A 57671-nucleotide genomic window follows, 5' to 3' on the forward strand; every position below is an offset into this window, starting at 1 on the left:
GGGCAACACGGCTGTTCAGCAGGTCCACTTGCTCTCCGAGGGGGCGTCATATGAAGCCCGCACCGTATCGTAAGACCGCCGCCCCAGGACCTCAGCTTGGGAAGCTAGGGTGATCTAGGGCTCGCTACGCGGCTGACCTGCGGCGGAGGGTTGGCGACGCATGGTGGGCGGGTTCGTTGATTCCCCGGTGTTCCCCGTAGTTCCCCCTACGATCTGGCACGCGTCTGGCACGACCTCTTCGTCCCGAACTACGGGCGGGACGGTCGCTGAGGTCATGCGCGCTGGTCGCGGGGTCGCTAGCGGCTTCCGTCGGTCACCTGCGGTCGGCGCGGTTGCTGTACCTCACTGCTGTACTGCCACCGGCTTTGCCAGCCCGACTCCCGTGCGCTGAGTCCCCCCCGGCGCCTTGATCCGCATCTATGCTCTGAAACAAACGGCGTACGGGGAGGGCCAGCGGGTGCACCGCAAGCGACTGGTGACGGGTGTGCGGGTGTCGGTAGTGCTGATCGCTGTGGTGCTGTCGTCAGCCAGCTGTGGCGGCAGTGGAACATCGCCCAGCGGCAAGGGGCAGAGCTCACACGTCGCAACTCCTGACCTGGCGGCACCCCTCCACGTCCTTCAGCTCAAGAGAGTCTTGGACTTGCAGAGTATGCCCACCGGTTGGAAGACCGGCGTGCAAACCCTCGCCGGTCGTGACGTGCCCAAGGACTCACCGTGCCGCCGGCCCTCGCATGTGTGTGCAGGGATGACGAGCCATGCGATCGTGCAGTACGACAACGAGGACAGCACCGGCAACGTCTACTTTGAGCTCAGTGCGTACGAGGACCGGGAGGCGGCCCTGGCTGGATACAAGAGCCGCAGTGCCTCGTTCGTGGGCAAGGACAACCGTGAGATCTCCATGCCCACGGTCGGCAATGCCAGCACAGCATGTACAGGATCCAACAAGTGGACTGGAGATCCGTTCACTGGCGTGGTTATGCGAGTCGGCACCGTGGTCGCTTCAGTGACTTACACCCATAAGAACAAGGCCGATCCGCAGATGCTGCTGTCTCTGGCGCGGATGCAGGTCGAGCGGATCCAGCAGGCCCAGCGTGGCGAGACCCCCACCGCTCGTCTCGAGGACCATGGCAGTTGAGCACTGTCAGTAGGCAGTGCGTGCGGGAGACGGCCCCTCATCGGCGGGAAACCTGCTGGTGAGGGGCCCTTTCGTGCCCTCCCCTGGCAAGTAACACCCCATCTTGCCGTATCGCCACCCCTGCGCGGAAACCCGTTGGGTTGGGGGGCTGTGACCTGGAGTTTCACCGATGGCGGCCGTGGCGCGTCTGTCGCTGTCGGTCGCCATCGAGTGCCCTTGGGCGTCCTCGCACGGCCCGGAGACGGCCGGGAACGATCAGCCAGGCAACCGGATCCTCACCCGGGTTCGCCGGACCGGTCCAGGTGAGTGTCCGAGAGATGCGGGATCCGCATCGTCCGAAGTCGGCCTCCGACACCGGCGCCAGGCCATGGCCTCCGGGGTCCGTCCACACGCGGGCGCGCGTCGGCGCGGCGAGGGTGGAGCGGGCCGGAGGCCGCAGCGGCGCCCTGCGGCGGGGCCGGGAAGCGCGCCCGCCGGGGCGGGGCGCAGCCGGGGCTCGGCGCCGGAGAGGACATCGAGTCCTGGGCCGTGGTGGCCCGGTCGCCCGTGGCCGAAGGGGCTTCGGCCGGACGCCTCACTCGCCCGGCTGTTCCCGCTTGCGCAGGACGACCAGGACCGCGCCGCCGATGACCACCAGGCCGATGGCCGCGCCGGCGATCAGGGGGGTGAGGGCGGAGCCGCCGGTGGCGGCGAGGTCGGTGTCGTCGGGGGTGGGGGTGGTCAGCGGGGTGGGTTCGCCGACGGTCTGGGTGGTGGTCTTGGCGACGATCGTGCCCTGGACCTTGCAGTCCAGGACGCCGGTGAAGCGGCGGCTGAAGCCGTTCGGGCCGGTGATCGTGAAGTCGTAGCCCTGGTCCTCCTGGAGGGGGACCGGGACGGTGCGCGTGGCGCCCGCCGGGACGGTGTGCTCGGCGCCCATCAGGCGGAAGGTGAAGGGCTGGTCGCCCTTGTTGAAGGCCGTGATGTCCACGGTTCCCTTGGCGCAGTCCTCGCGGGCCGAGACCGCCGGTATCGCGCCCCGCGCCGCCCAGTCGGCCGTCGCGCTCGCGGAGACCGCGGACTCGCTGGAGCCGGCCAGGATCTGGGTCTGGCTGCGGCTGTCGGAGGCGAGGGCGCGGCCCACCGGGACGGTCGTGGACGCCTGCACGGTCAGCTGGGCGGAACCGTCCGCCGCGTCGTGCGGTATGTCGAAGTAGATCCGGCTGCCGTTCCTCGCGCTCGTGAGCACCTTGCCGGTCTTGTCGGTGATCCGCACCCCGCTGGTGGCCGCGTCCGCGGGCGGTATCACCGCGACCGCGCCCGCGTTGGTGTGCACGGTCACCGGACCGACGACCTCCCCGGGACGGCCGGAGACCGCGGGCGGGTCCAGGGACAGCGAGGCGCCCGGCTCGGCGCCGCCGCGGGCGCTGCGCTGGAGGTAGTCGGCGAGTTTCTCGGCCTGCGGGTCGACGGCGTCGACCTTGGCGTGGTCCGAGTAGCGCCAGATGGCCACCTGGGTGCCGGCCGCCGCGTCCTGTTCGGTGAGGCTGTGCACGCCTGCCCGGCGGGCGAGCGCGGCGAGGTCGTTGACCTGGGGGTAGGAGTTCTGCAGGATCCAGCGGATCCTGCCCGCGTCCCGGTTGGTGCCGAGCGAGGTGCCGCTCCAGGACGTCTCCTGGTAGCGGGCGTCGCGCTGGACCGGGTTGTGGAGATCGACGCAGTAGGTCTGCAGGGTGCCGCCGCCGTCCACGGACATCTCGAATAGTCCCGCCGACACCCGCTGGTCGCCGCCGGCCTCATGGACCACGGCCTCGCCGAAGGTCTTCAACCCGTCCAGGCTCGCGCTCGCCCCGCCCTCGGTCTGCGGGGCCACGTCGGCCGCGGCCGCACCCGCGCCGGACAGCACGCCGGCCGCCACGAGCCCGGACACCGTGGCGGTGGCGGCCAGGCGGGCAACGACGGTGGACCGGCAGAACCCAGAGAGCGCAGCAAGCACAGAATTCCCCTTCGAGCAGGACCCGTTGGTCGCGGGGACCGGTCCCACCAGCAGAATCGGCGGCCCCGAGGGGCACGCCCGGCATCCTATGGACTCGGGTGGCGCCTCCCTCGCCGGTCGGATGATCCGATGGCGTTTCCGATCCGGAATCGTTATCGCCGGACCGCCCCTGAGCAGCACTTATCGATAAATCCACCCGCCCGGACAGCTGACATCACGTCACGGTGGCCGGTTCTGCTGCCTGTTGGGCGGTGGTACGGCCCCCGGCATCCGGGGGCGGTGGTGTCTCCCACTCCGGCTCGGGCCGGTTCACCGCGGCCGGGGCCTCGGGCTTCGCCGCGCGGCGGAAGACCGCCGTACCGCGGGAGAGGTCATGGCCGATCGCGGTGGCGTCGATGTCCGCCGAGGCCCACTGCTGCTGTCCGTCGCGCCCGTCCGTACGCACTTTCAGCCGGCCCTGCACGACCAGCGGCTGCCCCACCTCCAGCGACGCCATCGCGTTCGCCGCGAGCTGGCGGTTGGCCCACACGGTGAAGAAGTTGGTGTGCCCGTCCGTCCAGGCGCTCTTCTCCCGGTCCCAGTAGCGCGCGGTGGCCGCGAGCCGGAACCGGAGCGACGGCCCGGCCGCCAGCTCCCGGTACACCGGCGCGGTCGCCACGTTGCCCACCACGCACACCACGGTCTCGTTCATCTCTCGCTCCCCTCCTCCGCCCGGTGCCTTGCGGCCGCGCGGGCAGACGTACGGGCCCGTCCCGTACGGCGGCGTCCGCCACGACCTCAGACTGCCTGTGCCGGGCCGGGCCCGCCGAGCGCTGTGGACGGCCCCCGCGCCTGTGGAAAACCCCGCCACCCACACGAGTGACCGCCGCCGTCCGAGGCCGCCCGATGCCAGCGATGACACCCGGTGCCAGCCGCCCCGCATGCCCTCCGCCGGCCCGGCGGAGCCGCCTTCACCCCACCGCGACCTCCGCCCGCACCACCCTCCCGTACTGCTCCCGCACCTCCCCGTACCGCAGCAGTTCCGACGCCACCGGGTCCAGCACCCGCGCCCGGCCGCAGTTCGCCGCCGACTCGCGCAATCGCCGTTCCGCGTCCTGGCCGTAACGCCGCGCAGGCCCCCGCGCGGCCATCCGGCAGCCCCACTCCACCAGCGGCCCCCCGACGATCCCGCACACCATCAGCAGCACCGCCACGCCCAGGTTGGGCGCCATCACCCCGGCGATCTGGCCGACCAGCCACAGCCCGCCCGCGATCTGCAGCAGCGTCATCGCCGCCTGGACCAGCACCGCCGCCGGCCACCAGCCCGGCCGCGGCGGCCGACCGGACGGCCCCCCGGCCCGCTCCGCCAGCTCGTCCAGCGCCTCCGGCAGCCCCTGCGCACCGCGTACGGCCGCCTCGCGCACCGCCTGCGCCCACGGCGCGGGCAGTCCCGCCGAGGCCCGGTCGGCCACCGTACGCACCGCCTGTTCCACCCGCTGCCGTGCCGTCGCCTCCTCGTCCGCCTGGTCGCGCGCCGCGTGGCGGCCGGTCGGTGCCGTACCGCGCCGCTGGTACCAGCGCCACAGCCGCAGCCAGGGCGTCCCGCACGCCCGGTTGGCGTTGCGCAGCCAGGCCCGTTCGGCGGCCTCACCCGCCGCGGTGGCGCCCACCGCGTCCGCGAGCCGCGCGGCGAACTCCTCACGCGCCTCCTCGCTGAGCCCGACCCGGCGCCCGGCGGCGTACACCGGCCGCAACTCGGCCGCGGCCGCGTCCACGTCGGCGGAGACCCGGCGCGCCGCCGCCCCCCGCTCGGCCACGAACTCGCCGAGAGCCTCGCGCAGTTCGCCGAGTCCGTCTCCGGTGAGCGCGGACAGGGCGAGCACGGTGGCGCCGGGTTCCCCGTGCTCGCCGAGCGCCACACCGTCCTCGTCCAGCAGCCGCCGCAGGTCGTCCAGGACCTGGTCGGCGGCCTCACCGGGCAGCCGGTCGATCTGGTTGAGCACGATGAACATGACCTCGGCGTGCCCGGCCATGGGCCGCAGATAGCGCTCGTGCAGCACGGCGTCGGCGTATTTCTCGGGGTCGACCACCCAGATCACCGCGTCGACCAGCTTCAGGACGCGGTCGACCTGCGCGCGGTGCTGCACGGCGGCGGAGTCGTGGTCGGGCAGGTCGATCAGGACCAGCCCGCGCAACTGCTCCTCCGCCTCCGGGTTGTTCAGCGGACGGCGGCGCAGCCGGCCCGGGATGCCGAGCCGGTCGATGAGGGGTGCGGCACCGTCGCTCCAACTGCACGCGATCGGCGAGGCGGTGGTCGGGCGTCGTACTCCCGTGTCCGAGATGGCGACCCCGGCCAGGGCGTTGAACAGCTGCGACTTGCCGCTGCCGGTGGCACCCGCGATGGCGACGACCGTGTGCCGGCCGGACAGCTTGCGCCGGGCCGCCGCCTCGTCCAGGACCCGGCCCGCCTCGGCGAGCGTCTGGCCGTCCAGCCGTGTCCGGGAGAGTCCGACGAGTTCGCGCAGGGCGTCGAGGCGGGAACGGAGGGGACCCTCGTAGGCGAGGGGGACGGGGGCGCCGGCGGCCGCGCCGCGGGCCGGGGCCGGTTCCAGGGGGATCGCGAGCGCCGCGGCGGAGGCGTCGGTGACGCGGCGGGCGATCAGGCCGTCGTCCCAGGAGCCGGAGGGGTCGGAGGAAGCGGAGCCGGAGGGGCCGGAGGAAGCGGAGGCGGAGGGGGCGGAGGGACCGGAGGAGCCGACAGGACCGGAGGCACCGGAGGAGTCCGGGGGTTCGGGGACGGCGGAGCCCGCGGTGGCCGCCCCCTTGGCGGCCGGGGCGTCTTCGGAGGCGGACGTACGGGGGGCGTGCGGGGAGCCGTCGGCCTCGGCCGGGGCCACGGCCCCTTCCTCGTCGCCGTCCGCCGGGGGCGTGTCCGCCTTCGCCCCCGCCTCCTCCCCACGGGCCGCGCCGGCCGTCGTACCGTCGTCGTCCGTACCGTCGCTCACGGCCCTCTCCCGCCCCTTGCCCCGCTTCCCGAGGTCGATGACCTTCGCGCCCGTTCGCACGTCACCGCCGTGGTCGGCGTGCTCGTGACCGTCGGCCTCGACGGAGTCGCCGGCCTCCCCGCGATCCGCGCGATCCATGTGTTCCCTGTGCTCCGTGTGGTCCCTGCGATCTGTGTGATCTCTGTGATCCATGTGCTCCTGGTCAGTGACGGCGGTCACCGGTCACCTCTCCTTCTGCAGTACGGACAGGGCGGCGATGAGTTCAGCCTGGGGCTCGGGATGGATGTCGAGGGCGTCGAGGGGGGCGAGGCGGCGTTCGCGTTCGCGGTGGACGACACGGTCCACATGCTCGGTGAGCAGCCGTTCGGCGCGGTCGCGCAGCCGCAGCGCGCCGTGGGCGCCGACCCGGTCGGCCAGCCGTTCGCCCGCGTGGCGCGCCCGGCGCCCGCCGAGCAGGGCGGTGGCGACGAGGGCGGCCACGGCCTCGGGGTCGGGCGAGACGGTACGGTCCAGTTCCCGCGCCTCGTCCTCGGCGTACTCCTCCAGCTCGCGCCGCCAGCGCCGTACCGCGAGGCCGATACGGTGCTCCGCGCTCTCCGGGGAGGGATCGTGCCCGGCGAGCCCCGGGGCCGCCGCGGCGGGCTCGCGGCGCCATGCCTCCGCCACCCGCTCGTCGGCGGCGGTGACGGCGCACAGCAGCAGGGCGGCGAGGCTCTCCACCAGGGCGTCGAGGAGTTCGCCCGCGGTGCAGTCCAGGGGGAAGGCGCGCCAGCGTTTGAGGGCGCCGCCGGCGAGTACGGCACCGGACTGGAGGCGGTCGCGCAGCCGCGCGTGCTCGCTGTCGTACGCGCCCTCCACGGCGTTGGTGAGCCGCAGGGCGGCCGCGTACTGGGCCGCGGCGGCGCCGGCCAGCTCGGGCATGCGGGTCCTCAGCGAGTCGAGGAGGCCGTGGGCCGTGCGGGCCATGACGTACTGCCGGGCGCCGGGGTCCTGGGCGCTCTGCACGAGCCAGGTGCGCAGGGGCGCGACGGCGGTGGCGGGCAGCAGGCCCGCGCTCCAGACGGACTCGGGCAGCTCGGGCACGGTGAAGCGGGGGACGTCGCCCAGGCCGGCCTTGGTCAGCAGGGCGGCGTACTGCCGGGAGACCTCGGAGACGACCTGGTGGGGCACGCGGTCGAGGACGGTGACGAGCATGGCGTCGTACTCCTTGGCGGTGCGCAGCAGGTGCCAGGGGACGGCGTCGGCGTAGCGGGCGGCGCTGGTGACCATGACCCAGATGTCGGCGGCGCAGAGCAGTTCGGCGGCGAGGACGCGGTTCTCGGCGACCAGCGAATCGACGTCGGGCGCGTCGAGGAGGGCGAGGCCGCGCGGGAGTGTGTCGGCGGTCTCGATGCGCAGCGCGCGGGCCGGGTGGTCGCCTCCGCCGGGGAGCAGGAGGTCGTCGTCGCGGGAGTCGTGGTGGGGCACCCAGACGCGCGGGAGGTCGGGCAGGACGCGCAGGCCGCTGAACCAGTGGTGATCCGCCGGATGGCAGACCAGGACCGGGGTGCGGGTCGTCGGCCGGAGCACGCCCGCCTCGCTCACCCGCCGCCCGACGAGGGAGTTGACGAGGGTCGACTTCCCCGCGCCGGTGGACCCGCCGACGACGGCCAGCAGCGGTGCCTCGGGGGCCCGTAGTCTGGGTACGAGGTAGTCGTCCAGCTGGGCGAGGAGTTCGTCGCGATTGGCACGCGCGCGTGGGGCCCCGGCCAGGGGCAGCGGAAAGCGTGCGGCGGCGACACGGTCGCGCAGAGCGGAGAGTGTGTCGAGCAGCTGGGGCCGTACGTCCAAGGTCACCACATGCGAAGAATGCCCAATTTTAGGGGAATTCTGAAGCATATGGACATGTCTGCGCGCCGACGGAACAGAAAGGGCGGATCGGGCGACTGGGACACGGGTGCGGGCCAGGCATAACGAGTGCACAACACCCGGTGGCGTCGGACGCCAAAAGCGCTGCACGATTCGTACCTGCCTGCGATTATCAGGACCGCTTCACCGAACCTCCACATCGAGCCACGGAGGCGAAGCGACAGGGTCGGCGAGCAGGGAGCTTTATCCTTGGACCCGCCACCAGGCCCCCGTAGCTCAGCGGATAGAGCAGGCGCCTTCTAAGCGCTTGGCCGCAGGTTCGAGTCCTGCCGGGGGCGCCACGCGGGGCCCTCCCTCAGGGGAGGGCTTTTTGCTGGTCGGGGTGGGTGCCGCCGGGCGCGCGTCAGCCCCGGAAGCGCCCCTGACGATAAAGGGCGGACTCCGGGACTGTCCGGCTGTCGCCGGGTTTTCGCGGGTGGCCGTGTCGAATACGTTCGAAGTTTCGCGGTCGAAGGGTCAGCCGGTGGACGGCCGCTCGGGGAGATCTCCGGCCGCTTCGAGCCGCCTCTTCAGGCCGGGTAGCTGCCCGTCGACGCAGCAGGCGCAGGTGGCCAGGGGCACGGCGACGCTCTTCCCGGTCCACTCCGCCACCTGGGGGGCGGGATGCCGTGTTGAGCCACTTGGTCAGACGCGTGTTCCGGTAGCGACTCCGGCAGCGCACCCGCGACTGAGGCCCCACCCTTCCCCCGCCTCCGGGGCGCGGCCTGCCCCCTGTCGACACCGCGGCCGGCCGCGCCCGGAGACCGCGGGCGCGGGGGGCGCCGACCCCCGCGCAGGACGCGCGCGTAAGGGTCGTACAGTGCCCGGATCGAGAGGGGAGACAGGCGTGCGACTTCGCTGTGCGGTGCTGGACGACTTCCAGGGCGTGGCCACCACGTCGGCCGACTGGTCGGTGATCGAGGACGCGGTGGAGGTCGTGCCGCTGCGTGAGCACCTGGCCGGCGAGGACGCGCTCGCCACGGCCCTCGCCGAGTACGACATCGTCGTCACGCTGCGCGAACGCGTCGCATTCCCGGGCTCGTTGATCGCGCGGCTGCCCCGGCTGCGGCTGATCGTGGCAACCGGGATGCGCAACACCGTGATCGACTACGCCGCGGCCGAGGCGCACGGCGTCACCGTGTGCGGGACGCAGAGCTCCGGGACGCCGCCGGTGGAGCTGACCTGGGCGCTCCTGCTGGGGCTCGCCCGGGGGATCGTCCAGGAGAACACCGCGCTGCGCGGCGGCGGGCCCTGGCAGTCCACGGTCGGCGCCGATCTGCACGGCGCCCGCCTCGGTGTGCTCGGGCTCGGCAGGATCGGCACCGGGGTGGCGCGGGTGGGGCTCGCCTTCGGCATGCGGGTCGGCGCGTGGAGTCCGCGGCTGACCGGGGAGCGTGCCGCCGAGGCCGGGGTGGAACTGGCCGCGTCCAAGGAGGAGCTGCTGGCCGGCAGCGACTTCGTCTCCGTGCACGTGCCCGGCGGCGACCGCACCCGGGGCCTGGTCGGCGCCGCCGAACTCGCCCTGCTGAAGCCGACCGCCTACCTGATCAACACCTCCCGCGCCTCGGTGGTGGACCAGGACGCCCTCCTCGCCGCGCTGCACGAGGGCCGGATCGCGGGCGCCGGCGTCGACGTCTTCGACATCGAGCCCCTGCCCGCCGACCACCCGATGCGCACCGCGCCCCGACTGCTCGCCACCCCGCACCTCGGCTATGTCTCCGCGGCCAACTTCCGGACGTACTTCACCCAGGCGGTGGAGGACATCCGGGCGTATGTGGCGGGTTCGCCCGTACGCCGGCTGCCCTGAACAACGTTCTGCCTGTTGAAAGGGTGATCCGGGACTGATCACCGTGACCGCGTTCGGACGGCCGCGTTGAACGGGGAGTGCGACGGCAGGACCGGCCGTCGCGCTTCCCGAGCGACAGAAGGAGAACGTGATGTCTCGCATCGCGAAGGCAGCGGCCGTGGCCCTCGGCGCCGGTGCCGTGGTGATCAGCGGGGCCGGGCTGGCCCTGGCCGACGCGGGCGCCAACGGCGCGGCCGTCGGTTCGCCCGGTGCGCTGTCCGGCAACGTGCTCGAGGTTCCGATCGACATCCCGGTGAACGTGTGCGGTGACACCGTGAACATCATCGGCCTGCTGGACCCCGCCTTCGGCAACGCCTGCGTCAACCAGGGCGGCACCCTCGAACAGCCCGTCAGCGGCTACGGCCGCTGAGGCGCCGCCGCGCCCCGCGAAGAGCCCCGGCACCTCCGAGCGCCGGGGCTCTTCGCGACCGTCGCCGGTACGACCTCACGCGTACCGGTAGATCCCGCTCACGTCATCCAGCTGGTCCGGGGTCTCGGTCCACGGCGGCAGCTTCTCGTGCCGCGCGACCACCCGGCCGTGCTGCGCGTCGCCCATGCCGGGCGGTTCGGCCGGCAGATAGCGGTGGCTGCCGTGCGCGCGCTGCCAGCGCTCCCACTGCATGTCGAGGTAGGCGTGGTGCAGCCAGAACACCGGGTCGTTGACGGACGCGGCGCCGAGCATCGTCCCGCCGACCCAGCGGTGCACCCGGTTGTGGTTGTGCCAGGAGGCGCTGCCGCTGCCGGTGCCCCAGCCCTCCAGCTTGTTCCGGAAGCCCTTGGTGACGGTCGAGTCCCAGGGCGGTACGTCGTAGACCGGGTCGTCCAGTGCCCAGCTCACGTCGTCCTTCGTGGGCAGCTGGATGGGAGAGGCGGCGCGGCCGAGGTCGCGGGTGAGGTAACGGCCGTCGGTGACACCCTCCCTGATGGTCCAGTGACCCGCCGAGTAGGCGAACGGACCGTCCATCACCTGCTGGTCGGAGCGTCGGCCGTTGCCGCCGAGCAGGTCCTTGGTCCAGGGCGCCGAGGTCGTCGTGCGGTCGCGGGTCCAGTCCCAGTACGGCACGGTCACCGAGGAGTCGACGCGGCGCAGCGAGTCCTCCAGCTCCAGCAGGAACCGGCGGTGCCAGGGCAGGAAGGAGGGCGCCATGTGGGCGGTGCGCAGATGGGTCTCGCCGTCGGCGGCGTAGTACGCGATGTGGGTGCGCACGAACTCGTCGTACTCGCCGCGCCTCTTGACCTCCAGCAGGGCGTTCACGAATCGTTTCCGCTCGGTGGCGGTGAGGGCGCTGACGTTCTTACGCACGTACGCCATGGCGGCCCCCCATGCCCGTCCCGGGCGCCGTTCCCGCGCCCATGTCCATGTGCACGCCCATGCGGTCCAGCAGGTCCGTGACGCCGTCGGGCAGGGCGCCGTCGAGCGGGCCCGGGGCCAGCTCGCGCAGCCGCTGGCCGGGACCGAGTTCGTCCACCGCGGCGCGTGCCGCCTCCAGGGGCGTGCGGTACGACGTGTAGTGGTCGACCATGCTGAGCCAGGTGCCGTCGGCCCGCCGCATCAGATGCAGCGGGCGGCCGTCGACGGTGATCCGCCAGTCGTCCTCGGAGGTGCTGCGCCCCGCCTCCCGAAGCCGGACGCCCTGGATGCGCCGGCCCCGGTACGTCTCGTCGAAGGAGTCGCCGCCGGCGGCCGGGGGCACCGGCCGGGAGGCGGCGACGACCGGCGCGAGCGCGAGGGCGGCGACGCAGGACAGCAGCCCCCGCGTCACCCGCCTTCGTCCCGTCCCGGCCGTCGTATCAGCTCTGACCTGCTCTGTCGCGCCCGCCGCCGTTGCGTCGTCGCCGTCGACCATCGCACTCTCCTCGTCCGGGGACATGTGTCGAACCCGCTAACGGCGAGGGAGGGGCCGGGTCACCGGCGTACGGCCGAACGGCGCTGACGAGGGAGCCGTGCGGGTTACCGGGCCGGACCCGGGCCCGGATCGGTGCCGGTCACGGTGCGCGGGCCGGGCGAAGAGCCTCGGGCGCGTCCCGGGTCGGTGCCCGAGTCGTGCTCACCGCGGCGGCCGGCCGGTCACCCACGGGTCCGACCGACCGGCCGGGCTCGTGTCCCACCGCCGGTCACGCGCGCGCGGTCCCGTGGCCGCGCCGTCGGCCGGGGCCCCGGTCGTCAGCCACGCAGGCTGGTGGCCGGAAGGACGAGGTGCGCGGCGGCGTTCAGGGTCTCCGGGGCCCCGGCGAACGCGGCCAGCGCGGCCGGCCGCACGATGCTGCCGGGCGCTCCCTCGGGCCAGGCGCGGGTGGTGAAGACCAGGTAGGCGAAGCCGCGGGCGCGGACGGCGGCGAGCCACTCCGGCGGCGCGGGGGCCTGGGCGATCAGCCGCGGCATCCGGACGACGGCCTGGCCGGCCTCCACCAGCAGGGTGATGGGCAGGTTGCGCCGATAGGCGCCGTCGACCAGCTCGCCGCCGACCGGCAGCCCGTTGTCCACGAGCAGTTGCTCGACCGCGGCCGCGGTGACCTGGGGGCCGCCCGCGGCGTCGCCTAGGGAGTAGACCAGCAGATAGGGCATGTCGGTGCCGTCGGAGGCCGCACCGCTCCAGGGCAGCACGACCAGCGTGCCGAGATCGGCGGGGCGCAGTTCCGTGGGGGTTGGGGTCACCGCGCGACCATATCGACGCGCCCGACGCGGCCCGGCGGCTTCTCACCCGGACGGACCAGTGGCCCGGGGGGCTCCACACGAACGAGGGAAACGACCTCGAACGGATCGGGGCCGGCACCGCGGATGCGGTACCGGCCCCGGTCGCGGGGGGTGTCAGCTCTGCAGGGGCAGGCCGCCCAGCAGCGGGTTGTGCTGGTTCAGCGCGGCGGTGGCGCCCTTGACCGTGTGCAGCACGGAGTCCTTGCTCTCGGTGTCGAGCGCGTTCGACCGGTGCTGCAGCGGCATCGCGTCCCGCAGAGTGATGCCGCCCTCGGCGAGCTGGTCGACGGCGCCGTTGAGGCTGGAGGGCGTCAGGTCGGCGGTGTCGTACGCGAACGCGGGCGCGGCGACGCCGGCGAGGGCGACGGAACCGGCGAGGACGGCGGCGGCCTTCAGGGACTTCATTCATGTTCCTTTCTTCGGCAACTCAACGTCACCCCAGGGAGATCTGATGCCCTGACCAACGAGCGCCGCTGCGGGGCGGAAACCCCTGGCGCGGAAGACATATGAAAATGCCTCGGCTGCCGAAGGGGCCTGGTGCCGGGGTCAGCCGGTCGTGGGGGTGGACGCCAGGGCCGGTGTGCTCGGGAGCGTGGCCGCGGTCGCGGTCGCGGTCGGGGTGGCGGTGGGGGTCGGCAGGCCGGTGCCGGGGAGGGACGAGAGCAGCTGGTCGATCAGGGCGGTGGCGGTGGCGACCACCTGGTTCACGTCGGTGACGACCGCCTTCACCAGGGCGTCGACGGCGGCCAGCACATCGCCGAGGAGGTCACGGGCCACCGGCACACCGCGGGCCACGCCCTGGGGGGCGGGGGCGAGCGCGACGGCGGGGGACGCGGACGGCTTGGGGAGTGCCGACTGCGACTCGGACCCCGAGGGGGCGACCGCGGGCACCGAAGGGGCCGCGGGCGCGGTCGGCGTGACGGCGGAGGTCGTGGCGGCGGTCGGCGTGGCGGCGGTCGGCGTGGCGGCGGAGGTCGTGGATGTCGTGGCGGGCGTCGTGGGAGCCGTCGGACCGGTCGGCGTGGCGGCAGCCGTCGGCTCATTGGCCGTCCCCGCCGCCGCGGCCCGCACGAGGGCCTCCTTCGCGGCGTCGCCGAGCCGCTTGGCCTCCGCCGCGGGCAGCCTGCCCTGCGTCAGCGAACGGTCGAGCAGCTCGACGACCGGCTTCGGTACGGAGCCGCTGTGGTCCAGGGCTCTGACCTGGGCGAGAAGTCTCGCGGCGCCGGGCAGGGACGCCTGGGAGGCGGAGGCGTCGGCACCGTCTCGCGCCACGTCGACGGCGACGGCGACCGGACCGGTGATCGCGGCGATGACGGCGGCGCTGAGGGCCGTGGAGGCGAGGCGCCGCGCGGGCAGAGAACGCATGCGGGTTCCTTTCGAGGATGGGCTTCGGGGTCTCAACCCACCGTCAGTTCGCCGCTCACGCCCCGCAACCGCTCGCTACGCCGCGTGCCCCGTCCGGGCCCGTCACTGCCCCGTCCGGGGGAGCGGCGACCGGAACGTGAACCGGTGTGCGCAGGGGACGGACACACAAACCGGCCGCCCCGCCCCGCGACGGATGCGCGGGATGGGCGGCCGGTCGAAGGGTGCGCCCCGGGCGTCAGCCGTTGACGCAGGTGTTGCCGAACGCCGGGTTCAGCAGCCCGACGGCGTCGACGCTGTCACCGCAGACGTTGACCGGGACATGGACCGGGACCTCGATGACATTGCCCGAGACGAAGCCGGGCGAGTTGGCGGCGACGCCGTCCGCGCCGGCGTCGGCGGCGGCGACACCGGCGGCGCCGGCGACGGCCGCGACGGCGGCGGAGGTCAGGACCAGACCCTTCGCGATACGCGACATGGAGAGGTGCTCCTTGGAATAGACACAAACATCCGGGCGGATGCCCGGCGTTGTGTCAACGCGCCGCGCCCCCTGGAGTTGTGCCGCCAAAGGGGTGACGCGTGAGCGGAGGGCTCGCGGCCGCTCCCGCGCCCCGTCCCCGAAGGACCCCCGCACGGGCGCGCGGGGGTCCGGTGCGGCGGGTGCCGGACGCTCGGATTCCGGCACCCGGCGCGTCACCGACGGGCGGCCGTCCGGCCGCGGCGGTACAGCACCGCACCGGCCATGATCAGCGCGGCGCTGGCGGCCGACGTCGCGATCATGGCTTTGGCGTTGCCACCGGTGTGCGGCAGGGTGGGCGGCTCGTCGTGGCCGTACGACCCGGGCGGGGTCGGCTCGTCGCTGCCGTAGGAGGGCGGCGGGGTCGGCTCGTCGCTGCCGTACGACGTGGGCGTGGGAGTCGGGTCGTCGTGACCGTACGACGTGGGAGTCGGGGTCGGGTCGTCGTGACCGTACGACGTGGGCGTGGGAGTCGGGTCGTCATGACCGTACGACACGGGGGTCGGGGTCGGGTCGTCATGACCGTACGACGTGGGAGTCGGCGTCGGGTCGTCATGACCGTACGACGTGGGAGTCGGCGTCGGGTCGTCATGACCGTACGACGTGGGGGTCGGCGTCGGGTCGTCATGACCGTAGGAGTCGTCGCCGTAGCCGGTGGGGCGCGGGGCGGTCGGGTGGGTGGCGCCGATGTTGGCGCAGGTGTTGCCGAACGCGGGGTTCAGCAGCGCGGCCACGTCCACGGAGTTTCCGCAGACGTTGACCGGGACGTGCACCGGGACCTGGATGCTGTTGCCGGACAGCAGGCCCGGTGAGCCCTGGGCCGTGGCCTGCGCGTTGGAGTCGGCGAGCGCGGCCGTGCCGTACAACGAAAGCACGCCGGTCGCGGCCGCTGCTGCCACGACCACGCCCTTGCTGAGGGTCTGTCGCAATCTCGTAGTCTTCCTGCTCGAACTGCTCGAAGATGTGGGAAGGCCGGCCCCGGGACGGAGGATCTACGGATCGACGTTCCGAGGCCGGCCAGGACGCAGCCGGTGGGCTGGTGTGTGCGGTGGGTTCCGGACGTCAGCCGTTGACGCAGGTGTTGCCGACCGCGGGGTTCAGCAGAGCGAACACGTCCACGGAGTTTCCGCACAGGTTGGTCGGAACGTGCACGGGGAACTGGACCACGTCACCGGAGAGCACGCCCGGGGAGTTCGCGGCGACCGCGTCGGCCCCGGAGTCGGCGAAGGCGGGGGCGGCCCCGCCCAGCGCCAGGATGACGCCGGCGACGACGGCAGCGCTCTTCTTCATGAGTTTTTCCCTTCTCTGACGGTCACGCCCCTCTGAGCGGTCGAAACCGAGCGAGCACAGCCTTGAACGGCTCGCACCATGACCGGCAGGTTGCAAAACGAGGGATAGACGGCCGGAGAAACCCAGGAACGCACGTCGGCCCTTAATTCACTCGAACGTCCCCGGCAAATTGGCAGCTTGGCCGAAAGCCGGATAGGCACATTCTTCGAGATGAACGCAGAAAACGTTCGGGCGACGGCACCTGAAATCGGCACGGCGCCCGAACGGGACTCGGGGGACCTGCTCAGTGGTTGGCGGCGCCGTTGCCCGCCAGGACGGAGATGTCGTCCAGGACGTGCGAGAGCGGCTCGTCGTCCTTGGCCTGGGTGGAGTTCTCCGCGCACTGCTGGTTCTGCGGCGAGGACAGGACCGGAAGGTCCTGGACGCCGATGGGGGCGGCACCGCTCAGCGACTGGAGGCTCGCCTTGAAGGGCAGGCCGACGCAGAACTTGTTGAGCGAACCCTGCAACAGGGTGGCCTGCGGGCTCAGGTCTCCGTGGGTCACCTGGTTGCCGAACGACTCATGCGCGCCGTTGCCGCTGAACGACGTCGTGCCCGTGTCGTTGCCGGTGGCGAGCGCCTGGGGGGCCGCCGCCGCCGAGACACCGACGAGGGACGCGGCGACCGCCGCCGCGGCCATTGCCTTCTTCAGCATTTCGCTTCCTTTCCTGGCTCCTCGCCAAGACGCGTCTTCCTGCCCCCGCATCAACCCGGCGGACGCCGAATGGTTGCGGGGCATCACCCGTTCGGATCGTTCGGCGGCACGGGCGAGGTGGAATTCCCATTCATCACACGATGGACCGGAGTGCATCCCGCCGCTTTTATGGGCCGACGGAGTGAACCGGTGCAACCCATTGGCGCGACGGGCAGTTGAAGCAGGTCGCTCCGGTGGACGGGGTTTCTTCAGAAGGGAATGAGTAAGTGATCAAGAAGGTTCTGGCCGCCGCCGCGGTCGCCGCCTCTGTCGTCGGCGCCTCCGCCGCTGCCGCGTCGCCGGCCCTGGCCATCGGCAACGACACGGGCACCGCGTCGTACAGCGGCAACGGCGCCTCCCAGGCGTTCGGCAACTCGGCCACATACGGCAACATGAGTCCCCAGATGGCGCTCATCCAGGGGTCGTTCAACAAGCCCTGCATCGGCCTGCCGGCGAAGCTCAACCTTCAGTCGCTGACCGGCGCCACGCCCATCGGCATCCAGGACGTCCCGATCCTGTCCTCGCCGCAGAACCAGCAGTGCACGGAGAACTCCACCCAGGCCAAGGGCGACGAGCCGCTCTCGCACATCCTGGACGACATCTCCGCGCTCTCCGGCAACGGCACCGGCAACCACTGAGCGACCGAGCCCCACGGCGGCGGGCCACCGGAACACCCGGCGGCCCGCCGCCTCGCCGTGCGGGGGACGATCCCCCGACGGAACGTTCGTCCACTCATCCGATCACGCTGCTCCAAATGGTGCAAAAGCCGCAACCAAGGGCCGTTCGCGGCAGTTGACGAACACGCAGCTCCTCCCCCGGAGCCCGCCGTTCGAAAGGGAAATGAACATGAAGAAGCTGTGGGCAACCGCGGCCGTCGCCGCCTCCATCGCCGGTCTCGCCGGTGCGGCGGCTCCCCAGGCCCTCGCCATCGGTGACGACCACGGCACCACGTCGTTCAGCGGCAACGGCGCCACGTCGTCCTTCGGCAACTCGGCCACCTCCGGCGCCATGAGCCCGCAGCTCTCGCTGGTCCAGGGCTCGCTGAACAAGCCCTGCGTCGGCCTGCCGGCGAAGATCAACGCGCAGTCGCTGATCGGCGCCGCCCCGCTCGGCGTCCAGGACCTTCCGATCCTGTCCTCGCCGCAGAACCAGCAGTGCACGGAGAACTCCACCCAGGCCAAGGGCGACGAGCCGCTCTCGCACATCCTGGACGACATCTCCGCGCTCTCCGGCAACGGCGCCGGCAACGGCTGAGCGACCGAGCCCCAACGGCGGCGGGCCACCGGAACACCCGGTGGCCCGCCGCCTCGCTCTCCCGACGACCGGCTAGGAGACGATGTCCTTGCGGGCGAACCCCCGGAAGGCCAGGGCGAACAGCACGAGGGCGCAGGTGACCGACAGCGAGGCGCCCTGGATCATGCCGGTCCACTCGGCGTGCGGCTGGAACGCGTCGGCCCACGCGAACTGCCAGTGCGCGGGCAGGAAGTCGCGCCAGTGGCCGAGGGCGGTGACCGCGTCCAGGACGTTGCCGACGATGGTCAGCCCGACCGCGCCGCCGACGGCGCCGAGCGGGGCGTCCGTCCGGGTCGACAGCCAGAACGCCAGCCCCGCGGTGACCAGTTGGGACACGAAGACGTACGCCACGGCCACCACGAGCCGCTGCACGGCGGTGCCGCTGTCCAGTTCGCCGCCGGTGGGTATGCGGAGCGGTCCCCAGCCGTAGGCGGCGGTGCCGACGGCGAGGGCGACGAGCGGCAGCAGCACCATCGCGGCGAGGCTCAGGCCGAGGGCCACCACCAGCTTGGACCACAGCAGCCGGGCCCGGGGCACGGGCGCGGCCAGCAGATAGCGCAGCGAGGACCAGTTGGCCTCCGAGGCGACGGTGTCCCCGCAGAACAGGGCGACCGGCACCACCAGCAGGAAGCCGGCCGAGACGAACAGGTTGACCGCGGCGAAGTTGGCCCCGGACGCGGTGGCCGTGTCCATCAGGGTGACCTCGCCGTCGCGCCCCGAGGGGTGGCCGACGGCGAAGGCGACCAACAGCACGAACGGCAGGACGGCGAGGAGCGCGCCCATGACCAGGGTGCGGCGCCGCTTGAGCTGGCGGACCAGCTCCACGCGCAGCGGCAGGGTGCCCCGGGTGCGGTAACCGGAGGCCACCTCGGTGAGCGTGCTCATGCGGCACCTCCGATCAGGGTGAGGAACGCGTCCTCCAGACGGCGGTGCGGGCCGACCGAGGCGACCGGCACCGAAAGCCGCACCAGCTCCACGACCAGCCGCTCGGCGGTACCGCCCGCTTCGAGGCGCACCAGCAGCCCGTCCTCCGTGCGCACCGCGGAGGCGACGTCGGGCAGGGCGGCCACCTTCTCCACGACGGGCTCCTCCACCGGCGCGGCCGTGCCGACGAGCAGGGTGTCGCCGGAGCCGATGATGTCCCGCACCGGTCCGGCCTGGACGAGCCGGCCGTGGTCCATCACCACGAGGTGGGTGCAGGACTGCTCCACCTCGGAGAGGAGGTGGCTGGAGACGATCACGGTGCGCCCGGCGGCCGCGTAGCGGATCATCACCTCGCGCATCTCCCGGATCTGGGGCGGGTCGAGGCCGTTGGTGGGCTCGTCCAGGATGAGCAGGTCGGGCAGGCCCAGCATGGCCTGGGCGATGGCCAGGCGCTGGCGCATGCCCTGGGAGTACGTGCGTACGGCGCGGGCCAGCGCGTCGCCGAGGCCGGCGATCTCCAGGGCCTGGGCCAGGTGGGCGTCCTCGGCGGGCCGGCCGGTGGCCCGCCAGTACAGCTCCAGGTTCTCCCGCCCGGACAGGTGCGGCAGGAAGCCCGCGCCCTCCACGAAGGCGCCGACCCGGGACAGCACCGGGGCGCCGGGGCGGACCGCGTGCCCGAAGACGCGGATCTCGCCCTCGTCCGGGGTGATCAGGCCCATCAGCATGCGCAGGGTGGTGGTCTTGCCCGCGCCGTTGGGCCCCAGCAGACCGAGCACCTGGCCCCGCTCGACGCGGTACGACAGCTCGCGCACCGCGTACCGGTCGGCGGACCCGGCGTACCGCTTGCTCAGGTCCTTGATCACCAGGGGGACCTCGGCCAGTCCGGGGTCGGGCGCGGGGGCGGCCGTACGACGGCGGGCGGTCAGCAGCAGGACGAGGGCGGCGCCCGCGCCGGCGAGCGGCAGCCACCACACCCAGGCGGGCAGCGGGGCCGCGGCGGTGGTCACGGCGGGCGCCGTCGGCACGCTGAGGGCGCTCCGGAGGGCGACGGTGTAGGTGGCCGGGGCGGCCGGTGAGGCGTAGCCGAGGTCGGTGGCGGCGAGGACCAGGCGGAGCCGGTGGCCCTTCTGCACCTCGTGGTCGATCGCCGGGAGGGTGACCGTGACGTCCCTGCCGGTCCTGGCTCCGGTGACCCGGAAGGGGGTGACGAGCTGGGAGGGCAGCACCTGTCGTCCGCCGTCGGGGCCGACGTCGTAGACCTTGCCGAAGAGCACGGCGTCGCCGCTGGTCGAGGTCACATGGATGCGGGCGGTCGGGGTGCCGGTGATCCGGAGGGTGCGGGTCAGCGGCGCGGAGTCGAAGCGGGCGTACTGGCCCGGGAAGTCGAGGGCGGTGCCGAGGCCGAGCGCGGACAGCCGGCCCAGGCCACCCGAGCCGCCGAGGCCGGGCAGCGCGGAGACGGCGGGCGGGGCGGCGCCGGCCGGGTTGGCGAAGCGCTGCTCACGGCCGGACAGGGGCACGTCGTGCCGGTCGGCGCGCAGGCCCGGGTAGGCGTCCGCGCTCGCCCCGCGCAACTGGGCGGTGCCGTTCGTGGAGTCGACGCCTCCGGTGCGGGTGATCCGGAAGGCCGGGCCGGTGCCGGTGCCCCGGTCGCCCTTCAGGTACCGGTCGAACCAGGCGCGCACCCGGTTCTGGACGCGGCCGGTCTCCAGGTCGCCGCCGTCGTGTCCGCCCGCGACCCAGTCGACGTCGACGGGGGCGCCGTTGGCCTTGATGGCGTGCTCGGCGGCGTCGGCCTGGCCGAGTGTGAAGAGCGAGTCGGTCTGGCCCTGCACCAGCAGGGTGGGCACCTCGATGCGGGAGCCGACGGCGGACGGCGAGCGCTCCTGGAGCAGGGCGCGGGCCGCGGCGTCCGGGGTGCCGGAGGCGGCGACCCGGTCGTACATCCGGCACAGCGCGGGCTCGAAGCGGGCGCAGCCGCCGCCCTCGCCGAAGAAGACCCCGGCCCACAGCTTCTTGAACACGCCGTTCGGGAACAGGGCGTCCGCGAGGTTCCAGTAGGTCAGGGCGGGGGCGATGGCGTCCACCCGGTGGTCGTATCCGGCGGCGAGCAGGGAGACCGCGCCGCCGTACGAGCCGCCGGCGATACCCACGCGGGGGTCGCCGGGCCTGTCGAGCCGTACCTGGGGCTGCTCCGCCAGCCAGTCGACGAGCCGGGAGACGTCGGCGACCTCGGTCTTCGGGTCGTTGAGCCCGATCCTGCCGGTGGACCTGCCGAAGCCGCGCGCGGACCAGGTCAGGACCGCGTACCCGTGGCGGGCGAGGTCCTCGGCCTGCCGGCGCAGGTCGTCCTTGCTGCCGCCGAAGCCGTGCGCCAGCAGCACGGCGGGCCGGCGGCCGGCGGGGCCCGCGGTGAAGTACGAGGTGTCCAGGCGCACCCCGCCCGGCATGGCCATCGTCCGGTCGGCGCGGTGCACGGGCGGCGGCCCGCCGGAGGCCGCGGCCGTCCACGTACCGGCACCCGCGAGCACCACGACGGCGGCCGCGGCGGCCACCAGCCGCCGCGGCCCCCTGAGCAGCCCTCGCAGCCGGGCCACACGAAGATCCATGCCTCAACGGTACGGGCCGCCGGTGGCATCCGCCCGGCCCCCCAGGGCTGAACCAGGGCCCCTCCCGAGGGAGTAGGGCCGCGGGTCCCGTACTTCATCCGTGGTAGGACGGCGCGGCCCCCGGTACCGAAGGTGAGGGGGGTACCGGGGGCCGCGCGCGGGTGGAGGGGCTCAGACCTCCTGGGCGTCCTCGGGGACGGACACCAGCCAGCGGGTCTCCTGGCGCGGGCGGAGGTAGAAGGCCCAGTAGAGGGTGGCGGCGACGGTGATGCCACCGGTCCAGATCAGGTAGGAGACCTCCTGCTCGACCAGGATGTAGACCAGGACGGCGATCAGCAGGACCGGCATGACGGGCCACAGCGGCATCCGCCAGGCCCTGCGGGTGCTGTGGTGGCCGCGGCGGGCGAGCAGGGCGGCGACGGCGACCAGCAGGTAGAGCGCGGTGACGGCGACGCCGGTCACGCCGTAGAGCGTGTCCAGGTTGACGAAGCAGAGGAACGCGCCGGGGACGCCCACGATCAGGGTGGCGACCCACGGGGAGCCGAAGCGGCCCAGCTTGGACAGGGCGGTGTTGACCGGCGAGGGCCAGGCCTTGTCGCGGGCGGAGGCGAACAGGACGCGGGAGTTCTGGATGACCATCACGATGCCGGCGTTGATGATCGCCAGGGCGACGCACAGGCTGACGAAGGTGCCGACCGCCGAGTTGCTCCAGGCGATGACCATGTCGCTGATGTTGCCGCCGGTCAGGGTCGTGAGGTCACCGGCGCCCAGGGTGATCGCCGCGACCGGCACCAGGATGACCACGCTGGAGATGGCCAGGGTCGCGAGGACGGTGCGGGCGACGTTGCGGCGCGGGTTCTCCAGTTCCTCGGAGAGGTAGACGGCGGTGGAGAAGCCCTGGGTGGCGAAGAGCGCGATGGCGAGTCCCGACAGGACCATCATCGCCGTCACCGGTTCGACGTGGGCGTGCTCGCCGGCGATCTGGAAGGAGGTGAGGGCGCCGAGACCGCGGTGGGCGTGGGCGAATCCCAGCACGGCGACGACGCCGGCCGCGATGACCTCCAGGACCAGGAAGATGCCGGTGATCCAGGCGTTGGCGCGCAGGTCGAGCAGGCCCGCGAGGGTGGCCGCGATCATCACGCCCGCGCCGGTCCAGGACGGGTCGAGGTGGACGATCGGGGCGAGGTAGTCGGCGGTGCCCATCGCGATGACCGGAGGGACGATCATCACGACGAGGAGCGACATCACGAAGGCCAGCCAGCCGGCCAGCCGTCCGGCCAGGGTGGAGACCATGGCGTACTCGCCGCCCGCGCTGGGGATCAGGGTGCCCAGTTCGGAGTAACAGAAGGCGACCGGGATACAGAGCAGCGCGCCGATGGCCAGACAGATCGCCGTCGCCGTGCCCAGGCTGGAGAACAGGTCGGGCACGATGACGAAGAGCGTGGACGCGGGCGTGACGCACGAGAGGGTGAGCAGGGTGCCGCCGACCACTCCGATGGAGCGCTTGAGCTTCTGGGGGCTGCCGGAGGCCTCGGGGAGGCTCGTCTCGGCAGGGCGGAGCGTGTCGGTCATGCGGCGGAATCCGATCGACTCGTGCGTAAGGGGGTGGGGGCCCGGGAGCGCTATCGCCTCCGGCGGCTCGTCGTCGTACGTCTCTCGTCCGCTCCCTGGCGCCCATAGGGAACCCCGACGAAAACCGCCACGTCAATGGCTGTTTACCTTCGGAATCCGCACCAGGAGCATCTCTCGCCTTGGATCAGATTCGCAGGCGACAAGACCTCATTGATGCATCCAACAAGCCTGTACGCGTTCTGACCTTGCTTTCCATGGTCACTTAGGTTTAACCCCTTCGTCACCCGTTTCATCCGCATGAACGGGAACCGCAGCAGGTGTGTCAAAAAAATGTCAGGCCGTCCGGTATCCGGACGACCTGACAGGGGTGGAGCGGCGGCCTTACCTCACGGTCAGTGGTTGCGCGGGAAGCCGAGGTCCACGCCGGCGGGGGCGTCGGCCGGGTCGGGCCAGCGGGTGGTGATCACCTTGCCGCGGGTGTAGAAGTGCGTGCCGTCGTTGCCGTAGATGTGGTGGTCGCCGAAGAGCGAGTCCTTCCAGCCGCCGAAGGAGTGGTAGCCCACCGGCACCGGGATCGGCACGTTGACGCCGACCATGCCGGCCTCGATCTCCATCTGGAAGCGGCGGGCGGCGCCGCCGTCCCGGGTGAAGATCGCGGTGCCGTTGCCGAACGGCGAGGCGTTCATCAGCGCCACGCCCTCCTCGTACGTGTCCACGCGCAGCACGCACAGCACCGGGCCGAAGATCTCGTCCTGGTACGCCCTGGAGGTCGTCGGCACCTTGTCGAGCAGCGAGATGCCGATCCAGTGACCGTCCTCGTGGCCCTCGACCGTGTAGCCGGTGCCGTCGAGGACCACCTCGGCGCCCTCGGCGGCCGCGCCGGTGACGTAGGAGGCCACCTTGTCGCGGTGGGCGGCGGTGATCAGCGGACCCATCTCGGACGTCGGGTCGTTGCCCGGACCGATCTTGATCTTCTCCGCGCGCTCGCGGATCTTCGCCACCAGCTCGTCACCGACGGAGCCCACCGCGACGACGGCCGAGATCGCCATGCAGCGCTCGCCGGCCGAGCCGTAGGCCGCGGAGACGGCCGCGTCGGCCGCCGCGTCCAGGTCGGCGTCCGGCAGCACCAGCATGTGGTTCTTGGCGCCGCCCAGGGCCTGCACGCGCTTGCCGTTGGCGGAGGCGGTGGCGTGGATGTAGCGGGCGATCGGGGTGGAGCCGACGAAGGAGACGGCCTGCACGTCCGGGTGCTCCAGGAGGCGGTCCACGGCCACCTTGTCGCCGTGCACCACGTTGAACACGCCGTCCGGCAGTCCGGCCTCGGCCAGCAGCTCGGCGATGCGGACGGAGGCCGACGGGTCCTTCTCGCTCGGCTTGAGCACGAAGGTGTTGCCGGTCGCGATGGCGATCGGGAACATCCACATCGGGACCATCGCCGGGAAGTTGAACGGCGTGATGCCCGCGACCACGCCGAGCGGCTGGCGGATCGAGGCCACGTCCACCCGGCTCGCGACCTGGGTGGACAGCTCGCCCTTGAGCTGCACGGTGATGCCGCAGGCCAGGTCCACGATCTCCAGGCCGCGGGCGACCTCGCCGAGCGCGTCGGAGTGCACCTTGCCGTGCTCGGCGGTGATCAGCTCCGCGATCTCGTCGCGGTGCGCGTCCAGCAGCGCGCGGAACGCGAAGAGGATCGTGGTGCGCTGCGCGAGCGAGGACTGGCCCCAGGTCGCGAAGGCGTCCTTCGCGGCGGCGACCGCGGCGTCCACCTCCTCGACCGACGCGAACGCGACCTTGGTGGTCACCGCGCCGGTCGCCGGGTCGGTGACCGGCCCGTACGTGCCCGACGCGCCTTCGACGGTCTTCCCGCCGATCCAGTGGTTGACGATCTTCGTCATGCCCAGAGACTCCTTCTCACAGATGGCGGCGTCGGGTCGAGACGTGCCGTTCGTACTGCTCGCGTGCCGTGACCGCGGGGGTTCGGGTCGCGGTCGCGGCCACAGGAACATCCCACCAGGCCTGCGCCTCGGGCGCGCCCGACACAGTGTCGGACGTTTCGGTCTCGACGTAGACACATGTGGGAGTGTCGGCGGCCCGTGCCTCGGCGAGCGCCGCGCGCAGCTCCCCCGCGGTCCCCGCCCGCAGCACCCGCATACCCAGGCTGGCCGCGTTGGCCGCGAGGTCGACGGGCAGCGGCGCACCGCTGTACGCCCCCTCCTCGTTCCTGAACCGGTACGCGGTGCCGAACCGCTCGCCGCCCACCGACTCCGAGAGACCGCCGATCGACGCGTACCCGTGGTTCTGCACCAGGAGCACCTTGATCGCGATGCCCTCCTGCACGGCGGTCACCAGCTCCGTCGGCATCATCAGATAGGTACCGTCCCCGACCAGCGCCCACACGTTCCGCTCGGGCGCCGCCAGTTTCACGCCGAGGGCGGCCGGGATCTCGTAGCCCATGCAGGAGTAGCCGTACTCCAGGTGGTACTGGTCGGCCGACCGCGCCCGCCACAGCTTGTGCAGGTCGCCGGGGAGCGACCCGGCCGCGTTGACCACGATGTCCGACTCGTCCACCAGGGCGTCGAGGGCGCCGATGACCTGCGGCTGCGTCGGCCGGGCGGTCGGCTCCGCCGCGAAACAGGCGTCCACCCGCCGCTCCCAGCGCTCCTTGCCCCGCGTGTACTCGTCGACGTACGCGCCGTCCGCCCGGTACGCGGCCAGCGCCCCGGTCAGCTCTTCCAGCCCCGTGCGGGCGTCCGCGACCAGGGGCAGCGCGGCCAGTTTGTGGGCGTCGTACGGCGCGATGTTGAGGTGCACGAAGCGCGCCTCCGGGTGCCGGAAGAGGGTGCCGGAGGCGGTGGTGAAGTCGGTGAAGCGGGTGCCGACGCCGATCACCAGGTCCGCGGTGCGCGCCAGTTCGTCGGCGGTCGCGGTGCCGGTGTGGCCGATCCCGCCGACGTCCTGCGGATGGTCGTAGCGCAGGGAGCCCTTGCCCGCCTGGGTGGAGGCGACGGGGATGCCGGTCGCCGAGGCGAACGCGGCGAGGGCCGCCTCGGCGCGGCTGTGGTGGACGCCGCCGCCCGCGACGACGAGGGGCCGGCGCGCCACCCGCACCGCCCGTGCCGCGCGGGCCAGCTCGACCGGGTCCGCGCCCGGTCGCCGTACGGTCCACACCCGCTCGGCGAAGAACTCCTCGGGCCAGTCGTACGCCTCCGCCTGCACGTCCTGCGGCAGCGCGAGGGTGACGGCGCCGGTCTCGACGGGGTCGGTGAGCACCCGCATGGCCTGCAGGGCGGCCGGGACCAGCGCCTCCGGGCGGGTGATCCGGTCGAAGTAGCGGGACACCGGGCGCAGCGTGTCGTTGACCGAGACGTCACCCGCGTACGGCACCTCCAGCTGCTGGAGCACCGGGTCGGCGGGGCGGGTGGCGAACACGTCGCCGGGGAGGAGGAGGACGGGGAGGTGGTTGACGGTGGCGAGGGCGGCGCCGGTGACGAGGTTGGTGGCGCCGGGGCCGATCGACGTCGTCACCGCGTGCGTGGCGAGGCGGCCCGACTGGCGGGCGTAGCCGACGGCCGCGTGCACCATGGACTGCTCGTTGCGGCCCTGGTGGTACGGCATCACGCCCGCGTACTCGACCAGCGCCTGCCCGATCCCCGCGACATTGCCGTGGCCGAAGATGCCCCAGGTGGCGCCGATCAACCGCCGTCGCTCGCCGTCGCGTTCGGAGTACTGGACGGCGAGGAAGCGGACGAGCGCCTGGGCGACGGTCAGCCGGATCGTCATCGGTAGCCCCCGGTGGTCTCGGTGTGGTCGGGGTGGAAGCGGATCCGCCACTCCCGCGTCCTGCCGGGCCCGGCCATGACGTTCAGGTAGTACATGGCGTGACCGGGCTGGGCGATGGAGGGGCCGTGCCAGCCGTCGGGGACGAGGACGGCGTCGCCGGAGCGGACCTCGGCGAGCACGTCGGCGCCGCCCTCGCGCGAGGGGAACACCCGCTGGTAGCCGAGGCCGTTCGGACCGTCGATCTCGAAGTAGTAGATCTCCTCCAGCACGCACTCCTCGCCCGGCCGGCGCTCGTCGTGCTTGTGCGGCGGGTACGAGGACCAGTTGCCGCCGGGGGTGAGGACCTCGACGGCGATGAGCCGGTCGCAGTCGAAGGCGTCGGCGGAGGCGAAGTTGCGCACCTGGCGGGCGCAGGTGCCGCTGCCGCGCCGCTCGACGGGGACCTCCGGCGCGGGGCCGTAGCGGGCGGGGAGTCGTCGCTCGCACTTCGCTCCTGCCAGGGCGAAGCGGCCTCCCGCGCCGGAGGCGATCTGGACCCGGGCGTCCCGGGGTGCGTACGCGAAGTCCGAGGCCCCCGCGAACACGCTGTCCCGACCCAGGAGTTGGAACTCGCTTTCCTCGATTCGAACGGTACATCCGCCTTCCAGCGGAAGCACGATCCACTCACTGTTCCCGGTGATGAACGTATGGCTACGACCGGGGGACAACTCGACGATACGCAGACCGCTGTACGTCCACCCGGCGCGCTTCGGATCGATGTCGAGCGCGTACTCGGCGCTCGCGGTGGTGCCCCGGGGCAGATACAGGTCGGTGCTGGTCATACCACCCTCACAGCAGTCGTACGGCGGTGTCCACGGCGGCGGCCACATCGCCGTCCGCCGGGTACAGCAGCGAGCGGCCGGCCACCAGGCCGCGCACGGTGGGGAGTCGCAGCGCGCCGCGCCACTTCTCGTGGGCGGCGACCCGGTCGCCGGGCGCGTCGCCTATGTCGCCGCCGAGCAGGACGGCGGGGAGGGTGGAGGTCCGCATGACCTCGGCCATGTCGTCGGGGTTCTCGGTGACCGGGACCTTCAGCCAGGTGTAGGCCGAACTGCCGCCGAGGCCCGAGGCGATGGCGATGGCGCGGGTGACGGCCTCGGCGGAGAGGTCGTTGACGAGGGCACCCTCGGGGGTGCGGCGGCTGATGAACGGCTCGACGAAGACCGGGAGCCGGCGTTCGGCCATGGCGTCGACGGCGCGGGCGGCGGACTCCAGGGTGGCCAGGGAGCCCGGGTCGGTGTAGTCGAGGCGCAGCAGCAGCTTGCCGGCGTCGAAGCCGAGGCGGTCGATGTCCTCGGGGCGGTGGCCGGTGAAGCGGTCGTCCAGTTCGAAGCCGGCGCCCTGGAGTCCGCCGCGGTTCATCGAGCCCATGACGACCTTGTGCTCCAGGGCGCCGAGCAGCAGCAGGTCGTCCAGGATGTCGGCGGTGGCGAGGACGCCGTCGACGCCGGGCCGCGACAGCGCGAGGCACAGGCGTTCGAGGAGGTCGGCGCGGTTGGCCATGGCGAGGGCCCGGTCGCCGACGCCGAGGGCGCCGCGGGCGGGGTGGTCGGCGGCGACGATCATCAGCCGGCCGCTGTCGTCCAGCAGCGGGCGGCGCCGGCGGCGGGCGGCGGCCTCGGCGATGGCCTCGGGGTTCCGGGCGCGGACGCGGACCAGGTCGGCGACGTCGACGCGGGGCGGGCTGCCGGCGCGGCCCGTGCTCACCGCACGGCTCCGGCGGCGAGTACGGCGGCCACCTCGTCCGGGCCGGGCATCGCGGAGGAGCACTCCAGGCGGGAGGCGACGATGGCGCCGGCCGCGTTGGCGTGGCGCATGGTGGTCTCCAGGTCCCAGCCGGCCAGCAGCCCGTGGCACAGGGAGCCACCGAACGCGTCGCCCGCGCCGAGTCCGTTGAGGACGGTGACGGGGAGCGGGGGCACTTCGACGGACTCGCCTTCGGCGCTGACCGCGAGGACGCCCTTGGGGCCCTGTTTCACCACGGCGAGCCGCACGCCCGCGTCCAGCAACGCCCGTGCGGCGGCGTGGGGTTCGCGCACCCCGGTGGCGATCTCCACCTCGTCCAGGTTGCCGACGGCGACGGTGGTGTGGCGCAGCGCCTCGGCGTAGAAGGGGCGGGCGGTGTCCGGGTCGCGCCAGAACATCGGGCGCCAGTCGAGGTCGAACACGGTGGTGCCGGACCTGTCCCGGTGGGCGAGGGCGGTGAGGGTCGCGGTACGGCTCGGTTCCTCGCTGAGCCCGGTGCCGGTCACCCAGAAGACCCGGGCCGCGCGGATCGCGTCGAGGTTCAGCTCGCCGGCCTCGATCTCCAGGTCGGGGGCCTTGGGCTGCCGGTAGAAGTACAGCGGGAAGTCGTCGGGCGGGAAGACCTCGCAGAAGGTGACGGGGGTCGGGAGCCCGGACACGGAGGTGACCCAGCGGTCGTCGACGCCGAACGCGCGCAACGCGTCGTGCAGGTAGGCGCCGAACGGGTCGTCACCGGTACGGGTGATCACGGCGGCGGTGCGTCCGAGCCGGGCCGCGGCCACCGCGACGTTGGTCGCCGACCCCCCGAGGAACTTCCCGAAGGTCGTCACCCGCGCGAGCGGAACCCCGGCCTGCAACGGATACAGATCCACTCCGATCCGCCCCATGGTGATCAGGTCGTACCCCATCGACTCCCCTTCATCACGCCTCCCCGGCTTTGTAGTCCTGCCCACGATCGCTGTCAATATTTTGTCCGGACATTCGGACGATGGGGGGGTGGTGGCACGGCCGGTCGATCGTGGCCGGGTTCAGCGGGGCGGCGGCGATCGGCGGCGGGATCCGGAGGCGGCCGGCAGGACAGCGGGGCGCGGAACGCCGCGGGCCCGGCCACGGCGGAGCCGGTCGCCACGCCGGCCCACCCATGCCCCGCCCCGACGCCGGCCACACCCGCGCCCGCGGGGCGCTTTGCCGCAGACGTGTCACAAAGAACTCGCCTCTGTCACACATGTCGCGCGTACGCGGGCGCTGCGTCACACCCGGACGACAGGGGCTGACCGTTGGTCACGGTGCGTCGTTGTCCGGGCGCAGGCTTGGTGATCGCCAGCACAGCGCCCGGCTCCACCGACGGCCGTCCCCGGCCGCCGCCGCGGCGCGCGCAGGGAGGTGCAGCTCATGACCGACCGCAGGCTCTGGTCGTACAAGGAGATCGCGGCGCACATCAAGGTGCAGCCGGACACCGTGCGGTCGTACCGCAAACACGGGTTGCTGCCCCCACCGGACCATGTGGAGGGCGGCAAGCCCTACTGGTACGCCGACACCGTCCGCGCCTGGGTCGCCGCCCGGCCGAGCAGCCGCGGGCGGCGCCCCGACTGACGTCCCGCCGCCCGCGGGGGCGTCACGCCCACGGCTCGACGACCGTCACCCCGGCCCCCGGCGCCTTCCCCATCGCCGCGAGGGCCGCCGGGGCCGCGTCGAGCGGGATCGTGGACGTCACCAGGAGGTCGGGACGCAGGACGCCGGAGCGGACCAGGCCCAGCATGCCGGGGTAGGTGTGCGCGGCCATGCCGTGGCTGCCCAGGAGTTCGAGCTCCAGCGCGATCGCGCGGGCCATCGGCACCGGGGTCGTACCGTCGGCCGAGGGCAGCAGTCCGACCTGGACGTGCCGGCCCCGGCGGCGCAGGGAGCCGACGGACGCGGCGCAGGTGACGGGCGAACCGAGCGCGTCCAGCGAGAGATGGGCACCGCCGTCGGTCAGTTCCCGCACCGCCGCGGCCGTGTCGGGCACCGCACGCGCGTCCAGGCAGTGCGCCGCCCCGAACGTCCGCGCCAGTTCCAGCGCCCCCGGCGAGATGTCGACGGCGACCACCCGCGCCCCGGCCGCCGCCGCGATCATCACCGCGGACAGGCCGACCCCGCCGCAGCCGTGCACCGCGACCCACTCCCCGGCCGCGGCCCGCCCCTGCTGCACCACGGCGCGGAAGGCCGTGGCGAAGCGGCAGCCGAGACCCGCGGCGGTGCCGTACGCCATGCCGTCCGGGATCGCCACGAGGTTCACGTCCGCGTGGTCGAGGGCGACGTACTCGGCGAAGGAGCCCCAGTGGCTGAAGCCGGGCTGGGTCTGCCGTTCGCACACCTGCTGGTCGCCCGCCGCGCAGGCCGGGCAGCCACCGCAGGCGCACACGAACGGCACGGTGACCCGGTCGCCGGGCCGCCAGCCGGTCACCCGGGTGCCCACCGCCTCGACCACACCGGCGAGTTCGTGTCCGGGCACGTGCGGCAGCACGATGTCGGCGTCGTGGCCCATCCAGCCGTGCCAGTCGCTGCGGCACAGCCCGGTCGCCTCGACCCGGACCACGACCCCGTGCTCCGCGGGCGCCGGGTCGGGCACCTCCCGCACCTCGGCCGGCTTCCCGAACTCCTCGAACAGCACCGCTCTCATGCGCCCACCTTTTCACGCCACCGCGGACCGCCACCGTCGGGCCGTCACGCGTACGGCGCACGAGGACGGCGACGGACCGGCACATCTGCCTAAGGTGCGGAGGAATCACCCGGGAGACACCCGGCGCGTCACCGGTGATCCGCCCTTGCCCGCAGCCCGAGGGGACGACCCACGTGAGCCACCCCCCGCCGCCCGGCACACCCAAGGCCCGCATCCCCCACCCGCAGCAGCCCCCGCCGCCGTACCCCCGCATCGGCGCGGGCCTGTGGAAGCGCTGCCTGGGCGGTGGGCTCGCGGTGTGGGCAGCGACCGCGGTGCTGGCCCTCGCGACCCGCAGCACGGCCGCGCTGCCGGTGCCCGTCCTGCTCGGCGGTTTCCTGGTGCCCGTGGTCTTCGTGCTGTGGGCGTACGAGCGGCACGGCCGGGACCTCGGCGTCAGCGCGGTCCTCGGCTGCTTCCTCGCGGGCGGCGCGCTCGGCGTGCTCGGCGCCTCGCTCGCCGCGTCGGACGTGCCGCACCCCTCCCCCGGCCGGTTCCTGACCACCGCCCTGGCCGAGGAGGTGGCCAAGCTGGGCGCGCTGGCGTTCGCGCTGCGCCGGCAGCCGGCCGTGCACGGCATGCGGGCCGGACTGGTGCTCGGCGCGGCCGTCGGTGTCGGCTTCGCGGCGCTGGAGAGCACCGGCCACGCCCTCGACGCCGCCCTCTCCGCCCCGGACCTCTGGGGGCAGTTGGAGACGGAGCTGGCGCGCGGGCTGCTCGCCCCCTTGGGACAGGGCCTGTGGACCGCGATCGGGGGCGGTGTGCTGCTCGCGCTGCGCCGCCCGGACGGGCGCTTGCGGTACGCCCCGCCGGTGGTCGCCGCGTGCGTGGGCGCCGCCCTGCTGCACGCCCTCGCGGACACGGCGCGGGGCGTCGCGCCCTGGCTGGTCGTACGGCTCACCGGCCGGGGCGTGGAGCCCGGACTGTTCGCGCCCGGGTACCCGCCCCAGCCGAGCGCCTCGCAGCAGCATCTGCTCACGCTGGTCGCGACCCTCGGCCCCGCCCTCGTCGCACTGGCCGCCCTCGCCTGGGCGCTGTCACTCACCCGACGGAATCCGCCTTGGAAAAATACCCCCTAGGGGTATACTCTGAGGAGAGTGGGGGGAAGCATCGGGAACACCACCGGCCCCACAGCCACGACGAGGAGAACGACATGAGCGCCCAGACCGACACTTCGGCCTCCGTCACCACCGTCTACCAGGTCACCGGCATGAGCTGCGGCCACTGCGAGGGGTCCGTCTCCGCCGAGATCTCCCAGCTCCCCGGCGTCACCTCGGTGAAGGCCGTCGCATCGAGCGGCGAGGTGACCGTCGTCTCCGCGGCCCCGCTGGACGACGAGGCCGTCCGCGCCGCCGTGGACGAGGCCGGCTTCGAGCTGGCCGGCAAGGCCTGAGCACCACCCTTCCACAGCCCCGACCGGCCGCGCCGACCAGCTGATACTGGCTCCGCGCGCCCCGGTCCGATGTCTGGAGTCCGGACATGACCAGCACCATCGCAGAGACAGCCATAACCCCCGGTACGACGTCCGAGGTCGAACTCCTCATCGGCGGGATGACCTGCGCGTCCTGCGCGGCCCGGGTGGAGAAGAAGCTCAACCGGATGGACGGCGTCAGCGCCACCGTCAACTACGCCACCGAGAAGGCGAAGGTCCACTACGGCGCGGGCGTCGAGGTCGCCGACCTGATCGCCACCGTCGTCAAGACCGGGTACACCGCCGAGGAACCCGCCCCGCCGCGGCCCGAACCCGAGGCCGCGACCGCGGCCCCGGGGTCCGCCGGGCAGGACCCCGAACTCGGCGCCCTGCGCCACCGTCTGCTCGTCTCCGCGCTGCTCGCCGCCCCCGTCGTGCTGCTCGCGATGATCCCGGCCCTCCAGTTCGACAACTGGCAGTGGCTCTCCCTCACCCTCGCCGCGCCCGTCGTCGTCTGGGGCGGCGCGCCCTTCCACCGCGCCGCCTGGACCAACGCCCGGCACGGCGCGGCCACCATGGACACCCTGGTCTCGGTCGGCACGCTGGCCGCGTTCGGCTGGTCGCTGTGGGCGCTGTTCTTCGGCCACGCCGGGATGACCGGCATGCACGACGAGTTCCGCCTCACCGTCTCCCGCATGGACGGCGCCTCCACCATCTACCTGGAGGTCGCCTCCGGCGTCGTCGCGCTGATCCTGCTCGGCCGCTACCTGGAGGCCCGCTCCAAGCGGCGCGCGGGAGCGGCCCTGAAGGCCCTGCTGGAGCTGGGCGCCAAGGACGTGGCGGTGCTGCGATACGAGGAGGGCGAGCGCGAAGCGCTCTCCTCTGAGGGCGGCGACGGGAGACGGGTGGGCGGCCGCGAGGTGCGCGTGCCCGTCTCCTCCCTCGCGGTCGGCGACTGGTTCGTCGTACGGCCCGGCGAGAAGGTCGCCACCGACGGCACCGTGGTCGAGGGCGTCTCCGCGGTCGACGCCTCCATGCTGACCGGCGAGTCGGTGCCGGTGGACGTCGGCCCCGGCGACAAGGTCACCGGCGCCACGGTCAACGCGGGCGGCCGGCTCGTCGTGGAGGCCACCCGGGTCGGCGCCGACACCCAGCTCGCGCGCATGGCCAGGCTGGTCGAGGACGCGCAGAGCGGCAAGGCCGAGGTGCAGCGGCTCGCCGACCGCGTCTCCGCCGTGTTCGTGCCCGTGGTCATCCTGATCGCGCTCGCCACCTTCGGCGTCTGGCTCGGCGTCACCGGGGACGCGGTCGCCGCGTTCACCGCGGCCGTCGCCGTGCTGATCATCGCCTGCCCCTGCGCGCTGGGCCTCGCCACGCCGACCGCGCTGATGGTCGGCACGGGGCGCGGCGCCCAGCTCGGCATCCTGATCAAGGGCCCGGAGGTCCTGGAGTCCACGCGCCGCGTCGACACCGTCGTCCTGGACAAGACCGGCACCGTCACCACCGGCCGGATGACCCTCCAGGCGGTGTACGCCGCGGACGGCGAGGACGAGAAGGAGCTGCTGCGCCTCGCGGGTGCCCTGGAGCACGCCTCCGAGCACCCCGTCGCCCGCGCCGTCGCGACCGGCGCCGAGGAGCGCACCGGCGCCCTTCCCTCGGTCGAGCACTTCGAGAACGTCCCCGGGCGGGGTGTGCGCGGGCGCGTGGACGGGCGCGAGGTGGCCGTGGGGCGCCTGTACGACGACGTCCCCGAGGAGCTGGCCCGCGCGGCTCGCGAGGCCGAGCGCGAGGGCCGTACGGCCGTCCTGGCGGGCTGGGACGGGCGGGCCCGCGGGGTCCTCGCGGTCGCCGACGCGGTCAAGGAGACCAGCGCCGAGGCGATCCGCGAGCTGCGCGCCCTCGGACTGACACCGGTGCTGCTCACCGGGGACAACCGGACGGTCGCCGAGTCGGTCGCCAAGGCCGTCGGCATCGACGCCGAGCACGTGTACGCCGAGGTGCTGCCCGAGGACAAGGTGGACGTCGTGCGGCGCCTCCAGGGCGAGGGCCGCGCGGTGGCCATGGTCGGCGACGGGGTCAACGACGCGGCCGCCCTCGCGACCGCCGACCTGGGCCTCGCGATGGGCACCGGCACGGACGCCGCGATCGAGGCCGGCGATCTGACGCTGGTCCGCGGCGACCTGCGGACGGCCTCGGACGCCATCCGGCTGTCCCGACGGACGCTGGCCACCATCAAGGGCAATCTCGTGTGGGCGTTCGGCTACAACGTGGCCGCGCTGCCGCTGGCCGCCGCGGGGCTGCTGAACCCGATGATCGCGGGCGCCGCGATGGCGTTCTCCTCGGTGTTCGTGGTCACCAACAGCCTGCGGCTGCGCCGGTTCCGCTGATGGTCCCGCCGAACTCGGGACCAAAGTCCCCCTAGAGACGGGCGCGAGCCTCACATAAGCTCTTCACAAGGCTCGCGCATCATCCTTACGCCTGGGCCCCGTTCGCCGTATCGGGGCCCTTGCGCATTAAAGGGACATATGCAAGAGACGCAGATCACAGTGATGTGAACCTAACCATCGAAGGGGTTCGAAGGTCTAAGTTGGCGATGTCGGATCGGCGTCTTGGGGGGCGCTGACCCGGCGTCTGGGGATGTCTTGGGGGACGTCCCCGGAGATGCGTTGCCGGGGCACGTACACCGGGAAGCTTTGAGCGGCCCTCCCGGCGTGCCTGTCCCGGCAGACCGCACATCGACAGCGATTCAGGCGCTGTCCTCTCCGAGCGCCCGGCCCGGATCCCGTGGGGGGAATCCGCACCGGGACATGAGAAGGCGCCCTGGTCGTCGGCCCGTGGGGGGACCGGCGTCTCAGGGCGCCTTCTTCTCTGCCTCGTCCCAGGCAGCGCGTCTCCGGCTCAGCGGGCCTCGACCGGCACGAAGTCGCGCTCGACCACGCCCGTGTAGATCTGGCGGGGACGGCCGATGCGGGAACCCGGCTCCTTGATCATCTCGGTCCACTGGGCGATCCAGCCCGGCAGGCGGCCGAGGGCGAACAGGACCGTGAACATCTCGGTCGGGAAGCCCATGGCCCGGTAGATCAGACCGGTGTAGAAGTCGACGTTCGGGTAGAGGCTGCGCGAGACGAAGTAGTCGTCGGAGAGCGCGTGCTCCTCCAGCTTGAGAGCGATGTCCAGCAGCTCGTCGGACTTGCCGAGGGCCGAGAGGACGTCGTGCGCGGCGGCCTTGATGATCTTGGCGCGCGGGTCGAAGTTCTTGTAGACCCGGTGGCCGAAGCCCATCAGGCGGACGCCGTCCTCCTTGTTCTTCACCTTGCGGATGAAGGTGTCGACGTCGCCGCCGCTCTCCTTGATGCCCTCCAGCATCTCCAGGACGGACTGGTTGGCGCCGCCGTGCAGCGGGCCCCACAGCGCCGAGATGCCGGCGGAGATCGACGCGAACATGTTGGCCTGCGAGGAGCCGACGAGGCGGACCGTCGAGGTCGAACAGTTCTGCTCGTGGTCGGCGTGCAGGATCAGCAGCTTGTCCAGCGCGGAGACGACGACCGGGTCCAGCTCGTACTCGTCGGCCGGGACCGAGAAGGTCATGCGCAGGAAGTTCTCGACGTAGCCGAGGTCGTTGCGCGGGTAGACGAACGGGTGACCGATCGACTTCTTGTACGCGTACGCCGCGATCGTCGGCAGCTTGGCGAGCAGCCGGATCGTGGAGAGGTTGCGCTGCTTCTCGTCGAACGGGTTGTGGCTGTCCTGGTAGAAGGTGGACAGCGCCGAGACGACCGAGGACAGCATGGCCATCGGGTGGGCGTCGCGCGGGAAGCCCTTGTAGAAGTTCTTGACGTCCTCGTGCAGCAGCGTGTGCCGCGTGATGTCGCCCTTGAACGTCGTCAGCTCGTCCACGGTGGGCAGCTCGCCGTGGATCAGCAGGTACGCCACCTCCAGGAAGGTGGAGCGCTCGGCCAGCTGCTCGATGGGGTAGCCGCGGTAGCGGAGGATGCCCGCCTCGCCGTCGAGGTAGGTGACCGCGGATTTGTAGGCGGCCGTGTTGCCGTACCCGCTGTCGAGGGTCACCAGCCCGGTCTGGGCGCGCAGCTTCCCGATGTCGAAGCCCTTGTCACCGACGGTGCTGTCGACCACCGGGTAGGTGTACTCGCCGTCGCCGTACCGCAGTACTACAGAGTTGTCGCTCACGTCTTCCCTCACCGACGTAGTGCCTCATCTTCGAGGTGCCCTGACTGTCTCTACCATCCCCCATTTGGCTCAGGAGAGTGCACTCGGGGTCGACCATTGGGCCTATTGACGGCACTCAGTGCCGTCAGCCTGCCTATCCTGCCCCCTCGGAGAGGCATCTGGAAGTGCTCTGTGACCTTCACGACTCATTTGATCGATCATTTTTCGGGAGGAGCCGGAAGTCCAGGGCCGTACACCGCCGTCCGGCGGACACGGTGCGCACCGCCTGACCGATCGCGCGGCGCGACCCGACGAGGACGACCAGCCTCTTCGCCCGCGTCACGGCGGTGTACAGCAGGTTCCGCTGCAACATCATCCATGCTCCCGTGGTGACGGGAATCACCACGGCGGGATACTCGCTTCCCTGTGACCGGTGGATGGTCACCGCGTACGCATGGGCGAGTTCGTCCAGTTCGTCGTACTCATACGGAACCTCCTCGTCCTCGTCCGTCAGCACCGTCAGCCGCTGGTCGACCGGGTCGAGCGCGGTGACGACGCCCACGGTGCCGTTGAAGACCCCGTTCTTCCCCTTCTCGTAATTGTTGCGAATCTGGGTCACCTTGTCGCCGACCCGGAAGACCCGCCCGCCGAACCGCTTCTCGGGCAGGTCGGGGCGGGCGGGGGTGATGGCCTGCTGGAGCAGCCCGTTGAGCACTCCCGCGCCCGCCGGCCCCCGGTGCATCGGCGCGAGCACCTGCACGTCGCGCCGCGGGTCGAGCCCGAACCTGGCCGGGATCCGCCGTGCCGCCACGTCCACGGTGAGCCGCCCCGCCGCCTCCGTGTCGTCCTCCACGAACAGGAAGAAGTCCTTGAGCCCGTCGGTGAGCGGGTGCTGCCCCGCGTTGATCCGGTGCGCGTTGGTGACGACGCCGGACTGCTGGGCCTGGCGGAAGACGCGGGTGAGGCGGACGGCGGGGACGGGGCTGTTCTCGGCGAGGAGGTCCCTGAGCACTTCCCCCGCGCCGACGCTGGGCAGCTGGTCGACGTCCCCGACGAAGAGCAGGTGCGCCCCGGGCGGTACGGCCTTCGCCAGCTTGTTGGCGAGGAGCAGGTCCAGCATGGACGCCTCGTCCACGACGACGAGGTCGGCGTCGAGCGGCCGCTCCCGGTCGTACGCCGCGTCTCCCCCCGGCTTCAGCTCCAGCAGCCGGTGCACGGTGGACGCCTCGGCCCCGGTCAGCTCGGCCAGCCGCTTGGCGGCGCGGCCGGTCGGCGCGGCGAGCAGCACCTTGGCCCGTCTGGCGCGGGCCAGCTCCACGATGGACCGGACGGTGAACGACTTGCCGCAGCCGGGGCCGCCGGTGAGCACGGCGACCTTCCGGGTGAGCGCGAGCCTGACGGCGGCTTCCTGCTCGGGGGCGAGGTCGGCACCGGTGCGCCGCCGGAGCCAGCCGAGGGCCTTGTCCCAGTCCACGTCCCGGAAGCCGGGCATGCGGTCCTGGTCGGTGCGCAGGAGGCGGAGCAGCTGGGAGGAGAGGGAGATCTCGGCGCGGTGGAAGGGGACGAGGTAGACGGCGGTGACGTCTTGTTCGCCGCCGGCGGGCCCCGGGACCTTCTCCCGTACGACCCCTGGATCCTCTCCCCCTTCCCCCTCCCGGGCCAGCTCGGCCAGGCACTCGATGACGAGCCCGGTGTCGACCTGGAGCAGTTTGACGGCGTCGGCGATGAGCCGTTCCTCGGGCAGGTAGCAGTTGCCCTGGTCGGCGGACTGGGAGAGGGCGTACTGGAGACCGGCCTTGACGCGCTCGGGGCTGTCGTGGGGGATGCCGACGGACTGGGCGATCTTGTCGGCGGTGAGGAAGCCGATGCCCCAGACGTCGGCGGCGAGCCGGTAGGGGTTCTTCCTGACGACGTCGATCGACGCGTCCCCGTACTTCTTGTAGATCCGCACGGCGATGGAGGTGGACACCTCGACGGTCTGGAGGAAGAGCATGACCTCCTTGATCGCCTTCTGCTCCTCCCACGCCTCGGCGATCTTCTTCGTCCGTTTGGGCCCGAGTCCCGGGACCTCGATCAGCCGCTCGGGCTCCTCCTCGATGACGCGGAGGGTGTCGATGCCGAAGTGCCGCGTGATCCGGTCGGCGAAGACGGGCCCGATCCCTTTGACGAGCCCCGAGCCGAGGTAACGCCGCATGCCCTGAACGGTGGCGGGGAGGACGGTCGAGTAGTTCTCGACCTGGAACTGCCTCCCGTGCTGGGGATGCGTCCCCCACCGCCCCTCCATCCGCAGGGACTCCCCGACCTGGGCGCCGAGCAGCGCACCGACGACGGTGAGCAGCTCCCCGGCGCCCCTGCCGGTGTCGACCCGGGCAACGGTGTACCCGTTCTCCTCGTTGGCGTACGTGATCCGCTCCAGCACACCTTCCAGCACGGCCGTCCGCCGCTCACCGGTGTGGGTCCCCGCCTGTTGCGCCATGGGTCGACGGTAGCGGTGGGGTGTGACAGGGGTGGAGGCCGGGCGGGTCGGCGGCCCTCGCGGCCGAACTTTCGTGAGCGTGCGATGCGAAGCTGCGGCATTTTCTTCCGGCATATGCAACCTCTGGCGATGCGGCTCGTTGATCACGTCGTACGACAGGAGGGAGTGTCGATGGTCGGCTCGTCGCACGAGGCGTTGCACAGGATCTTCCAGAAGGATCCGACCTTGTTGACGCAGGCGTTGCAGCGGGTGCTGCACGTGCCGTTCCCCAAGCCGCGGGAGATCGCGGCGCTGAACGTGGACCTCACCGAGATCGAACCGATCGAGCGGCGAGTGGACACGCTGATGCGGGCGGAGACGGACGAGGGCACGTATCTGCTGGTGGTGGAGTCACAGGGGAAGGTGGACGACCGGAAACGGGGCAGTTGGCCTTACTACCTCGCCTACTTGTACGAGAAGTACCGCTGCGAACCGGTGCTGATCGTGATCACGCAGAGCAGTACGACCGCCGAGTGGGCATCGCGGCCCATCCGGTTCGGGTTACGCGACTGGCACTCGATGACGGTGCGTCCGTTGGTGCTGGGGCCGGACAACGTGCCGATGATCACCGACGCGGACCGGGCCGGCCGGGACCCGTCCCTCGCGGTCCTCTCGGCCATGACACACGGACGTGGACCGCAGACTCCGGCCATACTGGAATCCCTGGTAGCCGCCCTGAAGACCATCGACTACGACACCGCCGCGGTCTACGCGCAGTTCGTCGACTCCTGCCTGACCTACCCCCAGGCGAAGCAGATGTGGAGGGACTTGATGAAGACGGTCCAGTACTTCTGGCGCCACCCCCTGGCAGAACAGGTACGGGAGGAGGGGCGCGAGGAAGGCCGCGAGGAGGGGCGCGAGAAAGGTCGCGAGGAAGGGCTCATCGAGGCCTCCCGGCGGATGACCCTCCGCATTCTCGAATCACGCCGCATCCCCATCCCCGACACCGCCCGCGAACGCATCGAGACCTGCACCGACCTCGACCGGCTGGAGACCTGGGCCGAACGCGCCGTCCACGCGACCGACGCCCACGAGCTGTTCACCGACGAGTGAGGGACCGTCAGGCCGAAGACCGGGGAGTGACCCACGTGGGACGAATCCAGTACTTCTGGCGCCACCCCCTGGCCGAACAGGTACGAGAGGAGGGGCGCGAGGAAGGCCGCGAGGAAGGCCGCGAGGAAGGGCTCATCAAGGGCTCCCGCCGGATGACCCTCCGCATCCTCGAATCACGCCGCATCCCCATCCCCGACACCGCCCGCGAACGCATCGAGACCTGCACCGACCTCGACCGACTGGAGACCTGGGCCGAACGCGCCGTCCACGCGACCGACGCCCACGAGCTGTTCACCGACGAGTGAGGGACCGTCAGGCCGAAGACCGGGGAGTGACCCACGTGGGACGAATCCAGTACTTCTGGCGCCACCCCCTGGCCGAACAGGTACGAGAGGAGGGGCGCGAGGAAGGCCGCGAGGAAGGCCGCGAGGAGGGGCTCATCAAGGGCTCCCGCCGGATGGCCCTCCGCATCCTCGAATCACGCCGCATCCCCATCCCCGACACCGCCCGCGAACGCATCGAGACCTGCACCGACCTCGACCGGCTGGAGACCTGGGCCGAACGCGCCGTCCACGCGACCGACGCCCACGAGCTGTTCACCGACGAGTGAGGAACCGTCAGGCCGCTCGGCCCGGCAGGGGCACGCCCCCGCGAAGAACGTCAAGGCACCGACTCCGTCCAGCCACCGCTCGCACCCCGCCCCCGCCGGCTGCGCCCCCTGGTGGTCGCCGCACGCTGATCGCCGATCACCAGGGGCACCCCCCCCCCACCCCAGCCGACACATTCGCGCCAGGTCACGATTGCGTTTCGGCCACCTCAAACCCCCTTGCCACCGCCCGTGTAATCGATTCCAATCATTTCTCGCGTCTCGATGTAATCGATTCCAAGCGTCACGAGTTCACAAGGAGGTGGGCCGGAGGTGGCGAGCATCAAGGATGTCGCCGCCGTGGCGGGCGTGTCCGTCGCGACGGTCTCGCGGGTGCTGAACGCGCATCCGTCCGTGAGTGCGGAGACCCGTGCCCGGGTGCTGGCCGCCGTGGAGTCGCTCGGGTACCGGCCGAACGCCGTGGCGCGTTCGCTGCGGACCGATCAGACCCACACCCTCGGCCTCGTCATCAGCGACGTGCTGAACCCCTACTTCACCGAGCTGGCCCGCTCCGTGGAGGAGGAGGCCCGTTCGTGCGGATACAGCGTGATCATCGGGAACGCCGACGAGCGGCCCGATCTGCAGGACCATCACGTACGGAACCTGCTCGACCGGCGGATCGACGGGCTGCTGGTGTCCCCGACCGACGGCGGGTCGCCGCTGATGCTGGACGCCGCCCGCGCCGGTACCCCCATGGTGTTCGTGGACCGCTGGATCCCCGGCGTCGACGTCCCCGTCGTACGCGCCGACGGCCGGACCGCCGTACAGGACCTCGTCTCCCACCTGTACCGCCTCGGGCACCGGCGGGTCGCGATCATCGCCGGACCCGCCGCGACCACCACCGGCAGCGAGCGCGTCGAGGCGTTCCGCGCCGCGCTGGCCTCCTACGGACTCCCCCTCCCCGACGTCTACATCGGCCAGGGCGACTTCCAGGCCGCCAGCGGGCGCCGCGTCACCGAGGGTTTCCTCGATCTTCCCGAACCGCCGGACGCCGTCTTCGCGGCCGACAACCTGATGGCGCTCGGCGCCCTGGACGCCATCCGCGCGCGCGGGCTGCGGGTGCCGGACGACATCGCGCTGGCCGCGTTCGACGACATCCCGTGGTTCGTGCACACCGATCCCCCGGTCACCGCGATCGCCCAGCCCACCGGCGAGCTGGGCCGGGCCGCCGTACGCGCCCTGGTCGACCGGATCGAGGGACGGCCGACCGCGTCCGTCACCCTCACCGCCCGGCTCGTCGTGCGCCGCTCCTGCGGCGAGGCCGGCCAGACCGGTGAAGCCGGTGAAGCCGGTCAGGACGGTGGGATCCCGGAGCAGACCCGGGTCGTCCCCGTGCCCGCATCCCCCACCCCGCCCCTCCCCCCAGTGCAAAGGAGCACGACGTGAGCAACCCGGACGAGTTGCTGCGCATCGAGGGCATACGCAAGACCTTTCCCGGCGTGGTCGCGCTCGACGGTGTCGACTTCGACCTGCGCCGGGGCGAGGTGCATGTGCTGCTCGGTGAGAACGGCGCCGGCAAGAGCACGCTCATCAAGATGCTTTCCGGCGCCTACACGCCCGACGCCGGGCGCATCCTCGTCGGCGGCCGGGAGGTGCGCATCCACGGTGCGCAGGACTCCGAGCGGCTCGGGATCGCCACCATCTACCAGGAGTTCAACCTGGTGCCGGACCTGACCGTCGCCGAGAACATCTTCCTCGGCCGGCAGCCGCGCCGGTTCGGGATGATCGACCGCAAGCGGATGGAGGCCGAGGCCGCCGAGCTCCTGGAGCGGGTCGGTGTGCGGGTCTCACCGCGTGCCCGGGTGCGTGAACTGGGCATCGCCCGGCTCCAGATGGTGGAGATCGCCAAGGCGCTGAGCCTGGACGCGCGGGTGCTCGTCATGGACGAGCCGACCGCCGTGCTGACCTCGGAGGAGGTCGAGAAGCTCTTCGCCATCGTGCGGCAGCTGCGCGAGGACGGGGTGGGCATCGTCTTCATCACCCATCACCTCGACGAGATCGCCGCCCTGGGGGATCGCGTCACCGTCATCCGGGACGGCAGGAGTGTCGGGCAGGTGCCCGCCTCCACCGCCGAGGACGAGCTGGTGCGGCTCATGGTCGGACGCTCCATCGAGCAGCAGTACCCGCGCCGACGCCCGGACCGGGGCGCCGCGTTGCTCAGTGTCGAGGGGCTGACCCGCGACGGCGTCTTCCACGACGTGAGCTTCGAGGTGCACGCGGGCGAGGTCGTCGGCATCGCCGGTCTGGTCGGCGCCGGGCGCACCGAGGTCGTGCGGGCCGTGTTCGGCGCGGACCCCTACGACGAGGGGACCGTGAAGGTCGGCGGCGACGCGCTGCGGCGCTCCGACGTGAACGCCGCGATGGCGGCCGGGATCGGGCTCGTCCCCGAGGACCGCAAGGGCCAGGGCCTCCTGCTGGACGCCTCGGTCGAGGAGAACCTGGGGCTCGTGACCATGCGCGCGGCGACCCGCGCCGGACTGGTCGACCGCAGGGCGCAGCATGTCGCGGCCGAGAGGATCGCCGGTCAGCTGGGCGTGCGGATGGCCGGGCTCGGCCAGCACGTGCGCACGTTGTCGGGCGGCAACCAGCAGAAGGTCGTCATCGGCAAGTGGCTGCTGGCCGACACCCGGGTGCTGATCCTGGACGAGCCGACGCGCGGCATCGACGTCGGCGCCAAGGTCGAGATCTACCAGCTGATCAACGAGCTGACGGCCGCCGGCGCCGCCGTGCTGATGATCTCCAGCGATCTGCCCGAGGTGCTCGGCATGAGCGACCGGGTGCTGGTGATGGCCCAGGGCCGGATCGCCGGAGAACTCGCGGCCGACGAGGCCACCCAGGACGCCGTGATGGCACTCGCCGTTTCCAGCCCCACCAGCGAGAACCCCACCACCGACAACACCGCGAAGGAGGCCACCCGTGGCCACTGACACGCTCAAGAGCACGACGGGAGCGAGTGGCGCCCCGGGCGGCCTGCGCCGGCTGCTGCTCGACAACGGCGCGCTGACCGCGCTGATCGTCCTGGTCATCGCCCTGTCGGCGCTGTCCGGCGACTTCCTGACGACGGACAACCTGCTCAACATCGGCGTCCAGGCGGCCGTGACGGCCATCCTGGCCTTCGGTGTCACCTTCGTGATCGTGGCGGCGGGCATCGACCTGTCCGTGGGCTCGGTGGCCGCGCTGTCGGCGACGGTGCTGGCGTGGAGCGCCACCCAGCACGGGGTGCCGGTCGCGCTGGCCGTCGTCCTCGCGGTCGCCACGGGCGTCGCGGCCGGTCTGGTGAACGGTTTCCTCATCGCCTACGGCAAGCTGCCCCCGTTCATCGCGACGCTCGCCATGCTGTCGGTGGGGCGCGGTCTGTCGCTGGTGATCTCCGGTGGTGTGCCGATCCCGTTCCCGGACTCGGTGTCGCACCTCGGCGACACGCTCGGCGACTGGCTGCCGGTGCCGGTCCTGGTCATGGTCGTGATGGGCCTGCTGGCCGCGTTCGTGCTCGGCCGCACCTACATCGGCCGCTCGATGTACGCGATCGGCGGCAACGAGGAGGCGGCGCGCCTGTCGGGCCTGCGGGTCAGGAAGCAGAAGCTCGCGATCTACGCCCTGTCCGGTGTGTTCGCGGCCGTGGCGGGCATCGTGCTGGCCTCCCGGCTCTCCTCCGCGCAGCCGCAGGCCGCCGACGGCTACGAACTGGACGCCATCGCGGCCGTCGTCATCGGCGGTGCCTCGCTCGCGGGCGGCACCGGCAAGGCGTCCGGCACCCTGGTCGGCGCGCTGATCCTCGCGGTGCTGCGCAACGGCCTCAACCTGCTGAACGTCTCCGCGTTCTGGCAGCAGGTCGTCATCGGTGTCGTCATCGCGCTGGCGGTACTGCTCGACACGGTGCGCCGCAAGGCGGGTGCCACCCCGGTGACCACCGGTGGCGGCGGCAACAAGGGCAAGCAGGCGGCGACGTACGGGCTCGCGGCCGTGGTGACCGTGGCGATCGTCGGTGCGACCTCCTTCCTGCACAGCGGCTCCTCGTCCTCGGCCGAGCCGAAGATGGGCCTGTCGCTGTCGACCCTCAACAACCCGTTCTTCGTGCAGATCCGCTCCGGCGCGCAGGCCGAGGCGAAGAAGCTGGGCGTGGACCTGACGGTCACCGACGCGCAGAACGACGCCTCGCAGCAGGCCAACCAGCTCCAGAACTTCACCAGTTCGGGCCTGGACGCGATCATCGTCAACCCGGTGGACTCGGACGCGGCGAGCAACTCGGTCAAGGCCGCCGACAAGGCGGGGATCCCGGTCATCGCGGTCGACCGCGGCGTCAACAAGGCCGATGTGGACGCCCTGGTGGCCTCGGACAACATCGCCGGCGGTGAGCTGGCGGCGAAGACGATCGCCGAGAAGCTGGGCGGCAAGGGCAAGATCGTGATCCTCCAGGGTCAGGCGGGCACCTCGGCGGCGCGTGAGCGGGCGCAGGGCTTCGCCGACGGCCTGAAGGCGTACCCGGGCATCGAGGTGGTCGCGCAGCAGCCCGCCGACTTCGACCGGACCAAGGGCCTCGACGTGATGTCGAACCTGCTCCAGGCCCACCCGGACGTGCAGGGCGTCATCGCCGCCAACGACGAGATGGCCCTCGGCGCGATCAAGGCGCTGGGTTCCAAGGCCGGTACGTCGGTGCCGGTGGTCGGGTTCGACGGCACCCCGGACGGCCTGAACGCGGTCAAGACGGGCACGCTGTACGCCTCGGTCGCCCAGCAGCCGACCCAGCTCGGGCGGATCGCCGTGGACAACGCGCTCAAGGCGGCCCAGGGCAAGAAGGTCGAACAGGTGGTCAAGGTGCCGGTGAAGGTGGTCACGAAGGACAACGTGGCCGGGTTCAACGGCTGACGAAGAAGGCGAAGGGGACCCGGGCGGACGGTCGTACACCATGGAGGCACCATGGAGGGCGGCCGTCCGCCCCGGTTCGTTCCTCGGGTTCATGGGTTTCATGGGAGTCAACTGATGTACGACTACGACCTGTTGGTCGTGGGTTCGGCCAACGCCGACCTGGTGATCGGTGTCGAGCGGCGGCCGGCCGCCGGCGAGACGGTGCTCGGCGGCGACCTGTCCACGCACCCCGGCGGCAAGGGCGCCAACCAGGCGGTCGCCGCGGCCCGGCTCGGGGCCCGTACGGCCCTGCTGGCGCGTGTCGGCGACGACGGCCACGGCCGGCTGCTGCTCGACTCCCTGTGCTCGGCCGGGGTCGACCCCGCGGGCGTGCTGACGGGCGGGGCGCCGACCGGGGTCGCGCTGATCACCGTCGATCCGTCCGGGGACAACAGCATCGTGGTGTCGCCGGGCGCGAACGCCCGCCTCACCCCGGCGGACGTCCGGGCGGCGGGGGGCCTGCTGCGCTCCTCCCGCGTGGTCTCCGCCCAGCTGGAGATCCCGCTGGAGACGGTCGTGGAGGTGGTACGGAACCTGCCCTCCGGCACCCGCTTCGTCCTCAACCCCTCCCCGCCGCGCCCGCTGCCCGCCGAGGTACTGGCCGCCTGCGATCCGCTGATCGTGAACGAGCACGAGGCGCGGGTGATCCTCGGCGGCAGCGACAGCGACACCCGCACCGGGAGCGGGATCGGCGAGGACCCCGAGGACTGGGCGCGCGGGCTGCTGGCCATGGGCCCGCGCTCGGTCGTGGTCACGCTCGGCGCGCGGGGCGCCCTGGTGTACGACGGCTCGGGCGCGACCCGGGTGGCGTCGGTGAAGGTCGACGCGGTGGACACCACCGGCGCGGGCGACGCCTTCACGGCCGCCCTGGCCTGGAGGCTGGGCGCGGGGGCGGACCTCGCGGAGGCGGCGGCGTACGCGGCCCGTGTCGGCGCGGCGGCCGTGACGAAGCCGGGTGCGCAGGAGTCGTACCCGACGGCCGAGGAGGTCGGACGGCTGTGAAGAGGTCGGGCATCCTGAACCGCCATCTGGCGGGGGCGCTGGCCGAGTTGGGGCACGGGGACGAGGTCCTGGTGTGCGACGCGGGCATGCCGATCCCGGCCGGGCCGCGCGTGGTGGACCTCGCCTTCCGTGCCGGAGTGCCGTCCTTCGCGGAGGTCTTCGCCGGTCTGCTGGACGAGCTGGTGATCGAGGGGGCCACGGCCGCGGAGGAGTTGCGCGGTCCTCATCTGGACCTGCTGGAACGGCAGTTCGGTCGGGTGGACCTCGTACCGCACGAGCGGCTCAAGGAGTTGTCCGCGGGTGCGCGGCTGATCGTCCGCACCGGCGAGGCGAGCCCGTACGCCAATGTGCTGCTGCGGTGCGGGGTGTTCTTCTAGCGCGGTGAAGCGTGGTCGAGCGGTGGACGCCCGTGCGAAGAGTGATCGGCCGTGTCGTGAGCTTCCACGGCATGCGCCGACCTGCGCCGCCCACCCGGACCCACCGGGACGCGTGGCGGCCGCAGCACTCCAACGACCCTTCCCCGAAAGGGCATTGAGAGATCCGGTACGCCGGTGTTTGACTTGTCCGGTGACTGCCATCGAGGGAGCGAGCGCCTCCGACCAGCTCGGACCGGTGATCAGCCTGCATCGGGTCGACCACCGCAAGCGGTGGGTGAACGCCGCCTGGGCCCTGCTCATCGCCGTGCCCTCGGGCGCGCTGGGGATCTGGGGCTTATCCGCCGCCGGCGAGGGGTCCCCCGGCAGCAACCGGGCGATCGGCCTGCTGCTCGGCCTCTCGCTGGGCGCCGTGGGCGTCGCGGTGACACAGGTCCTACGGGCGCTGCGCGGCGAGCCCGGGGAGTACTTCGAGGTGCGGGAGCGTGGCCTGGTCCACGGGTCACGGCGGGGGGCCGCCGGCTGGACCTGGGACCAGGTCACCACCCTGCACGTCGAGGGCGACGCCGTGAACGCCATCGCGACCCGGCTCGGCAACGGCTACCGCATCGACATCGGCTTCGACGACGGCCGCCGGCTGCGGACGGACGGACTCGCCGGGCACGCCGCGGACCTCGGGCGCGCGCTGCTGACACGGTGCCCGCACGTCGCCCTGCGCCCGCGGGTTCCCCGGTGGGCCAGGGCGGGCGGTTGGCTTCTGGCCGGGGCGGCGGTCTGTGTGCTGGCGATCGTGGGGCAGGTCCTCTACATCGCGGACCATCCGGACCATGAACGCAGGGAACAGACCACCGCCCACATGACCACGGTGACCGATGTACCGGGCATCAGCGGGACGGGAATCGCCCTGCTGGCCATCGGCATGATGGTGTGCGCCGTCGCCGCGATCACCTTCGTCGTCCTGTTCGTGCGGGGCCTGGCGTACCGCCGGGGTTCCTCCCGCTGAGCCGGGCGGCCCGCGCCTCCAGATACCGCTGCTCGGCAAGGCTCGCGGTGGCCTTGGCGGCGCGGCGGTAGTGGTCGTACGCGCCCTCCGTGTCGCCGGTCTTCTCCAGCAGGTGGGCCCGGACGGACAGCAGCCGGTGGTGCCGGGCCATGCGGGTGTCGTCGTCCAGGGTGGCGAGGAGGGCGAGCCCGGCCCCGGGGCCGTCGGTCTCGGCGAGGGCGATGGCGCGGTTGAGGGTCACCATGGGGTTGGGCGCGATGCGTTCGAGGACGAGGTAGAGGGCGTGCACCTGGGCCCAGTCGGTCTCCTCGGCCTCGGCGGCGTCCGCGTGCGTGGCGGCGATGGCGGCCTGGAGCAGGTAGGGGCCGAGGGACGGTCCGGCGAGCGCCGTGCTGACGAGTCCGGTTCCCTCCTCGATCAGGTCGCGGTCCCAGGTCGTACGGTCCTGCTCCGCCAGCGGCACCAGGTCGCCGGACGCGGTGGTACGCGCCGCACGGCGGGCGTCGGTCAGCAGCATCAGCGCGAGCAGGCCGGTGACCTCGCCGTCCTCGGGGAGCCGGGCGTGCACGGCCCGGGTGAGCCGGACGGCCTCGCGGGCGAGGTCGGGGCGGTCGAGGCGGTCGCCCGACGAGGCGGTGTAGCCCTCGTTGAAGATCAGGTAGAGCACGTGCAGGACGACCGGCAGCCGCTCCCGGAGCAGCGCGCCGTCCGGCACGGTGAACGTGCCGCCCGCCGCCCTGACCCGCTGCTTGGCCCGGCTGACCCGGGCCGCCATCGTGGCCTCCGGCACCAGGAAGGCGCGGGCGGTCTCCGCGGTGGTCAGTCCGCCGACGGCCCGCAGGGTGAGGGCGGTCTGGGAGGCCGGGGTCAGCGCCGGATGGCAGCACAGGAACAGCAGGAGCAGGGTGTCGTCGGCGTCCGGCACCTCGCCGGGGGCGACCTCGGCGGCGCACGCGGCCTCTCGCTCCCGGCGGGCGAGGTCGCTGCGCGCCTGGTCGGCCAGGCGGCGCGAGGCGACGGTGGTCAGCCAGCCGCGCGGGCTGTCCGGCACGCCCTCGGCCGGCCACTGCGTGGTGGCGGCGAGCACGGCTTCCTGTACGGCGTCCTCGCAGTCCTCGAACCGGCCGTGCCGGCGGACGAGCGCGCCGAGGACCCGCGGCGCGAGGTCGCGCAGCAGGTCCTCGATGCGCGGTGCCGGGTTCGGTGCGCTCATGCCTCCAATTGTCCGCAGGAGAACATCACCTGGCGCACCTCGACCCCCAGGCCCTCGATCCCGGCGTCCGGGATGCGCGCGGCCAGCTCGATCGCCCGCGCCCGGTCCTCGCAGTCGACCAGGTAGAAGCCGCCCAGGTGCTCCTTGGCCTCCAGGAAGGGCCCGTCGGTGACGAACGTCCTGCCGCCGCGCACGGTGACGACGGCGGACTGCGACGGGTCGGCCAGCGCCTGCGTGGTGACCAGCTCGCCGGACTCCTTCAGCGCCTCGACGAACGCGCCGTGCCCCTCCTGGACCGCCGTCTTCTCGTCGGCGGTCAGCGCGTCCAGCACGGCGGGGTTGATGTGCAGGCCGATCAGGAACCGCATGTCGTACTCCTCGTGGTTCACGGGCCCCCGCGGGGCCCTTCACCCTGTAGTCGGAGCCGCGCCGGACTTCTTGACGTCCCGCGGCGACGGATCTTCCAGCACGATCCCCCACGTGTCGTGCTCGACGCTCCGCACCGCGGTCTCCTGGGCGCGGCGGGGCCGGTGAAGTGGGGGACACGGCGGTCACCTCGTCGCGGACCGCCGCCCTGCCGTACGCCTCGATCCACGGCGGGCCGCGGGTCTCGCGTCCCCGGCCTCGGTGTCCAGGGCGGCGAGGCCGGGGACGTCCCCGTCGGCGAACCGCCGGACGGCTTCCAGGCTGCCCCTGCCCGGACGGCCGGTGGCCCGGAAGAGACGATGGCTCGCGTGGTCCGTCCGGTGGGTCCGCGCTGTCCTGGCCGCCGGAGCAGGCCGTCGGGCGGCACCGGGCGCCGGCGCGAGCGCGGCGGGGCGGAGGCCGGGCGGTGCCGTGATCATCCGGTCAAGGGAGCACGACGGCCGCTCGGTTCACCGTTCGCGGACCCGATGAGTCGGTGGACCGGCTGGTGCCGTTCCCCGCCGGTCGGCTCCTCCTCGTCGCGGCGGCGACGACGGGAACGCGTACGGGACCGCTCCGGCCCGGCACTGCTCTCCTCCGCGGACGGCCGGACGGCCTTCGCCGGCGCCGTCGAGGGCTGCACGCACGTGCCGGGAGGCCAAACAACCCCCCGGCGCGTTCCACCCCATGGGATGAACCCGCGAACCGACACGCCCGGCACGACCTGAGCGCGGCCCCACCATGACGGTGTCTTGCCCTTCGCGACGACACCAGGAGCACAACCATGTCGCCTCAACAGGACGCCTCCGAGCCGGAACTCGCCGGACTGACGCTCGGCGATCCGCTCGACCAGCGGGTGCACAACCCGGTCGACGTGCCACCCCGGGACAACGAGTGGAGCCTGCCCGAAGGCTTCGCGTGGGTCTTCCACGGCCAGGGGAATCCCGGACTCGTCCGGCCCGTGATCATCTCCGACGGCTTCAGTCTCGGCCGGAGCGAACTCGACAAGCTCTACCAGTTCCTGGAGAGCGACTACCCCTTCATCAGCGAGCTGCGCCGCCGCGGCCGGGACGTCATCCTGCTCGGTTACAACGAGCGCACCGCCGCCATCCAGACCAACGCCCGCGCGGCCACGGCGGCGATCCTGCGCGCCGACGCCGAGAAGCTGGGCGGGGAGCGGCTGGTCGTCGGCGGGTTCAGCATGGGCGGCCTCGTCACCCGGTACGCGCTCGCCGAGCTGGAGTCACAGCGGATCGACCACCAGACGGGCACGTACTTCTCCTTCGACACCCCGCACCGCGGCGCCACCATCCCCGTCGGCGTCCAGGCGTTCTCGTACTTCATCCCGTTCCCGGGCAACGCCTTCGCCCGGCAGATGGACAGCCCGGCCGCCCGCCAGATGCTGTGGCAGCACTACGACAAGGACACCGGCAAGATCGGTGTGGCCCCGGAACGTCGGCAACTGCTGGACGAGCTGGCGCGGTTGGGCGGCTGGCCCCGCATCCCGCGCCTGCTCGGCGTCGCCAACGGACGCGGCGACGGCGTGGGCCTGCCCGAGGTACGGCCCGGTGAGACCGCGCTGCGCGTCGAGCGGATCTACCCCGGCACCACCTTCTACACCCAGGCCCAGGGCGACGACGTGACCGCCGCCTACCTCAACCGGCGCTTCCCGAAGGCGGAGAAGACGATCACGACCAACGGCTTCCCGGAGGTCGACGGCGCGCCCGGCGGCACGCTCCACACGTACCGGATCCTCGCCGACGCGCTGGAGAAGGCGGGCGGCACGGTGGACCTGCGGCACCCGGACATCTGCTTCGTGCCCACGGTCAGCGCCGTGTCGGTCCGCGACATCGGCCGGCAGGAGGACCTCTACGTGAACGTGGACGGACTCCCGCCGGACGAGAGCGACCTGGACGACTTCCTCTGCTCGTCCACGACCACCACGCACACCGCCGTCACCGGGGAACTGGGCGGCTGGCTGGTCGACCGCCTCGCCTACTGACCCGGCCCGTCCCCAGGCGGCGTGCTCCGAAGAGCGCGCCGCCGTCTCCTCGGCGCCCGGTCACCCCGGCCGCCGGCCGGTGGTCCCGCACGAGGCCGCGTCCGGGCCGGCGCGGGACGGGCCGCCGGAACCAAGGTCGCGCCCTGGCCGTCTACCAGCCCTGACGGCGAGATGCGCGACTGGAGGACGACGAGATGACCGTGACCCTGGCGGACGTGGCCGCGCGCGCCCAGGTCTCCCCCGCGACGGTGTCGCGCGTGCTGAACGGCAACTACCCGGTGGCCGCGCCGACCCGCGAGCGCGTCCTGCGCGCGGTGGACGAGCTGGACTACGTCCTCAACGGCCCCGCCAGCGCGCTCGCCGCCGCCACCTCCGACCTGGTCGGCATCCTCGTCAACGACATCGCCGACCCCTTCTTCGGGATCACGGCGAGCGCCATCCAGGCGGAGATCGGGGGCGCCGGGGGCCGGGCGGGGGGCGAACGGCTGGCGGTCGTCTGCAACACGGGCGGCTCGCCGGAGCGGGAGCTGAAGTACCTGACACTGCTGCAACGGCAGCGGGCGGCGGCGGTCGTCCTGACCGGCGGGGCGGTCGTGGACGCGCCGCACGCGGCGGCGGTCGCGGCGAAACTGCGCAAGCTGGGCGAGACCGGAACGCGGGTCGTCCTGTGCGGGCGGCCGCCGGTGCCGGACACCGGGGCGGTCGCGCTCACCTTCGACAACCGCGGAGGCGCCCGTGCGGCGACCGGGCATCTGCTCGGACTCGGGCACCGGCGGCTCGGCTGCGTCGCCGGGCCCCCGGAGCGGACCACGACACGGCACCGGCTGGCGGGGCATCGCGCCGCGCTGGCCGCGGCGGGCGTCGAGGAGGACCCGCGGTGGACCGTGTACGGGCGGTTCGACCGGCGCTCGGGGTACGAGGGCGCGAGCGAGTTGCTGCGCCGGGACCCCTCGCTGACGGCGGTGGTCGCCGCGAACGACTCCGTCGCGGTGGGGGTGTGCGCGGCGGTACGGGACCTCGGGCTGCGGATACCGGAGGACGTGTCGGTCACCGGGTTCGACGACCTCCCGTTCAGCCTCGACGTGGTACCCGGGCTCACGACGGTTCGCATACCGCTCGCCGAAGCGGGCGCACGGGCCGGCCGGATCGCCATGGGCCGGGAGGAGGCACCGGCCGGCGGGGTCGGCGAGATCGGGGGCGAACTGGTGGTGCGGGGGTCGACGGGGGCGCCGCGGGCCTCGTGAGGCACGGCCCAAGGCCCTGAGTCCCGGCCCCCGGAGACCGCGGGCCCCGCTGGACGCGGCACCCCGGCCGGACTAGCCTCGACGTGTCGGCATCTCTGACGGAGTCAGACTTCTCCGGGGGCGATCATGACCGTCCAGGACGTTCGCGCGTTCAACCGCTTCTACACGGGCGTCATCGGCGCCCTCGACTACGGCCGGCACCTCTACGCCCCCTACACGCTCACCGAGTCCCGGGTGCTGTACGAGCTGGCGCACGCCCCGCACCTGGACGCGGCGGATCTGCGGACCTCCCTGGGGCTCGACGCCGGGTATCTGAGCCGGATCCTGAACAGGTTCGAGGCCGCGGGGCTCGTCGAGCGCGGCGTGTCGGAGCGGGACACGCGGCGGCGGCGGATCACGCTCACCGCGAGCGGGCGCGAGGCCGCCGCGATGCTCGACGAGCGGGCGCGGGACTCCGTCGGGGCGCTGCTCGGGGGCGTGGCCCCGGGGGACCGGGCCCGGCTGGTGGAGGCCATGGGGACCATCCGGGACGTCCTCGGGGACGGGCGCCGCGAGGGGGCCGAGGACATCGTCCTGCGGCAGCCCCGGACCGGTGAGCTGGGGTGGATCGTGCAGCGCAACGCCGTCCTGTACGCCGCCGAGTACGGGTGGGACGCGGAGTACGAGGGGCTCGTCGCGCGGATCGTCGCGGATTTCGCGCAGGAGCACGACCCCCGGACGGAACGGGTGTGGATCGCCGAGGCGGACGGCCGCCCGGTGGGCTGTGTGATGTGCGTACGGGACGACGCGCCCGGCGCCGCGCGGCTGCGGCTGCTGCTCGTGGAGCCCGGGGCACGGGGGCGGGGCGTCGGGGACCGGCTGGTGGGCGCGGTGGTCGACTTCGCGCGCGAGGCCGGGTACCGCGAGCTGGTGCTGTGGACCAACGACGTGCTGAGCAGCGCCCGCCGGCTGTACCGGCGGCACGGCTTCGTGCTCGTCGGCGAGCGGCCGCACCACTCCTTCGGCAAGGATCTGGTCGGCCAGGACTGGCGGCTGGCGCTGCGCGAAGCGGGCGGGTGACGAGTAGGGTCGTTGTGCATGAAGCTGGCGTTCTCCACCCTCGGTGTCCCCGGCCTGCCCGTCCCGGACGTCCTGGCGCTCGCGTCCGCGCACGGCTACCACGGTGTCGAACTGCGCGCCCACCCCGAGGAACCGGTCCACCCCGGCCTCTCCCCCGCCGAACGCGCCGAGACCGCCGCCCTGTTCCGGAGCGCCGGCGTCGAGCCGCTGTGTCTCGCCGGGTACGCGCGGGTCGCCGCGCCCGGGGACGACTCCGCCGTGCTCGCCGAGCTGCGGGCGCTGCTCCAGCTCGCCCATGATCTGGAGGCGCCTTTCGTCCGCGTCTTCCCCGGCGGTCGGGCCGACCGCGAGGAGGCCGACGCCATCGCGGCCCGGCGGCTCGGCACCGCCGCCGAGGACGCGGCCGCGCTCGGGGTGCGCATCCTGCTGGAGACCCATGACTCGCACCGCACCGGCGCCGACGTCATCCGGGTGCTGGGTCCGGTGGGACACCGGCAGGTGGGGGCGCTGTGGGACGTGATGCACACCTGGCTGGGCGGCGAGCAGCCCGCGCAGACGTATGCGGCGCTCGCCCCGCACCTGGGATACGTGCAGGTCAAGGACATCACGTCGGCCGAGGACACCACCCCGCTGCCGCTCGGCGCGGGCGTGCTGCCGCTCACCGAGTGCGTGGACGTGCTCTGCCGCGACGGCTGGGACGGCTGGCTGTGCTGGGAGTACGAGAAGCGGTGGTACGAGCAGGCCGCCCCGCTGCCCGGCCTGCTCGCCGCGGGCCGCGACCACCTCGTACGGCTGCTCGGCGAGGCGGCGTGAGCCGGTCCGGCGAGCCGCGCGGGCCGGGCGTCCGCCCGGCCCGCGCACCCGGTGCCGGCGGGGGCTCAGCGGCCCCCGCCGCCTGAACCCCGCCTGCCGCCCGAGCCGTCGTGCCCGTCGCCGTATCCACCGTGGTGGTCGCCGTCCGGCGGGGCGCACGTCACGGTGTTGGTGACGGTCGGGTGCTGGTGCGGCCCGGTGGGAGTCAGCAGGGCGCCGAGTCCGGCGGGCTGGGAGCCGTCCGGGTAGCGGTGGCCGTCTACGTCCCACACCTTGTCCACGGTGAGGTCCGCGGGCTCCTCCCCCGCCGCCCCGGTCCGCCCCCGATTCCTCGCCGGGGGCGGTGCCGGCCGCGGCCGGCACCGCCCCGCCGGGCTCGCGGTTCCAGCGTCCCGGAGGGAGCCGGGCTAGTACGTCAGGCCGTGCCCGATCGGGTACAGGACCCGCGTCGGGTCGTCGGCCCGCTGCACCGGCACCGGCAGCCTGCCGCGGGGGCTGACCCGGCCCGCGATCACCCGTGCGGCGGCGCGGAGTTCGACGTCGGTCCAGCAGTACGACGCCAGGCAGGCCCGGACCGAGGGGAGTTGGGCCACGTCGTACGGGTTGCGCACGGCGAGCGCCACCACCGGCTTGCCGGTGGCCGACAGCCTTTCCACCAAGGTGCGTTGGGAGCTGCCCGCCGTCACGTTGTAGGTGGCGACCACCACCGCGTCGGCGTCCCGCGCGGCGGCGACCGCCTTGTCGACGGTCGCGGCGGAGGGGCTCGTACCGGTCGACAGCGCGGTGGCCGTGAAGCCCGCCTCCGTGAGGGCGGCGGCCAGTACGCCCGTCGGCGGGCCAGTGGTGCCGGACGGGGAGGCCGGGTCCGCGCCGACGACGAGGAGGCGGGGCTGCCTGCGGCGGTCGAGGGGAAGCGTCGCGTCCTCGTTGACCAGCAGGGTGGTGGTGCGCTCGGCGATGCGGTCGGCCGTGGCCAGGTGGGACCTGGTGCCCACCACCCGGTCCACGCCCGCCCGGTCCACGTACGGCTCGCCGAAGAGGCCGAGCCGGGACTTCATCCGCAGGATGCGCAGGATCGATTCGTCGAGACGGGCCTCGGTCAGCTCGCCGTCCTGGACGGCCTTCAGCACCGCGTGCCAGGCCGTGTCGATGGACGGCGGGTTGAGCAGCTGGTCCACGCCGGCCTTGAGCGCGAGCACCGGCACCCGGTCGTCGCCGTACTTGGTGCGCACGCCCTCCATGCCGAGCGAGTCGGTGATCACCACGCCGTCGTAACCGAGTTCGCCGCGCAGGATGCCGGTGAGGATCGGCTCGGACAGGGTGGCCGGGTCGCCGGAGTCGTCCAGGGCCGGGAACTGGATGTGCGCGGTCATGATCGAGTCGATGCCCGCCGCGATGGCCGACCGGAACGGCACCGCGTCCAGCTTCTCCCACAGCTCACGGCTGTGCGTGATGACCGGGAAGCCGTAGTGGCTGTCGACGGCGGTGTCGCCGTGCCCCGGGAAGTGCTTGGCCGTGGCGGCGACCCGGGAGGACTGGTAGCCCTTCACCTCGGCCGCGACCAGCTCCGCGACGGCCGCCGGGTCGGCGCCGAAGGAGCGCACGCCGATGACCGGGTTGGCCGGGTTGACGTTCACGTCGGCGTCGGGCGAGTAGTCCTGGTTGATGCCGAGGGCGCGCAGTTCGGCGCCCGAGATGCGGCCGAGGGTGCGGGCGTCGGCCGCCGAGCCGCCCGCGCCGATCGCCATGGCGCCCGGGAAGAGCGTGGCGGGCTCGCCCACCCGGCACACCGCGCCGTGCTCCTGGTCGGTGGCGATCAGCATCGGCAGCCCGCGCGGCTGCTCCAGGGACGCCCTCTGGATGCCGTTGGACAGGTCCGCGATCTGGTGCGGGTTGCGGGTGTTGTGGGCCCAGGTGAAGTAGATGATCCCGCCGACCCGGTACTTCGCGATCAGCTCGGCCGCGGTACGCACGCCCAGCTCGCCGAGGTTGGCGTCGATGTCGGCCTGGTCGGGAGCGGTGGCGGAGGCGCCGTAGACCCGCATCACGAAGAGCTGGCCGACCTTCTCCTCCAGCGACATCCCGGAGATCAGCGCCTTGAGGCGGCGCTCGTCCGCGGCGGCGGCGCGGGCGGTGGCGGGGACGGTCAGCGCGGCGGTGAGGCCGGCGCCGGCGGCGAGGACCGTACGGCGGGACAACCGGGTGCCGCCCTCCCCGCCCGCCGTGTTTCCCGTGTCTCTCTTGCTGGTGTCGCTTCCCGTGCTGGTGTCGGGCACGTGCGCTCCTTCCCAGAGGAGAACTGCTGAAGGAAACTTCCAAGGAGTCACCAATATCCGGGAAGTTTCTTTCCGTCAAGGGAGCGCACAGAGGCCGGCGTGTCGGTGGAGCCGGTCGTTCAGCAGAGGATCCAGCCGGAGCTGACGGTGCCGCGGCCCACCGAGCCGCGGATCCACACACAGCGGTGACCGGCGTGCACGGTCACCGGCCCGGCCTGGCGGGTGTAGCGGCCGGCGTCCTCGGCCGGGCGGCTGCCGCGGGCCTGGACGCTGACCGACATCGCGCGGACGGGGCCGGGCCGACGGGCGAGGGTCATGGCGCAGACGTAGTCGCCACGCCGGTAGACGCGGGTGACGCCGGAGGCGAAGGAGAGGCTTCTGACCTGGGTCCCCGCGCAGCCGCTGGGCGTGGCCTGCGCGGTGCCCGCGGCCGCGAAGGCCAGCAGTCCGGCGGCGGCCAGCAGGACCGGGCCGAGCGAGAGACGCCGGCGTATCGCA

The 57671-nt window shown here is 72.7% G+C and carries 52 protein-coding genes and 1 tRNA gene (2 of these 53 running past the window's edge); 23 read left to right on the plus strand and 30 right to left on the minus strand.

Translation table 11 applies throughout. The annotated features are described in order from the left end of the window. On the minus strand, positions 1-28 hold the 5' portion of the coding sequence (locus tag QSK45_RS26735; RefSeq protein WP_285561249.1) for a hypothetical protein. The gene continues 386 nt to the left of window position 1, outside the view; 28 of the gene's 414 nt are visible here — the first part of the coding sequence; it begins with the start codon at positions 26-28; the stop codon falls past the left edge of the window. Between the two features lie 378 nt (positions 29-406). Here QSK45_RS26735 and QSK45_RS26740 point away from each other — a divergent pair, with 378 nt between their 5' ends. Then, positions 407-1135: a hypothetical protein gene (locus QSK45_RS26740; protein ID WP_285561251.1), complete on the plus strand. Its 729-nt coding sequence runs from the start codon at positions 407-409 to the stop codon at positions 1133-1135. Between the two features lie 574 nt (positions 1136-1709). Here the strand turns inward: QSK45_RS26740 and QSK45_RS26745 are convergent. The 4 genes from QSK45_RS26745 to QSK45_RS26760 form a co-directional block, all read right to left on the minus strand. After that, positions 1710-3110, minus strand: coding sequence for a Cys-Gln thioester bond-forming surface protein (locus QSK45_RS26745; protein ID WP_285561253.1), 1401 nt, complete (start codon positions 3108-3110; stop codon positions 1710-1712). A gap of 214 nt (positions 3111-3324) precedes the next feature. Then, entirely contained in the window at positions 3325-3801 is a 477-nt protein-coding gene (locus tag QSK45_RS26750; protein ID WP_285561256.1) for a single-stranded DNA-binding protein, read from the minus strand. A 259-nt stretch (positions 3802-4060) separates the two neighbouring features. Continuing rightward, a complete protein-coding gene (locus QSK45_RS26755; RefSeq protein WP_490993622.1) occupies positions 4061-6232 on the minus strand; it encodes a YfjP family GTPase in 2172 nt (723 codons plus the stop codon). 84 nt (positions 6233-6316) lie between these two features. Then, positions 6317-7933 carry a dynamin family protein gene (locus tag QSK45_RS26760; RefSeq protein ID WP_285561259.1) on the minus strand — a complete coding sequence of 539 codons (1617 nt, stop codon included), beginning with the start codon at positions 7931-7933 and terminating at the stop codon, positions 6317-6319. Between the two features lie 274 nt (positions 7934-8207). On the opposite strand from QSK45_RS26760, the gene QSK45_RS26765 reads away from it, so the two are divergent. From QSK45_RS26765 to QSK45_RS26775, 3 genes are all read left to right on the plus strand, one after another. After that, positions 8208-8283: transfer RNA gene (locus QSK45_RS26765), tRNA-Arg, on the plus strand. A 545-nt stretch (positions 8284-8828) separates the two neighbouring features. Continuing rightward, positions 8829-9788, plus strand: a complete 960-nt coding sequence (locus tag QSK45_RS26770) for a D-2-hydroxyacid dehydrogenase family protein (protein WP_285561260.1) — start codon at positions 8829-8831, stop codon at positions 9786-9788. 130 nt (positions 9789-9918) lie between these two features. Next, positions 9919-10197, plus strand: a complete 279-nt coding sequence (locus QSK45_RS26775) for a chaplin (protein ID WP_285561262.1) — start codon at positions 9919-9921, stop codon at positions 10195-10197. Between the two features lie 75 nt (positions 10198-10272). On the opposite strand, the gene QSK45_RS26780 is transcribed toward QSK45_RS26775, so the two are convergent. The 9 genes from QSK45_RS26780 to QSK45_RS26820 form a co-directional block, all read right to left on the minus strand. After that, positions 10273-11139: a tyrosinase family protein gene (locus tag QSK45_RS26780; RefSeq protein WP_285561264.1), complete on the minus strand. Its 867-nt coding sequence runs from the start codon at positions 11137-11139 to the stop codon at positions 10273-10275. Next, complete coding sequence (locus tag QSK45_RS26785) at positions 11123-11674, minus strand: tyrosinase cofactor (protein ID WP_285561266.1); 552 nt, start codon at positions 11672-11674, stop codon at positions 11123-11125. The genes QSK45_RS26780 and QSK45_RS26785 overlap by 17 nt, the downstream gene beginning before the upstream one ends. Before the next feature lie 317 nt (positions 11675-11991). Then, positions 11992-12483 (minus strand): DUF5949 family protein, encoded by a 492-nt coding sequence (locus tag QSK45_RS26790; RefSeq protein ID WP_285561268.1) that lies wholly within the window; start codon positions 12481-12483, stop codon positions 11992-11994. Between the two features lie 153 nt (positions 12484-12636). Further along, the gene (locus QSK45_RS26795) at positions 12637-12927 is read right to left on the minus strand and encodes a hypothetical protein (RefSeq protein WP_285561269.1); all 291 of its coding nucleotides are present in this window, start codon (positions 12925-12927) and stop codon (positions 12637-12639) included. Between the two features lie 141 nt (positions 12928-13068). After that, positions 13069-13887, minus strand: coding sequence for a hypothetical protein (locus QSK45_RS26800; RefSeq protein ID WP_285561271.1), 819 nt, complete (start codon positions 13885-13887; stop codon positions 13069-13071). Positions 13888-14122: 235 nt separating this feature from the next. Then, entirely contained in the window at positions 14123-14362 is a 240-nt protein-coding gene (locus QSK45_RS26805; protein ID WP_285561273.1) for a chaplin, read from the minus strand. 215 nt (positions 14363-14577) lie between these two features. Further along, complete coding sequence (locus QSK45_RS26810; protein ID WP_285561275.1) at positions 14578-15330, minus strand: chaplin family protein; 753 nt, start codon at positions 15328-15330, stop codon at positions 14578-14580. 133 nt (positions 15331-15463) lie between these two features. Then, positions 15464-15691, minus strand: a complete 228-nt coding sequence (locus QSK45_RS26815; RefSeq protein ID WP_285561276.1) for a chaplin — start codon at positions 15689-15691, stop codon at positions 15464-15466. Between the two features lie 283 nt (positions 15692-15974). Further along, positions 15975-16385, minus strand: a complete 411-nt coding sequence (locus tag QSK45_RS26820; protein ID WP_285561277.1) for a rodlin — start codon at positions 16383-16385, stop codon at positions 15975-15977. Between the two features lie 266 nt (positions 16386-16651). On the opposite strand from QSK45_RS26820, the gene QSK45_RS26825 reads away from it, so the two are divergent. Together QSK45_RS26825 and QSK45_RS26830 are read left to right on the plus strand one after the other, a co-directional pair. Then, positions 16652-17062, plus strand: a complete 411-nt coding sequence (locus QSK45_RS26825; RefSeq protein ID WP_285561278.1) for a rodlin — start codon at positions 16652-16654, stop codon at positions 17060-17062. Between the two features lie 208 nt (positions 17063-17270). Then, entirely contained in the window at positions 17271-17678 is a 408-nt protein-coding gene (locus tag QSK45_RS26830; RefSeq protein ID WP_285561280.1) for a rodlin, read from the plus strand. A 72-nt stretch (positions 17679-17750) separates the two neighbouring features. Here the strand turns inward: QSK45_RS26830 and QSK45_RS26835 are convergent, their stop codons facing one another. From QSK45_RS26835 to iolC, 8 genes are all read right to left on the minus strand, one after another. Continuing rightward, positions 17751-18602, minus strand: a complete 852-nt coding sequence (locus QSK45_RS26835) for an ABC transporter permease (protein WP_285561282.1) — start codon at positions 18600-18602, stop codon at positions 17751-17753. Then, entirely contained in the window at positions 18599-21250 is a 2652-nt protein-coding gene (locus tag QSK45_RS26840) for an alpha/beta fold hydrolase (protein ID WP_285561284.1), read from the minus strand. Before QSK45_RS26840 ends, QSK45_RS26835 begins: the two co-directional genes overlap by 4 nt. Before the next feature lie 171 nt (positions 21251-21421). Next, on the minus strand, positions 21422-22822 hold the full coding sequence (locus tag QSK45_RS26845; protein ID WP_285561286.1) for an APC family permease: 1401 nt from the start codon (positions 22820-22822) through the stop codon (positions 21422-21424). A gap of 392 nt (positions 22823-23214) precedes the next feature. Continuing rightward, positions 23215-24717 (minus strand): CoA-acylating methylmalonate-semialdehyde dehydrogenase, encoded by a 1503-nt coding sequence (gene mmsA / locus QSK45_RS26850; RefSeq protein ID WP_285561288.1) that lies wholly within the window; start codon positions 24715-24717, stop codon positions 23215-23217. Between the two features lie 16 nt (positions 24718-24733). Beyond that, positions 24734-26602, minus strand: a complete 1869-nt coding sequence (gene iolD / locus QSK45_RS26855; RefSeq protein ID WP_285561290.1) for a 3D-(3,5/4)-trihydroxycyclohexane-1,2-dione acylhydrolase (decyclizing) — start codon at positions 26600-26602, stop codon at positions 24734-24736. Further along, the gene (gene iolB, locus QSK45_RS26860; protein ID WP_285561292.1) at positions 26599-27423 is read right to left on the minus strand and encodes a 5-deoxy-glucuronate isomerase; all 825 of its coding nucleotides are present in this window, start codon (positions 27421-27423) and stop codon (positions 26599-26601) included. Before iolB ends, iolD begins: the two co-directional genes overlap by 4 nt. Before the next feature lie 7 nt (positions 27424-27430). Beyond that, positions 27431-28348, minus strand: coding sequence for a Cgl0159 family (beta/alpha)8-fold protein (locus QSK45_RS26865; RefSeq protein WP_285561293.1), 918 nt, complete (start codon positions 28346-28348; stop codon positions 27431-27433). After that, positions 28345-29295, minus strand: a complete 951-nt coding sequence (gene iolC, locus QSK45_RS26870; RefSeq protein WP_285561295.1) for a 5-dehydro-2-deoxygluconokinase — start codon at positions 29293-29295, stop codon at positions 28345-28347. The genes QSK45_RS26865 and iolC overlap by 4 nt, the downstream gene beginning before the upstream one ends. Positions 29296-29779: 484 nt before the next feature. On the opposite strand from iolC, the gene QSK45_RS26875 reads away from it, so the two are divergent. Further along, complete coding sequence (locus QSK45_RS26875) at positions 29780-29980, plus strand: helix-turn-helix transcriptional regulator (RefSeq protein WP_085564809.1); 201 nt, start codon at positions 29780-29782, stop codon at positions 29978-29980. A 22-nt stretch (positions 29981-30002) separates the two neighbouring features. Here the strand turns inward: QSK45_RS26875 and QSK45_RS26880 are convergent, their stop codons facing one another. After that, positions 30003-31046 (minus strand): zinc-dependent alcohol dehydrogenase family protein, encoded by a 1044-nt coding sequence (locus tag QSK45_RS26880; protein WP_285561299.1) that lies wholly within the window; start codon positions 31044-31046, stop codon positions 30003-30005. Between the two features lie 173 nt (positions 31047-31219). Between QSK45_RS26880 and QSK45_RS26885 the strand changes: the two genes are divergently transcribed. The 3 genes from QSK45_RS26885 to QSK45_RS26895 all read left to right on the plus strand — a co-directional run bounded on the left by QSK45_RS26885 (position 31220) and on the right by QSK45_RS26895 (position 34883). Continuing rightward, entirely contained in the window at positions 31220-32164 is a 945-nt protein-coding gene (locus QSK45_RS26885; protein ID WP_285561300.1) for a PrsW family glutamic-type intramembrane protease, read from the plus strand. 74 nt (positions 32165-32238) lie between these two features. Continuing rightward, entirely contained in the window at positions 32239-32478 is a 240-nt protein-coding gene (locus QSK45_RS26890; RefSeq protein WP_285561302.1) for a heavy-metal-associated domain-containing protein, read from the plus strand. Positions 32479-32564: 86 nt separating this feature from the next. Then, the gene (locus QSK45_RS26895) at positions 32565-34883 is read left to right on the plus strand and encodes a heavy metal translocating P-type ATPase (RefSeq protein WP_285561304.1); all 2319 of its coding nucleotides are present in this window, start codon (positions 32565-32567) and stop codon (positions 34881-34883) included. A gap of 511 nt (positions 34884-35394) precedes the next feature. Here QSK45_RS26895 and QSK45_RS26900 read toward each other — a convergent pair. Further along, complete coding sequence (locus QSK45_RS26900; protein WP_285561305.1) at positions 35395-36684, minus strand: citrate synthase; 1290 nt, start codon at positions 36682-36684, stop codon at positions 35395-35397. A 178-nt stretch (positions 36685-36862) separates the two neighbouring features. Next, positions 36863-39139, minus strand: coding sequence for an SF1B family DNA helicase RecD2 (recD2, locus tag QSK45_RS26905; RefSeq protein WP_285561308.1), 2277 nt, complete (start codon positions 39137-39139; stop codon positions 36863-36865). 171 nt (positions 39140-39310) lie between these two features. Between recD2 and QSK45_RS26910 the strand changes: the two genes are divergently transcribed. From QSK45_RS26910 to QSK45_RS26950, 9 genes are all read left to right on the plus strand, one after another. Beyond that, positions 39311-40231 (plus strand): hypothetical protein, encoded by a 921-nt coding sequence (locus tag QSK45_RS26910; protein ID WP_285561496.1) that lies wholly within the window; start codon positions 39311-39313, stop codon positions 40229-40231. Positions 40232-40266: 35 nt separating this feature from the next. Next, positions 40267-40536: a hypothetical protein gene (locus QSK45_RS26915; protein ID WP_285561310.1), complete on the plus strand. Its 270-nt coding sequence runs from the start codon at positions 40267-40269 to the stop codon at positions 40534-40536. A 35-nt stretch (positions 40537-40571) separates the two neighbouring features. Continuing rightward, positions 40572-40841 carry a hypothetical protein gene (locus tag QSK45_RS26920; RefSeq protein WP_285561312.1) on the plus strand — a complete coding sequence of 90 codons (270 nt, stop codon included), beginning with the start codon at positions 40572-40574 and terminating at the stop codon, positions 40839-40841. Between the two features lie 309 nt (positions 40842-41150). Next, on the plus strand, positions 41151-42263 hold the full coding sequence (locus QSK45_RS26925; protein WP_285561314.1) for a LacI family DNA-binding transcriptional regulator: 1113 nt from the start codon (positions 41151-41153) through the stop codon (positions 42261-42263). Continuing rightward, positions 42260-43804, plus strand: a complete 1545-nt coding sequence (locus QSK45_RS26930; protein WP_285561315.1) for a sugar ABC transporter ATP-binding protein — start codon at positions 42260-42262, stop codon at positions 43802-43804. Before QSK45_RS26925 ends, QSK45_RS26930 begins: the two co-directional genes overlap by 4 nt. Further along, positions 43794-45743: an ABC transporter permease/substrate-binding protein gene (locus tag QSK45_RS26935; RefSeq protein ID WP_285561319.1), complete on the plus strand. Its 1950-nt coding sequence runs from the start codon at positions 43794-43796 to the stop codon at positions 45741-45743. The genes QSK45_RS26930 and QSK45_RS26935 overlap by 11 nt, the downstream gene beginning before the upstream one ends. A 114-nt stretch (positions 45744-45857) precedes the next feature. Continuing rightward, entirely contained in the window at positions 45858-46784 is a 927-nt protein-coding gene (locus QSK45_RS26940) for a ribokinase (protein ID WP_285561321.1), read from the plus strand. Further along, entirely contained in the window at positions 46781-47161 is a 381-nt protein-coding gene (gene rbsD, locus QSK45_RS26945) for a D-ribose pyranase (protein WP_285561323.1), read from the plus strand. The genes QSK45_RS26940 and rbsD overlap by 4 nt, the downstream gene beginning before the upstream one ends. A gap of 190 nt (positions 47162-47351) precedes the next feature. Further along, the gene (locus tag QSK45_RS26950; protein ID WP_285561326.1) at positions 47352-48161 is read left to right on the plus strand and encodes a hypothetical protein; all 810 of its coding nucleotides are present in this window, start codon (positions 47352-47354) and stop codon (positions 48159-48161) included. Here the strand turns inward: QSK45_RS26950 and QSK45_RS26955 are convergent. Together QSK45_RS26955 and QSK45_RS26960 are read right to left on the minus strand one after the other, a co-directional pair. Continuing rightward, on the minus strand, positions 48103-49374 hold the full coding sequence (locus QSK45_RS26955; RefSeq protein ID WP_285561327.1) for an RNA polymerase sigma factor: 1272 nt from the start codon (positions 49372-49374) through the stop codon (positions 48103-48105). The genes QSK45_RS26950 and QSK45_RS26955 overlap by 59 nt on opposite strands. Next, complete coding sequence (locus QSK45_RS26960) at positions 49371-49742, minus strand: YciI family protein (protein ID WP_285561329.1); 372 nt, start codon at positions 49740-49742, stop codon at positions 49371-49373. Before QSK45_RS26960 ends, QSK45_RS26955 begins: the two co-directional genes overlap by 4 nt. A gap of 821 nt (positions 49743-50563) precedes the next feature. On the opposite strand from QSK45_RS26960, the gene QSK45_RS26965 reads away from it, so the two are divergent. From QSK45_RS26965 to QSK45_RS26980, 4 genes are all read left to right on the plus strand, one after another. Then, positions 50564-51781 (plus strand): esterase/lipase family protein, encoded by a 1218-nt coding sequence (locus QSK45_RS26965; protein ID WP_285561331.1) that lies wholly within the window; start codon positions 50564-50566, stop codon positions 51779-51781. 194 nt (positions 51782-51975) lie between these two features. Next, the gene (locus QSK45_RS26970) at positions 51976-53025 is read left to right on the plus strand and encodes a LacI family DNA-binding transcriptional regulator (RefSeq protein WP_285561333.1); all 1050 of its coding nucleotides are present in this window, start codon (positions 51976-51978) and stop codon (positions 53023-53025) included. Positions 53026-53151: 126 nt separating this feature from the next. Further along, positions 53152-54084, plus strand: a complete 933-nt coding sequence (locus QSK45_RS26975) for a bifunctional helix-turn-helix transcriptional regulator/GNAT family N-acetyltransferase (RefSeq protein ID WP_285561334.1) — start codon at positions 53152-53154, stop codon at positions 54082-54084. Positions 54085-54102: 18 nt separating this feature from the next. After that, positions 54103-54897 (plus strand): sugar phosphate isomerase/epimerase family protein, encoded by a 795-nt coding sequence (locus QSK45_RS26980; protein ID WP_285561336.1) that lies wholly within the window; start codon positions 54103-54105, stop codon positions 54895-54897. A gap of 65 nt (positions 54898-54962) precedes the next feature. Here QSK45_RS26980 and QSK45_RS26985 read toward each other — a convergent pair whose 3' ends face one another. The 3 genes from QSK45_RS26985 to QSK45_RS26995 all read right to left on the minus strand — a co-directional run. Next, a complete protein-coding gene (locus tag QSK45_RS26985; RefSeq protein ID WP_285561338.1) occupies positions 54963-55169 on the minus strand; it encodes a hypothetical protein in 207 nt (68 codons plus the stop codon). A gap of 135 nt (positions 55170-55304) precedes the next feature. Continuing rightward, on the minus strand, positions 55305-57173 hold the full coding sequence (locus QSK45_RS26990) for a glycoside hydrolase family 3 protein (RefSeq protein WP_490993623.1): 1869 nt from the start codon (positions 57171-57173) through the stop codon (positions 55305-55307). A gap of 119 nt (positions 57174-57292) precedes the next feature. Beyond that, positions 57293-57671, minus strand: the 3' portion of a protein-coding gene (locus tag QSK45_RS26995; RefSeq protein ID WP_285561500.1) for a hypothetical protein. Its footprint extends 11 nt past the window's final position; only the last 379 of its 390 coding nucleotides appear in the window; its start codon lies beyond the right edge, outside the window; its stop codon occupies positions 57293-57295.

It is taken from the genome of Streptomyces hygroscopicus subsp. hygroscopicus (genome assembly GCF_030269125.1).
Taxonomy (GTDB): domain Bacteria; phylum Actinomycetota; class Actinomycetes; order Streptomycetales; family Streptomycetaceae; genus Streptomyces; species Streptomyces hygroscopicus_C.

Bases quoted from the DNA above. Each gene is read 5' to 3' on its own strand.
- QSK45_RS26750 (WP_285561256.1), bottom strand. From the start codon at position 3,801: ATGAACGAGACCGTGGTGTGCGTGGTGGGCAACGTGGCGACCGCGCCG.
- QSK45_RS26755 (WP_490993622.1), bottom strand. From the start codon at position 6,232: ATGGATCGCGCGGATCGCGGGGAGGCCGGCGACTCCGTCGAGGCCGAC.
- QSK45_RS26775 (WP_285561262.1), top strand. From the start codon at position 9,919: ATGTCTCGCATCGCGAAGGCAGCGGCCGTGGCCCTCGGCGCCGGTGCC.
- QSK45_RS26780 (WP_285561264.1), bottom strand. From the start codon at position 11,139: ATGGCGTACGTGCGTAAGAACGTCAGCGCCCTCACCGCCACCGAGCGG.
- QSK45_RS26785 (WP_285561266.1), bottom strand. From the start codon at position 11,674: ATGGTCGACGGCGACGACGCAACGGCGGCGGGCGCGACAGAGCAGGTC.
- QSK45_RS26795 (WP_285561269.1), bottom strand. From the start codon at position 12,927: ATGAAGTCCCTGAAGGCCGCCGCCGTCCTCGCCGGTTCCGTCGCCCTC.
- QSK45_RS26800 (WP_285561271.1), bottom strand. From the start codon at position 13,887: ATGCGTTCTCTGCCCGCGCGGCGCCTCGCCTCCACGGCCCTCAGCGCC.
- QSK45_RS26805 (WP_285561273.1), bottom strand. From the start codon at position 14,362: ATGTCGCGTATCGCGAAGGGTCTGGTCCTGACCTCCGCCGCCGTCGCG.
- QSK45_RS26815 (WP_285561276.1), bottom strand. From the start codon at position 15,691: ATGAAGAAGAGCGCTGCCGTCGTCGCCGGCGTCATCCTGGCGCTGGGC.
- QSK45_RS26820 (WP_285561277.1), bottom strand. From the start codon at position 16,385: ATGCTGAAGAAGGCAATGGCCGCGGCGGCGGTCGCCGCGTCCCTCGTC.
- QSK45_RS26830 (WP_285561280.1), top strand. From the start codon at position 17,271: ATGAAGAAGCTGTGGGCAACCGCGGCCGTCGCCGCCTCCATCGCCGGT.
- QSK45_RS26835 (WP_285561282.1), bottom strand. From the start codon at position 18,602: ATGAGCACGCTCACCGAGGTGGCCTCCGGTTACCGCACCCGGGGCACC.
- QSK45_RS26840 (WP_285561284.1), bottom strand. From the start codon at position 21,250: ATGGATCTTCGTGTGGCCCGGCTGCGAGGGCTGCTCAGGGGGCCGCGG.
- QSK45_RS26845 (WP_285561286.1), bottom strand. From the start codon at position 22,822: ATGACCGACACGCTCCGCCCTGCCGAGACGAGCCTCCCCGAGGCCTCC.
- mmsA (WP_285561288.1), bottom strand. From the start codon at position 24,717: ATGACGAAGATCGTCAACCACTGGATCGGCGGGAAGACCGTCGAAGGC.
- iolD (WP_285561290.1), bottom strand. From the start codon at position 26,602: ATGACGATCCGGCTGACCGTCGCCCAGGCGCTCGTCCGCTTCCTCGCC.
- iolB (WP_285561292.1), bottom strand. From the start codon at position 27,423: ATGACCAGCACCGACCTGTATCTGCCCCGGGGCACCACCGCGAGCGCC.
- iolC (WP_285561295.1), bottom strand. From the start codon at position 29,295: ATGGGGTACGACCTGATCACCATGGGGCGGATCGGAGTGGATCTGTAT.
- QSK45_RS26875 (WP_085564809.1), top strand. From the start codon at position 29,780: ATGACCGACCGCAGGCTCTGGTCGTACAAGGAGATCGCGGCGCACATC.
- QSK45_RS26880 (WP_285561299.1), bottom strand. From the start codon at position 31,046: ATGAGAGCGGTGCTGTTCGAGGAGTTCGGGAAGCCGGCCGAGGTGCGG.
- QSK45_RS26890 (WP_285561302.1), top strand. From the start codon at position 32,239: ATGAGCGCCCAGACCGACACTTCGGCCTCCGTCACCACCGTCTACCAG.
- QSK45_RS26895 (WP_285561304.1), top strand. From the start codon at position 32,565: ATGACCAGCACCATCGCAGAGACAGCCATAACCCCCGGTACGACGTCC.
- recD2 (WP_285561308.1), bottom strand. From the start codon at position 39,139: ATGGCGCAACAGGCGGGGACCCACACCGGTGAGCGGCGGACGGCCGTG.
- QSK45_RS26910 (WP_285561496.1), top strand. From the start codon at position 39,311: ATGGTCGGCTCGTCGCACGAGGCGTTGCACAGGATCTTCCAGAAGGAT.
- QSK45_RS26940 (WP_285561321.1), top strand. From the start codon at position 45,858: ATGTACGACTACGACCTGTTGGTCGTGGGTTCGGCCAACGCCGACCTG.
- QSK45_RS26955 (WP_285561327.1), bottom strand. From the start codon at position 49,374: ATGAGCGCACCGAACCCGGCACCGCGCATCGAGGACCTGCTGCGCGAC.
- QSK45_RS26960 (WP_285561329.1), bottom strand. From the start codon at position 49,742: ATGCGGTTCCTGATCGGCCTGCACATCAACCCCGCCGTGCTGGACGCG.
- QSK45_RS26965 (WP_285561331.1), top strand. From the start codon at position 50,564: ATGTCGCCTCAACAGGACGCCTCCGAGCCGGAACTCGCCGGACTGACG.
- QSK45_RS26970 (WP_285561333.1), top strand. From the start codon at position 51,976: ATGACCGTGACCCTGGCGGACGTGGCCGCGCGCGCCCAGGTCTCCCCC.
- QSK45_RS26975 (WP_285561334.1), top strand. From the start codon at position 53,152: ATGACCGTCCAGGACGTTCGCGCGTTCAACCGCTTCTACACGGGCGTC.
- QSK45_RS26980 (WP_285561336.1), top strand. From the start codon at position 54,103: ATGAAGCTGGCGTTCTCCACCCTCGGTGTCCCCGGCCTGCCCGTCCCG.